General features: G+C 68.3%; 40 protein-coding genes (1 of these 40 running past the window's edge). 14 read left to right on the top strand and 26 right to left on the bottom strand.

The window, feature by feature from the left end; all coding sequences use genetic code 11:
* Window positions 1-6,062, bottom strand: the 5' portion of a protein-coding gene (locus KA248_07200; protein MBP7829689.1) for an SBBP repeat-containing protein. The gene continues 1,270 nt to the left of window position 1, outside the view; the window shows 6,062 of its 7,332 coding nt (coding positions 1-6,062); the start codon lies at window positions 6,060-6,062; its stop codon lies beyond the left edge, outside the window.
* Window positions 6,063-6,541: 479 nt separating this feature from the next.
* Between KA248_07200 and KA248_07195 the strand changes: the two genes are divergently transcribed.
* From KA248_07195 to KA248_07135, 13 genes are all read left to right on the top strand, one after another.
* Window positions 6,542-7,492, top strand: a complete 951-nt coding sequence (locus KA248_07195) for a tetratricopeptide repeat protein (GenBank protein MBP7829688.1) — start codon at window positions 6,542-6,544, stop codon at window positions 7,490-7,492.
* Between the two features lie 229 nt (window positions 7,493-7,721).
* Entirely contained in the window at window positions 7,722-8,834 is a 1,113-nt protein-coding gene (locus tag KA248_07190) for a hypothetical protein (GenBank protein MBP7829687.1), read from the top strand.
* A gap of 70 nt (window positions 8,835-8,904) precedes the next feature.
* Window positions 8,905-10,386: a hypothetical protein gene (locus tag KA248_07185; GenBank protein ID MBP7829686.1), complete on the top strand. Its 1,482-nt coding sequence runs from the start codon at window positions 8,905-8,907 to the stop codon at window positions 10,384-10,386.
* Window positions 10,387-10,458: 72 nt separating this feature from the next.
* Entirely contained in the window at window positions 10,459-11,901 is a 1,443-nt protein-coding gene (lysS, locus tag KA248_07180) for a lysine--tRNA ligase (protein ID MBP7829685.1), read from the top strand.
* Between the two features lie 66 nt (window positions 11,902-11,967).
* Window positions 11,968-13,194 carry an FtsX-like permease family protein gene (locus tag KA248_07175; GenBank protein MBP7829684.1) on the top strand — a complete coding sequence of 409 codons (1,227 nt, stop codon included), beginning with the start codon at window positions 11,968-11,970 and terminating at the stop codon, window positions 13,192-13,194.
* Window positions 13,187-13,885 carry an ABC transporter ATP-binding protein gene (locus KA248_07170; protein ID MBP7829683.1) on the top strand — a complete coding sequence of 233 codons (699 nt, stop codon included), beginning with the start codon at window positions 13,187-13,189 and terminating at the stop codon, window positions 13,883-13,885. The genes KA248_07175 and KA248_07170 overlap by 8 nt, the downstream gene beginning before the upstream one ends.
* Before the next feature lie 45 nt (window positions 13,886-13,930).
* Window positions 13,931-14,800 (top strand): branched-chain-amino-acid transaminase, encoded by an 870-nt coding sequence (gene ilvE / locus KA248_07165; protein MBP7829682.1) that lies wholly within the window; start codon window positions 13,931-13,933, stop codon window positions 14,798-14,800.
* 17 nt (window positions 14,801-14,817) lie between these two features.
* Window positions 14,818-15,336, top strand: coding sequence for a UvrB/UvrC motif-containing protein (locus KA248_07160; protein ID MBP7829681.1), 519 nt, complete (start codon window positions 14,818-14,820; stop codon window positions 15,334-15,336).
* The gene (locus KA248_07155; protein ID MBP7829680.1) at window positions 15,333-16,394 is read left to right on the top strand and encodes a protein arginine kinase; all 1,062 of its coding nucleotides are present in this window, start codon (window positions 15,333-15,335) and stop codon (window positions 16,392-16,394) included. The genes KA248_07160 and KA248_07155 overlap by 4 nt, the downstream gene beginning before the upstream one ends.
* 10 nt (window positions 16,395-16,404) lie before the next feature.
* A complete protein-coding gene (locus KA248_07150) occupies window positions 16,405-18,882 on the top strand; it encodes an ATP-dependent Clp protease ATP-binding subunit (protein MBP7829679.1) in 2,478 nt (825 codons plus the stop codon).
* A gap of 58 nt (window positions 18,883-18,940) precedes the next feature.
* Window positions 18,941-19,561: a pyridoxamine 5'-phosphate oxidase family protein gene (locus KA248_07145; GenBank protein MBP7829678.1), complete on the top strand. Its 621-nt coding sequence runs from the start codon at window positions 18,941-18,943 to the stop codon at window positions 19,559-19,561.
* A 169-nt stretch (window positions 19,562-19,730) separates the two neighbouring features.
* Complete coding sequence (locus KA248_07140) at window positions 19,731-21,938, top strand: DUF5110 domain-containing protein (GenBank protein MBP7829677.1); 2,208 nt, start codon at window positions 19,731-19,733, stop codon at window positions 21,936-21,938.
* Window positions 21,939-22,036: 98 nt separating this feature from the next.
* Window positions 22,037-22,432 carry a hypothetical protein gene (locus KA248_07135; protein MBP7829676.1) on the top strand — a complete coding sequence of 132 codons (396 nt, stop codon included), beginning with the start codon at window positions 22,037-22,039 and terminating at the stop codon, window positions 22,430-22,432.
* Between the two features lie 32 nt (window positions 22,433-22,464).
* On the opposite strand, the gene KA248_07130 is transcribed toward KA248_07135, so the two are convergent.
* The 9 genes from KA248_07130 to KA248_07090 form a co-directional block, all read right to left on the bottom strand.
* The gene (locus KA248_07130; GenBank protein ID MBP7829675.1) at window positions 22,465-23,397 is read right to left on the bottom strand and encodes a hypothetical protein; all 933 of its coding nucleotides are present in this window, start codon (window positions 23,395-23,397) and stop codon (window positions 22,465-22,467) included.
* A 74-nt stretch (window positions 23,398-23,471) separates the two neighbouring features.
* Window positions 23,472-24,362 carry a hypothetical protein gene (locus KA248_07125; GenBank protein MBP7829674.1) on the bottom strand — a complete coding sequence of 297 codons (891 nt, stop codon included), beginning with the start codon at window positions 24,360-24,362 and terminating at the stop codon, window positions 23,472-23,474.
* A gap of 13 nt (window positions 24,363-24,375) precedes the next feature.
* Complete coding sequence (locus KA248_07120; protein MBP7829673.1) at window positions 24,376-24,954, bottom strand: DUF799 family lipoprotein; 579 nt, start codon at window positions 24,952-24,954, stop codon at window positions 24,376-24,378.
* A gap of 11 nt (window positions 24,955-24,965) precedes the next feature.
* On the bottom strand, window positions 24,966-25,568 hold the full coding sequence (locus tag KA248_07115) for a hypothetical protein (protein ID MBP7829672.1): 603 nt from the start codon (window positions 25,566-25,568) through the stop codon (window positions 24,966-24,968).
* A gap of 26 nt (window positions 25,569-25,594) precedes the next feature.
* Window positions 25,595-25,948: a hypothetical protein gene (locus tag KA248_07110; GenBank protein ID MBP7829671.1), complete on the bottom strand. Its 354-nt coding sequence runs from the start codon at window positions 25,946-25,948 to the stop codon at window positions 25,595-25,597.
* A 26-nt stretch (window positions 25,949-25,974) separates the two neighbouring features.
* Window positions 25,975-30,534, bottom strand: a complete 4,560-nt coding sequence (locus tag KA248_07105) for a hypothetical protein (protein ID MBP7829670.1) — start codon at window positions 30,532-30,534, stop codon at window positions 25,975-25,977.
* A 37-nt stretch (window positions 30,535-30,571) separates the two neighbouring features.
* Window positions 30,572-31,033 carry a DUF2059 domain-containing protein gene (locus KA248_07100; GenBank protein ID MBP7829669.1) on the bottom strand — a complete coding sequence of 154 codons (462 nt, stop codon included), beginning with the start codon at window positions 31,031-31,033 and terminating at the stop codon, window positions 30,572-30,574.
* Window positions 31,034-31,572: 539 nt separating this feature from the next.
* Window positions 31,573-35,991, bottom strand: a complete 4,419-nt coding sequence (locus KA248_07095) for a hypothetical protein (GenBank protein ID MBP7829668.1) — start codon at window positions 35,989-35,991, stop codon at window positions 31,573-31,575.
* 10 nt (window positions 35,992-36,001) lie between these two features.
* The gene (locus tag KA248_07090; protein ID MBP7829667.1) at window positions 36,002-36,484 is read right to left on the bottom strand and encodes a DUF2059 domain-containing protein; all 483 of its coding nucleotides are present in this window, start codon (window positions 36,482-36,484) and stop codon (window positions 36,002-36,004) included.
* A 173-nt stretch (window positions 36,485-36,657) separates the two neighbouring features.
* Here KA248_07090 and KA248_07085 point away from each other — a divergent pair, with 173 nt between their 5' ends.
* Entirely contained in the window at window positions 36,658-37,938 is a 1,281-nt protein-coding gene (locus KA248_07085) for an OmpA family protein (protein ID MBP7829666.1), read from the top strand.
* Window positions 37,939-38,011: 73 nt separating this feature from the next.
* Here KA248_07085 and KA248_07080 read toward each other — a convergent pair whose 3' ends face one another.
* The 16 genes from KA248_07080 to KA248_07005 all read right to left on the bottom strand — a co-directional run.
* Window positions 38,012-38,206, bottom strand: a complete 195-nt coding sequence (locus KA248_07080) for a hypothetical protein (GenBank protein ID MBP7829665.1) — start codon at window positions 38,204-38,206, stop codon at window positions 38,012-38,014.
* Between the two features lie 93 nt (window positions 38,207-38,299).
* Complete coding sequence (locus tag KA248_07075) at window positions 38,300-39,442, bottom strand: DUF1343 domain-containing protein (GenBank protein ID MBP7829664.1); 1,143 nt, start codon at window positions 39,440-39,442, stop codon at window positions 38,300-38,302.
* Window positions 39,443-39,588: 146 nt separating this feature from the next.
* The gene (locus KA248_07070) at window positions 39,589-40,563 is read right to left on the bottom strand and encodes an MBL fold metallo-hydrolase (protein ID MBP7829663.1); all 975 of its coding nucleotides are present in this window, start codon (window positions 40,561-40,563) and stop codon (window positions 39,589-39,591) included.
* Complete coding sequence (locus tag KA248_07065) at window positions 40,560-41,405, bottom strand: pantoate--beta-alanine ligase (protein MBP7829662.1); 846 nt, start codon at window positions 41,403-41,405, stop codon at window positions 40,560-40,562. Before KA248_07065 ends, KA248_07070 begins: the two co-directional genes overlap by 4 nt.
* Before the next feature lie 140 nt (window positions 41,406-41,545).
* A complete protein-coding gene (locus KA248_07060) occupies window positions 41,546-43,198 on the bottom strand; it encodes a polysaccharide deacetylase family protein (protein ID MBP7829661.1) in 1,653 nt (550 codons plus the stop codon).
* Complete coding sequence (panB, locus tag KA248_07055) at window positions 43,195-43,998, bottom strand: 3-methyl-2-oxobutanoate hydroxymethyltransferase (GenBank protein MBP7829660.1); 804 nt, start codon at window positions 43,996-43,998, stop codon at window positions 43,195-43,197. The genes KA248_07060 and panB overlap by 4 nt, the downstream gene beginning before the upstream one ends.
* Before the next feature lie 10 nt (window positions 43,999-44,008).
* Window positions 44,009-44,512, bottom strand: a complete 504-nt coding sequence (gene folK / locus KA248_07050) for a 2-amino-4-hydroxy-6-hydroxymethyldihydropteridine diphosphokinase (GenBank protein ID MBP7829659.1) — start codon at window positions 44,510-44,512, stop codon at window positions 44,009-44,011.
* Window positions 44,500-45,405 (bottom strand): hypothetical protein, encoded by a 906-nt coding sequence (locus KA248_07045; protein MBP7829658.1) that lies wholly within the window; start codon window positions 45,403-45,405, stop codon window positions 44,500-44,502. The genes folK and KA248_07045 overlap by 13 nt, the downstream gene beginning before the upstream one ends.
* Before the next feature lie 278 nt (window positions 45,406-45,683).
* Window positions 45,684-49,238 carry a DUF3683 domain-containing protein gene (locus tag KA248_07040; GenBank protein MBP7829657.1) on the bottom strand — a complete coding sequence of 1,185 codons (3,555 nt, stop codon included), beginning with the start codon at window positions 49,236-49,238 and terminating at the stop codon, window positions 45,684-45,686.
* A 73-nt stretch (window positions 49,239-49,311) separates the two neighbouring features.
* On the bottom strand, window positions 49,312-50,313 hold the full coding sequence (locus KA248_07035; protein ID MBP7829656.1) for a radical SAM protein: 1,002 nt from the start codon (window positions 50,311-50,313) through the stop codon (window positions 49,312-49,314).
* Window positions 50,306-51,421, bottom strand: coding sequence for a glycosyltransferase family 4 protein (locus KA248_07030; protein MBP7829655.1), 1,116 nt, complete (start codon window positions 51,419-51,421; stop codon window positions 50,306-50,308). Before KA248_07030 ends, KA248_07035 begins: the two co-directional genes overlap by 8 nt.
* The gene (locus KA248_07025; GenBank protein MBP7829654.1) at window positions 51,396-52,619 is read right to left on the bottom strand and encodes a glycosyltransferase; all 1,224 of its coding nucleotides are present in this window, start codon (window positions 52,617-52,619) and stop codon (window positions 51,396-51,398) included. The genes KA248_07030 and KA248_07025 overlap by 26 nt, the downstream gene beginning before the upstream one ends.
* Window positions 52,616-53,860, bottom strand: a complete 1,245-nt coding sequence (locus KA248_07020) for a hypothetical protein (GenBank protein ID MBP7829653.1) — start codon at window positions 53,858-53,860, stop codon at window positions 52,616-52,618. Before KA248_07020 ends, KA248_07025 begins: the two co-directional genes overlap by 4 nt.
* Window positions 53,861-53,863: 3 nt before the next feature.
* Entirely contained in the window at window positions 53,864-56,122 is a 2,259-nt protein-coding gene (locus KA248_07015) for an AAA family ATPase (GenBank protein ID MBP7829652.1), read from the bottom strand.
* A 28-nt stretch (window positions 56,123-56,150) separates the two neighbouring features.
* The gene (locus KA248_07010) at window positions 56,151-57,542 is read right to left on the bottom strand and encodes an O-antigen ligase family protein (GenBank protein ID MBP7829651.1); all 1,392 of its coding nucleotides are present in this window, start codon (window positions 57,540-57,542) and stop codon (window positions 56,151-56,153) included.
* Window positions 57,543-57,583: 41 nt separating this feature from the next.
* Window positions 57,584-57,671 (bottom strand): DUF2497 domain-containing protein (locus KA248_07005; protein MBP7829650.1); only part of this gene is annotated, 88 nt, incomplete at its 5' end.

The following is a 57,671-nucleotide window of genomic DNA, read 5'->3' as shown; positions in this document are numbered from 1 at the left end:
CCCCCGGCCGCGCTGGCCAGGCGCTGGCCGGAATCGTGGCCCGTGCCCCCGAGCAGCCGGACCCACAGGCTGCTTGGATTCGCTCCGTAGGCATTGAGCAGAATGTCCTGCGACCCGAGCGCGGGCGCGCCCTCGACGGATTCATGGCTGTCGCCGGCCAGCACGGGCCGGTTATCCGCGTCCACGGCCAGGCCGTTGGCCTGGAGCCCCCAGGCCGTGTTGGTGGAGGGGCGGATCACGGTCCACTCGCGGATGGGCCCGTCGTGCACGGCGTGCGAGGCCGGGTTGAGCGGGTTCGAGCCGGTGCCGATCTCGTAGCCGTCGGACAGGCCGTCGTCATCGGTGTCCGGATCGTCTGGGTCGGTGCCGGTGACGGTTTCCTCGTACGTGTCGGACAGGCCGTCCTGGTCGTTGTCGGGCTCCTCCAGCCGCACGAGTACGTTGGTCATGTTCGCCGCGGGCCGGAACGGATTGCGCTCGTAGTAGCCCACGGGTTCCCCGTAGTTCCAGAAGCCGTTGTTGTTCACGTCCCGGAACGCGAAGAGCTCGTACCACGTGTCGTTCGGTAGCGCATCGAATTGGAACGGTCCGGGCGTGCCGCGCTCGGCCCAGTCCACCTCGGTGCCGTGCAGGTAGCTCAAGAGCAGCACGCGCACGGCGCCGGTCTGGACGCCCGTGTAGAGGGTCTCGCCCCAGACCGTGGAGAGCGCGCCCGTGTAGGCCCCGCCGTCGAAGCGGGTCAGGCAGATGTCCGCGCCGCCCTGGTTGGTCTGCCCGCCGAACGAGCCCTCGGTCGTGCCGGCCACCCAGACGGTCCCGCCACCGGCGAGCGCGACGCCGGTGGCCTCGTCGGTCTCCTCCGAACCCCACAGCCGGGTCCACTCGGGATAGCCGAACGAATCGAAGCGAGTGAGACACAGGTCGCGGACGCCGAGGAATTCCGCGCCGCGAATCGAACCTTCCGCGTACCCGCAGACCAGGGCGCGCCCGGCCTCGTCCACGGCGACGCCGCTGCCGTGGTCCGCCGCGGTCGAGCCCCAGACGCGCGTCCATTGCGGGGTTCCGTCCGCGTCGAATTTCACGAGACACAAATCGGTTCCGCCCGCGTGCGGTTCCCCGCCGAGCGACCCGTCCGTCGAGCCGGCGACGTAGAGGTTGCCCGACGCATCGGCCGCCACGCCGAAGGCGGCCTCCGACGCGGACGAGCCCCGGCTCTGCGTCCACAGCCGCGTGCCGGCATCGTTCAGCTTGGTCAGCACGATGTCGTACCGGCCGGAGTTCACGACGCCGTCAAAATCGCCTGCGGACGAGCCGGTTACGAATATGTCGCCGTCGCCATCCACGCAAAGCCCGCGGCCCATGTCGTCGTCCGCCGAGCCCCAGAGCCGCGTCCACAGCCGCGTGCCGGACGGGTTGAATTTCGAGAGCAGGAAGTCCGCGCCGCCCTGGTTGGTCTGGCCGTCCAGCGCCCCGAAGGCGAACCCGGCGACGTAGATATTGCTATCCGGCGCGACCGCGACGGCGGCGCCGTAGTCCCACCCGGCGGAACCCCAGACCCGGGTCCACTGCCGCGCGCCCGCGGCGTCGAAACGGGAAAGGAAGAGATCCAGCGACCCGGAGTTCGTCTGCCCGTCGAACGCGCCGTAGGTGTAGCCGGCCACGTACGCGCCGCTGTCGGGCGCGGCCGCGACGGCCTGCCCGTAGTCGTAGGATGCGCCGCCCCAGAGCCGCGTCCACTGCAATACGCCGGCCGCGGAGTACTTGCGCAGGCAGGCGTCGAAAAGCCCTGCGTTGGTCTGCCCGCCGAACTCGCCGTCGCCGTACCCCGTCACGTAGACCGAGCCGTCGCCGGCCGTGCAAAGGCCGCCGGCAAACTCGTCGTCGCCGGACCCGAAGACCAGGTCGCCGCCGGCGGACGAGCCCTCGAAGTACGCGACGGCGCCGCGGTCGGCGGAGAGCATCACCGCGACCGAGCGGTTCGAGCCCTGCGGCACGCCGTCCACCTCCCATCGATCGAACCGCGCCGCGCCCACGTTCGCCGGCGCGGAGAGCGTGACGCGGGTGTTTTCGAGGTACGCCTGCGCGAACGGCGTGGTCCCGGTCACGATGCCCGAGCGCTCGTCCGGCGTGACGATCACCGGCACGCCGGCGTCCGGGTTCACGGACTGCACGTCCAGCGTGAACGTCTCGCCGCGCGTCGAGAGCTTGACGAGCATCAGGTCCGCGCCGCCGTTCAGGGACTGGCCGAACAGCGCGTTGTACGTGGTGCCGACCACGAACAGGTTCTGCGCGCCGTCGGCGGCCGCCTCCATCGCGTAATCGCCGTTCACCCCGCCGAACAGCCGCGTCCACGTCCGCGTCCCCGACGGCGTGAACGCGGACACGGCCGCGTCGTACCAGCCGCTGTTTGGCTGACCGTCCAGGGCGCCGGTCGTGTAGCCGGCCGCGTAGACGTTGCCCTCGCCGTCGAGGCAGACGCCCAGCCCGTAGTCGTTCGTGGGCGAGCCCCAGATCCGCGTCCAGGCGGCCGTCCCGCCTGCATTGAGCTTGGTCATGGCAAAGTCCGCGTAGCCGGCATTCGTCTGGCCGTGAAAGGCGCCCGCGGTGAATCCCAACAGGTAGGTGTTGCCGCGCGTGTCCGACGCGAGGTCCTCGGGGTAGTCGTCCTGCGCCGAGCCCCAGATGCGCGTCCAGAGGCTCGTGCCCGTCGCGGTGGAGAGTCGGGCCGCGAGGAAATCGTTGCCGCCGATGTTGGTCTGCCCGCCCAGCGCACCGGCCGTGAAGCCGCCGAACATCACGCTGCCCGACGGGCCGGGCCCGACGCCGCGCGCATGGTCGTTGCTGGTCGAGCCCCAGATCCGTGTCCAGGCCAGTGTCCCGTCCGCCGAGAATTTCGCGGCGAAGAAATCGGCCCCGCCCGTGTTGGTCTGCCCCTCGAACGCGCCGTACGTGGTCCCCGCCATGTAGACGAAGCCGTCGCTCCCGACATGCACGCCGTTGCCGTAATCGCTGAACGAGGAGCCGAAGAAATGCGTCCACTGGTGTGTGCCCGCGCTGTCGAACTTGGCGATGAACGCGTCCCGGCTGCCCGCGTACGACTCACCATGGAACGCGCCCTCGGCGTAGCCGACGACGTAGAGGTTGGCGTCTCCGTCCAGGCACAGTTCCTCCGGCTCGTCGTGGCCGGCGGACCCGAAGACCCGCGTCCAGACGCCCGAGCCGTCCGGCCCGAACTTGCGGATGAAGATGTCGCTGTCGCCCGCGTTGGTCTGGCCGTCCAGCGGCCCGTAGCCGTAGCCGAGGGTGTATACGCTGCCCTCGGCGTCCGCGCGGACGGCCCGCCCGAACTCGTTGGTCGCCGAGCCCCACAGGATCGCATGGCCCACGGCCGGGCCGTACACCGCGCGCGCGGTCCGGTTGGTGGACAGGATTACGGCGACGCTCCGGTTCGTGTCCGCCGTCGCCTCGTCCAGCAGCCATCGGTAAAAGGCCTGCGCCCCCGCGTTGGACGGCGCGGTCAGGGTGACGCTCGCGCCGTTGGTGTACGTGCGCGTGAAGGCGGTGGTGCCGGTGCTCTCGCCCGAGAGGTCGGCCGGCGCGACGCCGATCACGATGCCCGCGTCCGGGGAGTGGGAGAGCACGGTCAGCGTCCGGCCGGTGGCCGCGCCGTCGCTGACCAGCAGTGTCTGCCCGCCCTTGTACGGAGAGGCCTCGTTGCTCTCGTCCACCTCGCCGCGGCAGTCCACGTCCACCAGGACCCACTGCGTGTACGTGCCCGAGCCGAGGTCGGGCATGGTGAACTCCCACCGGACCGACTGCGCGCCGCCGGGGCCCATGGCGCCGACGAGTTGCTCGCCCGCGCAGAAATCGTCGGTCAGGTCCCAGTCGTTGCCCGGGCTCAAATGGAACGTGGCGTGGCTGGCGCCGGCGGCGCCGGGCCCGGCGTTCGTGATGATGCAGTTGACCCAGAACGCGTCGCCCTCGCGGAGCGCGTTGGTTCGCCACGCGTGGCCGCTCCAGACCAGGTCGGGCAGGGCGCCGGTGACGCTGTAGACCGCCGTGGCGGAATGGGATGCGCCGGTCGCCAGCGCGGCGTTCAGGATGCGCGAGGCACCCTGGTTCGTGCCGTCGAGGAGCCAGTGGCTGAACGGTTTCCCGTCCGCGGTTTCCGGCGCGGTGAGCACGGCCGTCAGGTTGCTGGTGTACGAGCGGCCGAAGGGCGTCACGCCGTCCGCGTTCCCGTTGCGGTCCGCGGGCGCGACCTCGACGGCGACGCCGCCGTCCGGCGTTTGGGAACTCACGGAGAGGGTCGCGGCCAGCCCGTACACCGCCCGCGCGGTCTGGTTGCTGGAGAGCGGGACGGTGAGCAGGACGTTGTACCCGGCGTCGGCCCCGTTGAGCAGCCAGCGGTCGAACGGGTTGCCGTCCGCGAACGCGGGCGCGGTGAGGCTCACGGTCGTATTGGTGGCGTAGCCCCGGGTCACGGTGGTCGGGCCGTCCGCGTCGCCGTTCTTGTCCGGCGGCAGGACGCCGAGGCCCACGTCCACGTCGGGATTAGACGAGAACACGGACAGCACGCGCACCGAGCCGGTGGCGGCAAGGATGGAATAGAAGGGGCTAACGGTCTTGAAGGTGTTGTTTTCGTTCGTCTCCACCACCTCGCTGTCGGAATCCACGTGCACGATTGTCCACACAGCATTCGACAGGAAGGGGAAATGCGGCGCCGTGAAGGTCCACCGGACCCAGGCGCCCGTGTTCGCGGTGAGCGCCGGTATGGGTATCCGGCCCACGAGGAAATCGTCCTGCAAGCTGAAATCGTTGCTGGGCGTGATGTAGAGCCGGGCGTGGCAGGCGCCGGCGGCGCCGGGCCCGTAGTTGGTGATGCTGGCCTCGACCCAGAACGGCTCGCCCGCGTTAATGAGGGTGTTGTCCGCCCGGAAGGAACGGACTGCCAGGTCGGGCAGCAGGTTGGTCGCCGCGCCCCCGCCGCCGAAGACCGCCGTCGCGGTGCGGTTGGTGGACACCGTGACGACCAGCGCGCGGTTCGTGCCCTGGTCCGCGCCGTCGAGGAGCCAGCGGCTGAACGTGTTCGTGCCGGTGGACGCCGCCGCGGTCAGCGTGACGGCCTTGCCCGCGACATACGTGCGCGCGAACGGCGTGCTGCCGTCACCGCTCCCGTCGTTGTCCGCGGGCGACACGGTGACCGCCGCGCCGCTCGACGGGTCCTGCGACTGCACCGTGAGCGTGTAGTAATCGAAATGCGGGATGCTGCCCAGCACCGCGGTGAAGACCGCCTGCGTGGCGGCGGGGTTGACATCGTAGGCCAGCGCCGAGGTGACATCCGACGGGCCGTACTCGGGCGGCGAGGTGGCCGCGATGCGGGGCAGGGTGTTGGTGTCGATGAAGCCGTCGGGCGGAAAATTCGTGCCGCCCTCGTTGCCGATGTGATCGTACAGGTCCGGGAAGCGGGCGGCGTGCCAGCCGGCCCACGTGACGTTGCGCTCGTCCGTCTTCAGGACGCCCTGGCTCAAGCCGACCCGCGTGGCCTGGTCCACGGTGTGCAGTTCGAGGTTTCCGCCGGCGTACGTGCCCACCGGGATGAACACGTCGTCCAGGACCCACCCCACGTCCTCGTCCACGTACGCAAAGCAGCGCAGGTCACCGATACCGCCGGCGCGGGTGAACGTCCACCGCCGGTACAGCGTGGTCTCGCCGGCCGGGATCCAGGCCCGCAGGTCGTACTGGACCGGGCCGAGGGCGCCGGCCAGCGTGCCGGTGCATTGAACCTGGTTGCCGCCGAGGTTCACCGGGGGGGCGTCCGCCGTGAACGCCCAGTCGTTGGTCACGGAAAAGAACGTGGCGAACTCGAAAAGGAAGCTGGCCGGCCCCGTGGCCGTCCCCACCAGGCCGGAGTAGCAGTTGCCGCCCAGCGAAACCCGGACCGCCAGGTAGCCCTCGGCCGAGGGCGGCAGGCCGTTGCTGATCCAGATGTCCTGCGCGCGCGCGCCGGATGCCGCGGCGAAAAGGACGGACGCGATGAGCGATCGGAAGAAACTTTTCATGATCGTCTCCCGGCAACCCGCTCCCCGGAGAACAAGCCGCTCCTTTCGTTTCATCATAGGCTCCGGGCGTCCGCCCCGGCAAGTATGATCAAGGGGAAACTCGGGGATACGTGGGACGCGCCGGGCAATTCGGCCGCGCGCGCTTGACACTGGCAACCGGCTTCCCTAGCGTCAGAAGGGATGCGCACGGCTATTGTTCAAGGCTGCGGCGTGGTGGAGGGGAGGGCTTGCGGCAGGCTGTTCGGCGTGTCGTTGTGCCTGCCGATCCGCGCGGGCCCGGACCGGTCTGGCCGCGCGGCGCGGGGCGCCCTTCCCGGCTTGAGCCCGAAGGCATTGAAGTAGCGATGGATTCCTTCTCGCACAGCGTGTACAGCGCCCGTGAGCGGCCGCCCGCTGGGCCCGGAGATCCGGAGACCTCTGTCTCGCTTGCCTCCGGGGATGACTGGACCGAAGCACGGCGCCGGCGTCGCCGCCAAATCGTGTTCATGACTTTTACGACGATCACGTTGTGGGCGGCGGTCGTGGCGGTCGCGGCGTACTATTCCCTGCGACTGAACGCGACCGGGCGCTCCGATCTTCTGGACCGGCGGACCCTCGATCCGTCCGCCTCGCCCTTGAGGCTGGGGGCGGACCCGCCGCTCCCGGGGCTGGTGGACGAGCTTGAGCCGTCCCCGCCCGAACTAACCAGCCCTGCTTCCATGACCTTCTCGTCCGTCAAGCAGGCGGCCTACCTCCTGGTGAAGGCCGAGGAAGCTGCCCGGCAGGAGCGATACGAGGCCGCGTTGACGAACTTTCAGAGGGTCGTGCAGATGTACCCCGATATTCGCGGCGTACAAGTGAGTATCGCGGCCGCCGCCATGTATCTCAATCAGTTCGAGATCGCCGCGGAGGCCTACGAGAAGGCGGCCCAGGAGGGGCCCATGACCGCGGCCATGGCCAACAGCCTGGGCGTAGCCTGCATGAAGCTGGGAGACCTGGACAGGGCGGAACAGTCCTTCCTGAACGCGTATCGCACCGACCCCGGGCGCGCTACCACCTGTCAGAACCTGGCCACCTTCTACCTGCGGCGCGGCCAGTTGACTAAGGCCGCCGAATACATGGAGCGGCACCTCCTCTCCCGCCCGAACGATGCGATGGCCACCCAGACCTATGCCCTTCTGCTCCTCCGGATGCAGCAATGGGAGCGCGCCGCCGGATTGCTGCTGCAGATCATTCAGAAAGCCCCTGAGGTCGCGCCGTTCTATCTCCAGTTGGCCCAAGCCCAGGCCCATCTCGAACAGCGCGAGGACGCGATCGCGGCGCTGACCAAGGCCACCCGGTTGATGGATCCCCGGCAGGCCCTGGATCGATTGGCGCAGCCCGAATTCGACCTGCTCCGCAACGAGCCGGCCTTCCGCGATCTCTTGAGGGGGCTGGGCGCGAAGGAGTGACAGGCCGGCGCGCGCCAGGGTGCTTCGCGCATGCAATTCGTATGCGGGGGCAAGTCCGTTTCGGACCCGACCCCGCTCTGTTCGGAGCGGCGTCGCCCCCGCCGCACCCTGCGATGTGGGACGCCGGCTTTCGAACCGGAAATCGGAGGCAAGGCCTCGCCATCGGTGAACGCCAGGCCTGCGGCGCGGTCTGTATCCAGAGAGCTGAATACGCTATGCTGATGGGCGGATGAACCCGGTGCGCAAAGGGCTGTTCGGACTGCCGGTGGCGGCGGCGCTGGTCGCCCTGCCGCTGATTGGCGTGCGGCTCAAGGGCTATCCGGTGGCCCGCTATCTCGAGTTTCCACCCCTGACCCGCTATGTCGAGCACGCGGGGTTCTCGTGGCCGGCGTTCGTTGTGCTGGCCCTGCTCGCGCTCGCGCTGTTCGTGCCGATGGTTCGACTGCTGGCCCGCGCCTGGGCCGCCCGCCCGCGCGCGAACCCGGCGCGCCCGTTCCCGGCCTGGGGCTGGTTGGGCGTGGCCTTCACCGCCGGGGCCTGGGTGCTGGCCTGGACCCGCTTCCCGTGGTTCGCCCCGCTGCAGCGGTTCACGTTCACGCCCCTGTGGCTGGGCTACATCGTCGTTGTCAACGCGTTGGTTTGTCGCCGGACGGGCTCGTGCATGATGACCGCCCGGCCGCGTTTTTTCCTCGCGCTCTTTCCCGTCAGCGCGGTGTTCTGGTGGTACTTTGAGTACCTGAACCGCTTCGTGCAGAACTGGTATTACGCGGGGGTTGAGGCCATCTCGCCGCTCCAGTATTTCGTCGAGGCCACGCTCCCGTTCTCCACCGTCCTGCCCGCCGTGCTGGGCACCTACGAGCTGCTCGACTCGGTGTTCGGCGCGCCGGCGGCCGCGAGCCGCCCCGCGCCGGGCCGATCGTGGGTCGCCGTCCTGCTCCTGGCGGTCGCCGCGCTGGGGCTGGCCTTCCTCGCCGTGTGGCCGGACATCCTGTTCCCGCTGCTCTGGGTCTCGCCCCTACTCGTGATTTCCGCCCTGCGGATGCTCGCCGGCCGGCCGTTCCTGGAGCCCGGCCCGGACGGCCGCGTCGCACGCCGCGCCGCGCTGCTGGCGGCCTCCGCGCTCATCTGCGGATTCTTCTGGGAGATGTGGAACTTCCACAGCCTCGCGCGCTGGATCTACGCCGTGCCCTTCGTGAACCGCTTCCATCTTTTCGAGATGCCGCTGCTGGGCTACGCCGGCTATCTCCCCTTCGGCCTCGAGTGCGCCCTGATCGGCGATGTGGTGCGGGGGAGGAAGAGTAGCGCGGCGTCGCCCTCGACGCCAGCGCCGGCATTACGATGAGACTTGGTATGACGGGCCTCGGCTCGAGGGCGAGCCGGGCCTACTCCGGAAGCAGAGACATATGCCGGTCATGAACGAAAAGATTCGACTAACCGCCCGCTTCGCCCGCCGCGTCAACCTTGGCCTGGCGGCGGTCATCAGCCTGTACTTCTTCATCCTCCCGGGCCTGGCCGTCCTTCGGAATCTCGCCGATCCCGCGCTGCGTTCGGACGCCATCCCCCGCGCCGCGTGGCGGCTGTTCCGCGACCTGACGCCCCGCTACGAACGCTGGGCGCGCGGCCGGATCGGCAGCGGCAAGGCCGAGGGTCTGCACCTCAACGAGATCGCCGGCACGGAATGGCCGCTGTTCGGGTCGGTGTTCTACCTCTGGTCCGTCGAATCGCTGCAGGAAGACTGGGCGCGGCCATCGAATCCGGGCGGGCCCGCGCCCCGCGAGTTCGCCCGCGGCGCGATCGAGGCGGCGACGGACCTGGTCCTCGATCCCGGCCACGCGGCCTGGGTCAAGCTCCACTGGGGCGACGATTACCTGCATAGGGAAAACGTGTTCTATCGCATGCTGCTGATCGCCGCGATGACCAGCCATCACCGCCTCACCGGCGACGCCCGCCACCTGCCCATGCTGCGCGACCAGGTGGAGACCCTGTCCACCGAGCTGGACCGCTCGCCGCATGGCATCCTGAACGATTATCCGGGCGAGTGCTATCCGCTCGACGTGCTCATGGCCGTTGCCGCGATCCGCCGGGCGGACGGCGTGCTCGGCACGGACCACTCCGCCTTCGCCGCGCGCTCGCTCCGCGGCTTCGAGGGTACGCTGCTGGACCCGCGAGGCCTGCCGCCCTACGCGGCCGATCCCGTCCGCGGCGTGGTGCACGGCCCCGCGCGCGGCTGCGGCATTTCGTACGCCTTCATGAGCGCGCCCGAGTTGTGGCCGGACGTCGCGCGCGACTGGTACGCGCGCTACGAGCGCTGGTTCTGGCAGGAGAAGTACGGGCTGCGCGGCTTCCGCGAGTTCCCGCGCGACCTCGGCGGCGGGGACTGGTACATGGACGTGGACGCCGGGCCGGTCCTGGGCGGGGTGGGGGTGTCGGCCAGCGCGTTCGGCGTCGCGGCCTCGCGGATCATGGGCCGATTCGACCGCGCCTGGCCGCTGGCGGCGCAGATGACCGTCTTCGGCTGGCCCCTGCCGAACGGCACGTGGCTGACCCCGCGTCTCCTCTCCAACGCGGCGAACGCGCCGCTCCTGGGCGAGGCCTGCCTCCTCTACAACCTCACGCGCCGCGCGGCGCCGGGGATGGAAACCCGGACCGGCGGAGCGCTCCCGCCGATCGTGGTCGTCGCCTCCGCGGTGTACTTCGGGCTGGGGCTCTTGTTCATCGGCGCGGAGGCGAAGGCCCATCGCCGCTGGCGGCGAAAAGGCGCCCCCGTCCGCGCGCCCGCCCTGCAGATCGGAATCTGGGCGGCCTTGATGTTGACGGCTGTGCTCCTCGGCGCGCGCTTCGGCGTCACGGCCGGCGTCGCCGCGCTCTTCCCCGTGCTCCTGTTCCCCCGCTGATGGGCGGCCGCGCCTTCCTTGACTTGCCGGGAGGCGGCTCCTATCCTCTGGGACCGTCGCAGGAGACAAACCATGGACCAGGGGCCGCGCGAGAACGAATTCCGGCAGCAGCGCATCGAGAACATGCGCCGGCTGCAAGCCCTCGGCTACGAGCCGTTCGGCGCGCCCTTCGAGCGCACGGGCCGGCTGGCCGAGGTGCTCGCGGCCTTCGCCGAGCAGAAGCCCGCCCGGGTCGCCGGCCGCATCGTGTCCAAGCGCCAGATGGGCAAGAGCATCTTCGCCCACCTCCAGGACGGCACCGGGCGGCTCCAGGTCTACGTCAAGAAGGACGCCGTCGGCGACCAGGCCTTCGAGGCGTTCGAGCTCCTCGACCTCGGCGACCAGGTCGGCGCCGAAGGGGAACTGTTCGTCACGCGGACCGGCGAGCAGAGCCTGAAGGTCAACGGCTGGACGCTGCTCGCCAAGGCCCTGCTGCCGCTGCCGGAGAAGTGGCACGGCCTGCACGACGTCGAGACGCGCTACCGCTACCGCTACCTCGACCTGATCGCGAACCCCGACGTCCGGACGCTGTTCGACCGCCGGACGCAGGCCATCGCCGCGATCCGGAAGTTCCTCTCGGATCGCGGCTTCCGCGAGGTCGAGACGCCGATGATCCAGGCCATGGCCGGCGGCGCGACGGCCAACCCGTTCAAGACCCACTACCACGCGCTCGGCCACGACATGTTCCTCCGCATCGCGCCGGAACTGTACCTCAAGCGCCTGCTCGTCGGCGGCTACGACAAGGTCTTCGAGCTCAACCGCAACTTCCGCAACGAGGGCCTCGACCGGTCGCACAACCCCGAGTTCACGATGCTGGAACTCTACGAGGCCTACACCGACGTGCGCGGCATGATGCGCCTCGTGCAGGATCTCGTCACCCACGTCGCGCAGACCGTCTTCGGCTCGCTGAAGGTTGGGAGCGCCGAGCACCCGTACGACCTGGCCCTGCCGTGGCCCGAGAAGCCGTACCGCGAGCTGATCCTGGAGAAGGCCGGCGCGGACTGGTTCGAGCTCGACCTGCCCCGGGCGCGCGAGCGGGCGCAGGGGATGGGCCTCGCCGTCGCGCCGGAGTGGACGAAGCTCGACGTGACGCACGAGATCTACGAGAAGCTCGTCGAGAAGACGCTGGCCGGGCCGGTCTTCGTCACGCGGTTCCCGGCGGAGCTGATCCCGCTGGCGAAACCCTGCGCGGACGACCCGTCGGCCGTGGACGTCTTCGAGCTGGTCATGCAGGGCCGCGAGATCGCGCCGGCCTACAGCGAGCTGAACGATCCCCTCGAGCAGCGCCGGCGCCTCGAGGCCCAGGCGAAGGGCGACGACGCCAAGGTGGACCACGACTTCCTGACCGCGCTGGAGCACGGCATGCCCCCGGCCGGCGGCATGGGCATCGGGATCGACCGCCTGTTGATGGTCCTGACCGGCGCCGAGGCGATCCGGGACGTCATCCTCTTCCCGCAGCTGAAACCTAAAACATAAGAAACCGTGGATGGCGCGGATGGGCGCTGATAAAAACAATCATCCGCGTAATCCGCGGTAAAAAAAATGGCGTTACCGTTTTCCCTGTACCTGGCGCTGAAGTACCTGAAGCCGAAGCGGACGTTCCTCTCGGTGGTGACGGTGATCTCCGTGCTCGGTGTGCTGCTCGGGGTCGCGGTGCTGATCATCGTCCTCTCCGTCATGAGCGGTTTCGACGAGATGTGGCGCGAGAAGATCTTGAGCTTCAACGCGCATGTCACGGTCGGCGGCTGGGAGGTCATTGAGAACGAGGACGAGCTGGTCGAGCGAATCCGGAGGATCGAGGGCGTCACCGGCGCGGCGCCGTTCGTGCAGGGCCTGGTCTTTGTCCAGCACAACGACCGCGTCTACACGCCGATGGCCCGGGGCATCGACCCGGAACAGGAGCGGACCGTCAGCCGCATCCCCGACCACATGGTGGACGGGGAGTTCAACGTGGAGGACGAGAACGTCGTCATCGGGCGCGACCTGGCCGGGCAGCTCGGGGTCATCCCCGGCGACCGGCTGCTGGTCTATTCGCCGCAGAACTTCACGGCAGCGGACGAAATCTACCTGCCGGAGGAGTTGACCGTCGCGGGGATCTTCGAGCTGGGCATGTGGGAGTTTGACGTGGGGTTCCTGCTCACCTCGCTGCCCCGGGCGCGCGACCTGTACGGGCTGGAGCAGGGCGTCCACGGGATCCAGGTGATGACCGACGACCCGTACCATGCCGACGTCGTCGCCGCGCGGATCGAGGAGGAGCTCGGCCCCGGGACGCGCGTGACGACCTGGATGGAGCAGAACCACCAGCTCTTCGCCGCGCTGCGCGTGGAAAAGAACATGATGTTCTTCCTGCTGATCTTCATCACCGTCGTCGCCGCGTTCGGCATCACGAACACGCTGATCACCATCACCGTGCAGAAAACGCACGAGATCGGCCTGCTCAAGGCGCTCGGGTTCCCGTCCGGCAGCATCATGCGCGTGTTCATCTGGCAGGGCTGGATCGACGGGCTGATCGGCACCGTCGCGGGTGTCGGGACCGGCCTGCTGGTGCTCCAGTATCGCAACGCGCTGATGCAGTGGCTCAACCGGCGGTTCGGGCTGGAGCTGCTGCCGAAGGAGCTCTACCACTTGAGCGAGATCCCGGCGGTGATCTCGTGGACGGACATCGGCCTGGTCGCCGCGGCCGTGATGGTCATCTGCACGCTGGCGGGCCTGATCCCTGCCTGGCGCGCCGCGAAGCTCGATCCCGTGAGGGCCCTGCGCTATGAATGACCCCGCCTCCCGCGGCCTCTTTTTGAGCGCGCAGGGCCTGCACAAGACCTACCGCGTCGGCGCGACGGAGATCCCCGTCCTGCGCGGCGTCTCGCTCGACGTCCGCGCCGGCGAGTCGGTCGCGGTCACCGGCGCCAGCGGCGCGGGGAAGAGCACGCTGCTGCACCTGCTGGGCGGCCTGGACCGGCCCGACCGGGGCGCGGTGCGGCTGGAGGGGCGGGATCTCTACGCCCTGTCCGAGAACGCGCGCAGCGAGGTCCGGGCGACGCGGATCGGCTTCGTGTTCCAGTCCTATTACCTCCTGCCGGAGCTCGACGTGCTGGAGAACGTGATGCTGCCGGCGATGAGCCGGTTCGGCGCCGCCCGCGCGGCCGGGCGGCTGCGCCGGCGCGCGGCGGAGCTGTTGGACCGCGTCGGGCTCGGCGCCCGCGCGCCGCACCGGCCGGCGGAACTCTCCGGCGGCGAGCAGCAGCGCGCCGCGCTGGCCCGCGCCCTGATGAACGACCCCGACCTCATCCTCGCCGACGAGCCCACGGGCAACCTGGATTCCGAGACGGGGGACCAGGTCCTGGCCCACCTCTTCGGGCTCACCCGCGAGCGCGGCCGCACCCTCGTGCTGGTGACGCACAACGAGGACGTCGCCGGCCGCTGCGGCCGCCGCCTGCGCCTGAAAGATGGATGTTTGGCATAGCCCCGCCGGTGTGCTAGAGTCCCCCGCCATTGGAGAACGGCGGCTATGAAGATCTTTCTGAACGGCAGGCTGGTGGACGAGTCGCGGGCCATGGTGTCGGTGTTCGACCACGGGCTGCTCTACGGCGACGGCGTGTTCGAGGGCATCCGCGCGTACAACGGGCGCGTGTTCAAGCTCGACGAGCACCTCGACCGCCTGTACCGCAGCGCCAAGGCGATCGCGCTGGTCATCCCGATGGCGAAGGACGCCCTGGCGCGCGCCGTGGTGAAGACCTGCAGGGCCAACGGCGTGCGGGACGGCTACATCCGGCTCGTGGTGACCCGCGGCGTGGGCACGCTGGGCCTCAATCCGTTCAACTGCAAGCAGCCGCAGGTGATCATCATCGCGGGCGGGATCCAGCTCTATCCCAAGAAGCTCTACGAAACCGGGCTGTCCATCATCACCGTGGGCACGATGCGCAACCAGGCCGAGGCGGTCAACCCGCGCATCAAGAGCCTGAACTACCTCAACAACGTGCTCGCCAAGATCGAGGCCATGAACGCCGGCGTGATGGAGTGCATCATGCTCAACCCGCAGGGCTACGTGGCCGAGGCGTCCGGCGACAACGTGTTCGCGCTGCGCGGCAAGACGCTGCTCACGCCGCCCCCGTGGTGCGGCTCGCTGGAGGGCATCACCCGCGCCGTGGTCATGGAACTCGCGCCCGAGCACGGGCTGACCGTGAACGAGAACGTGATGACGCGCTACGACCTCTACACCGCCGACGAGGTGTTCCTGACCGGCACCGCCGCGGAGATCATCAGCGTCGTGAACGTGGACCAGCGCGTGATCGGAAACGGCCGGCCGGGACCCGTGACCCGGAAACTGGCGAAGCATTTCCACGCCTACGCCCAGCGGTCGGGAACCCCGATCGCCTGACGCCGGGAGGGACGGCCGTGCTCTGCGAATCCTGCAAACAGCATGAGGCGACGGTGCACCTGACGCAGGTGGTGGACGATTCCGTCAAGAAGGTCCACCTCTGCGAGGAGTGCGCCGCGCAGAAGGGGCTCGACGTCCACGGCCCGGTCTCCATCTCCGACCTGCTGATGGGCCTGGGCAAGGCGATCGAGCCGGAGAGCAAGCGCCCGGCCGCCGGCGAGCACGCATGCCCGCGCTGCCACATGCGGCCCTCGGATTTCAAGAAGACCGGCCGCCTGGGCTGCCCGGACTGCTACGACGCGTTCGCCGGCGAGCTCGGCCCGCTGATCAAGGGCATGCACCGGAGCGAACAGCACGTCGGCAAGGCCCCCGGAACGGCCGGGGCCGCGCCGGCCCCGGCCGGCGACTCCGGCCTGGCCGCGCTGCAGAAGGCGCTGGAAGAGGCCGTGGCCGGGGAACGCTACGAGGAGGCCGCGCGGCTCCGGGATCTCATCCAGGCCGCGCGGGCCGCGCCGCCCGGCGGGGGGAGCCCGTGAATGTGGGCGATCTCATCGGCCGCCCGGCCGCCTGGCTGGCCGCCGGGGACTCCGGCGCCGTGGTCAGCAGCCGGATCCGGCTGGCGCGAAACCTGCAGGAGGCGGCCTTCCCCGGCTGGGCGGGCGAGGAGGAGTGCGAGAAGATCTGGCAATCCCTGCGGGCTATCCTGCAGGCCGCGCCGACCCTCGCCGGATCCTACGCCCTGGGGATGGAGGAGCTGGACGAGTTGGACCGGCAGATTTTGTTCGAGCGGCACCTGATCAGCCGCGAGCAGGCGGGCAAGGGTCGCGGCAGCGGGCTGGTCGGCACGCCCGACGAGCGCGTGGCCGTGATGGTCAACGAGGAGGACCACCTCCGGATGCAGGTCATCCGGCCCGGGCTCGATATCCGCGAGGCCTGGGAGGTCATGAGCCGGTTGGACGACGAACTCGGGAGCCGCGTGCGCTATGCCTTTTCGCCCCGCCTCGGCTACCTGACCGCCTGCCCGTCCAATGTCGGCACCGGTCTGCGCGCCAGCGTCATGCTCCACGTGCCCGGCCTGGTCCTGATGAACGAGATCAACCCCGTGATCAAGGGAGTGACCAAGATCGGCATGGCGGTGCGCGGCCTCTGGGGCGAGGGCACGGAGGCCGTCGGCAACATGTTCCAGGTGTCCAACCAGATCACCCTCGGCGAGAAGGAGGGGGAGATCGTTCACAGCCTGGAGCAGATCGTGCTGGAGATCGTCGAGCACGAGAAAAACGCACGGACCCGGCTGCGGGACCGCAAGGAGCCCATCCTGCGGGACCACGTCGGGCGGTCGCTCGGAATCCTCCAGAATGCGCACATCCTGGCTTCCAAGGAAACGCTGGACCTGGTGTCCGGGTTGCGATTGGGCCTGGAAATGGGTATATTGAAATGCAAGGACCGGCGGCCGCTGGACGAGCTGCTCGTCGTCACGCAGCCCGCGCACCTCCAGAAGAAGGAAGGGCGCAAGCTGAAGCCGCGCAACCGGGACGTGGCCCGGGCGCAGCAGGTGCGGCAGGTCCTGGCGGAGTGCGGCTTGAAGCCGGCATAGGCGATTGGACATGAACAATTTTACGCCCAGAGCGCAACAGGTGATCCAGTTGGCCCGCAAGGAGGCCGACCGGTTCAACCACGGCTACGTCGGCACGGAGCACCTCCTGCTCGGCCTGATCGCGCTGGGGCAGGGTGTGGCCGTCAATGTCCTGCGCAAGATGGGCATCGACCTCGAGACCGTGCGCCTCGAGGTCGAGAAGTCCGTCGGCGTCGGCCCGGCGACGAAGACCGCCGGCAACGTACCCTTCACCCCCCGCATGAAGAAGGTCCTCGCGCTCGCCGGCAGCGAGGCCCGCGCCCTGAAACACGCCTACGTCGGCACGGAGCACCTCCTGCTCGGCCTGCTCCGCGAGGGCGAAGGCGTCGCCGCCCGCGTCCTGAAGAATCTCGACGTGGACTTGGAGAAGGCGCGCGTCGAGGTGATGAAGGAGCTCGACCCGGCCTACGACCCCTCCCTGGAGCCGCCGCCCGGCGAACCGGCCGACGGCCCCGGCCCGGAAGGCAAGCCGCCGCCCGCCAAGGACTCCAAGACCCCGGCGTTGAGCACGTTCGGGCGCGACCTGACCGACCTGGCGAACAAGGGCCAGCTCGACCCCGTCATCGGCCGCGCGAACGAGATCGAGCGCGTGATCCAGATCCTGTGCCGCCGGACCAAGAACAACCCCGTGCTGCTCGGCGAGGCGGGCGTCGGCAAGACCGCGATCGTCGAGGGCCTGGCCCAGGCCATCGTCCGCGGCGACGTGCCGGAGCTCCTGCGCGGCAAGCGGGTGGTCACGCTCGACCTGGCGCTGATGGTCGCCGGCACCAAGTACCGCGGCCAGTTCGAGGAGCGGATCAAGGCCGTCATGGACGAAATCCGCCGGAACAAGAACATCATCCTCTTCATCGACGAGCTGCACAGCATCGTCGGGGCGGGCTCGGCGGAGGGCGCCATGGACGCCTCCAACATCATCAAGCCCGCGCTCTCCCGGGGCGAGTTGCAGTGCGTCGGGGCGACGACCCTGGCGGAATACCGGAAGTTCATCGAGAAGGACGCCGCCCTGGAGCGCCGTTTCCAGTCCATCACCGTGCGCGAGCCGACGATCGAGGAGGCCGTCGAGATCCTCCGCGGCCTGCGCCCGCGCTACGAGGAGCACCACCACGCGAAGATCACCGACGAGGCGATCGTCGAGGCCGTCCACCTGTCCTCGCGCTACCTGACCGCCCGCTACCTGCCGGACAAGGCGATCGACGTCATGGACGAGGCCGGCGCCCGCGGCCGCATCTCCGCCATGACCCGGCCGCCCGACCTCAAGGAGCAGGAGAAGAAGATCGAGGAGATCCGCAAGCAGAAGGAGGAGGCGATCAAGCTCCAGCAGTACGAGCAGGCCGCCGCCTTCCGCGACCAGGAGCGCCAGGCCCGCGAGGAGACCGACAAGGCCATGGAGGCGTGGCGCAAGGAGCAGGACGGCAAGATCGTCACCGTCAACGCCGAGGATATCCGCCACATTGTCTCCAAGTGGACCGGCGTGCCGCTGACCAAGATGGCCGACCTCGAGTCCAAGAAGCTCCTCCAGATGGAGGCCAACATCCGCAAGACCGTCATCGGGCAGGACGCCGCGGTGGCCGCGATCTCCAAGGCCCTGCGCCGCTCGCGCGCCGAGTTGAAGGATCCCCGCCGGCCGATCGGCTCGTTCATCCTGCTCGGCCCCACCGGCGTCGGCAAGACCCTGCTCGCCAAGGCCCTGGCCGAGTTCATGTTCGACGACCCTGACGCGCTGATCCAGATCGACATGTCCGAGTACATGGAGAAGTTCAACGTCTCGCGCATGGTCGGCTCGCCGCCGGGCTATGTCGGCTACGAGGAGGGCGGGCAGTTGACCGAGAAGGTACGGCGCCGCCCGTACAGCGTGGTTCTCTTCGACGAGATCGAGAAGGCGCACCCGGACACGATGAACATCCTCCTGCAGATTCTCGAGGAGGGCAAGCTGACCGACAGCCTCGGGCGCAGCGTGGACTTCCGCAACACGGTCGTGCTGATGACCTCCAACCTCGGGTCCGAGTTCGTCCGCAAGGGGGGGGCGATGGGCTTCGGCCGCGCCGATGCCGCCGCGGACTACGACGCGTTGAAGAGGCAGATGCTCGACGAGGCCAAGCGCGTCTTCCGGCCCGAGCTGCTCAATCGCGTCGAGGAAGTCATCGTCTTCCGGCAGCTCGGGATCGAGGACATGGAGCAGATCCTCGACCTGGAGGTCGCGAAGATTCGCAAGCGCCTCGCGGCGAAAAACATCGAATTGCACCTCTCCGAACCGGCCCGGAAGTTCCTCATCGGCAAGGGCTTCGATCCCCTGCTCGGCGCCCGGCCCATGCGCCGCGCCGTGGAGAAATACCTCGAGGATCCCCTGGCCGAGGAGCTCTTGAGCGGCCACCTCGCCGGCTCCGAGGCCATCGAGGTCACCGCCGAAGCCGACGCCCTCAAGTTCGGCCAACTCGCCGGCACGAGTTGAAAGCCCGCGGGAGCGGGGTATCTTCCATCGTCCTGACATCCGAACCCGGAGGGATGTGATGAAGGCGTGGCTTGTTCTGCTGGCGGGCGTGGCGCTGGTCCTCCCGGCTGTCGCCGGGGAATCCATCGACGGCGTGTCGGGGGCGTCTTGGACCGAGCCGCCGCTGCCGCCGCTGTCCGACGAGGAGTTGACCCAGAAGATCACCGACTGGCTGGCGGGGCACTGGATGCTGACGCTGGCCACAGCCGACGGGAGCGCGGCACCGCACGTCAGCCCGGTCGTCTATTTCAGCGAGGGGCTGACGGTCTACGTGCGGGCCAGGCCGGACACGAACAAGATCCGGAACATCGAGCGGAATCCTGCCGTGGCCTACACCGTGTGGGAGCCGGCGCCGAAGTTCGACCAGGTGCGTTCCCTCCAGGTGACGGGTCAGGCCCGGATCCTGCAGGGGGAGGAGCGGGGGCGCGTCATGAAGCTATTCCAGAACGCTCCCGGCACGCAACTCTCCGCCATACGCTCGTTTCTTGAGAAGGAAGGGATCGCACCCGAGGAAGCGTCGCCTCCGGAAGACGAGTCGCTGGCGATTGTCGCCATCGAGCCGACCCTCGCGCGCTGGATCGAGCGCTCCCGGTCGGCGGACGAGGGGCAGGTCTGGCGGGCAGAAGGAAGGCTTCCATAGGGAGCGAGCCGGTTGGCTCCGGCGACAGAGCGCCGGAGCTACAGTTGCCGTCCTGTAGTTCCGTCGCTCCGCCGACGGAAAATACCGCTTGCAATCACTAGTCGTCCGCGCATAATCGCAAATATTTCCTAATAGTAAAACGCTTTAATTGCGGAAGGCGATTGTCCTGATGAAGATGAAACAAAGTCCGGTCGTACTGGGGAATGCGCGGTTCACGGTATATGCCGATGGCTGTGTACGGCTGGAGTACAGCCACGGCGGGCGGTTCGCCGAGGGGCCGTCGCTGCTGGTCGGGCGCAAGCCCGCGAAGCCGGCGGCCGCCGAGACGGCGCTGAAGGGCAAGACGCTGACGCTCCGGACGCCGAAGTTCGAGCTGGTTTATACCGACGACGGCCAGTGCTTCTCGGCCGCGAACCTGAAGATCCATCACCGCAACCACGTCGGGCACCCGATGACCTGGACGCCGGGCCAGCGCGACGGCGGCAACCTCGGGACGGTGACCCGTTGCCTGGACCAGTGGAAGTGGTGCGGCGGGCCCGCGCATTTCCCGGTCGAGGGCATCTTGAGCACCGACGGTGGACACTTCGTCCAGGACGACCACCGGGTCTACTGGAGCCTGAAACACGACTGGCCGGAGAGCCTCGGGAGCGTGGTGCAGTTCGACGGCTACTTCTTCGCGTACGGGAACGATTACAAGGGCGCGCTGAAGGATTTCACGACGGTGTTCGGCAAGGTTCCGATGGTTCCGCGCTGGACGTTCGGCTTCTGGTACTCGCGCTGGTACGCCTACACGGACAAGGAATTCATCGACCTCGTGAAGCGATACCGCCGGGAAGGCATCCCGATCGACGTGATGATCATCGACACCGACTGGCGCCACGGATGGGGCGGGTACGACTGGAACCCGAAATTCTTCCCAAACCCGCGGAAGGCGCTGGCGGCGCTGCACAAGCTGGGCGTGCGGACCTCGCTGAACGATCACCCGGGCTACGACCACTATGACAGCCTGCCCGCGGACGACAGCCACCTGCCCGCCGTCGCGAGGCGGCTCGGGGCGCTGCCGCACCAGGGCCAGTGGGCCTGCGACTGGTCGCGCAAGGACGCCGTGCAGGCCTGGAAGGACATCCTGCTGGGCCCGCGATTCGACGAGGGCATGGATTTCTGGTGGGTGGACGGCTGGATCAAGCCGCCGTTCGACGGCACGGACAGCCAGCTCTGGGCCAACCGCCTGTACTACGAGCTGGCCGAGGAGCGGACGGGCAAGCGGGGCCTGATCCTCTCGCGCTGGGGCGGGGTGGGTTCGCATCGGTACCCGGTCCAGTTCTCCGGGGACACGCCATCGGAGTGGGGCGTGCTGCAGCACCAGGTCGAGTTCACCGCGCGCAGCGGCAACCTGGGGGCGGCCTACTGGTCGCACGACATCGGCGGGTTTTTCGGGCAGGAGATCGAAGAGGAGCTCTTCGTTCGCTGGTCGCAGTTCGGCGCGATGAGCCCCGTGTTCCGCACGCACAGCCACCACGGCGTGCGCGAGCCGTGGGGCTTCAGCCCGCGCGCGAAGGCGATCTTTCGCAAGCAGGCGCGCATCCGCTACGCCCTGGCGCCGTATTTTTACACCCTGTCGCGCGAGGCGCACGACACGGGCCTGCCGCTGATCCGTCCGCTCTACCTGGAATACAACGACAACGACGGCGGCGCGCTGGGCCGCAAGCACCAGTACCTGATCGGCCGCGACCTGCTGGTGATTCCGGCGGACGGGCCCGCGGACAAGAACAGCGGCCTGTACCGCAAGCGGGCCTATTTCCCGCCCGGCGCCTGGCGCGAGCTCGAGACGGGCGAGGCCGTGACAGGCCTGCGGGACGGGCACGTGGAGATCCCGCTCGATCGCATCCCGACGTACGCGCGCCGGGGCGCGATCATCCCCTGCCAACCTCCGCCGGCCGCGCTGGGCACGGCCACGCCGCGCGAGATCCACTTCGATTACTACCCCGACCCGCTCGCCGATTCGTCGTACGAGCTGTACGAGGACGACGGCGAGAGCCGGAAATGCGAGAAGGGCGAGTTCGCCCGGACGGCGGTGCGCGGCCGGTGCGGCGGGAAGACGATAGAGCTGGCCGTTTCGGCGCCGCGCGGGAAGTACGCGGGCATGCCGGCGCGCCGCGACTGCGTGCTGCGCGCGGCCCTGCCGGAGGGCGCGCGCGTGAAATCGGCCGAGGTCCGGATCGGGAAGGGGCCGTGGAAGAAGGTCCGGTGCCGCGTCGCGGGCGAGTGCCTCGCCGGGACGGTCAAGACCCCGACCCGGTTTGCCGAGGCGCGGATCACCAGCCGCCGCGAGGCCGTGGCGGTTCGGTTCACGCTGGACGAGGTCGTGAACGGTTGACCGCGCGCCATCCTGTGGCCGGGACCGCCGGTCCCGGCTACAGGGGCGATGCTTCCGGCTTGATTCAACGGCGGGGCGCCGGTACTGTCCAAGCCACCATGAAGCAGCAGCCGGCCAAACAGAAAAGGGACGGACGGGCGCCGGTCCTCGCGGAGCCGGAGCCGTTTTTCGCCCGGCCGATCGTGGGGAACCTCCTGTCCCTCGCGGCGGGGCTGTCGTTCCTGTTCCTGTGCATGATCCTGCCGCTGGTCGGGCCGGCGGCAATGCGGGGCTCGGGCTCGCCGGGGGCGGGGCCGGTGCCCCATGCGCGGTTCAACTTCCTGACCTTCCTCGGCGTGCTGCTGCTCTCGCTGGCGCTGTCGGTCCTGGCGTATTTCTCCAAGATGGACCGGCGCAAAAAGGACGGCAGCCCGCTGCCGGTCTACACCATCGGGTTGTTCGTGGTGCTGCTGTTCCTGCTGGTCGCCCTGTTCATGGGCCTGCTGGAAATCTGAAGCCGCGGGGCGGGGGCGCCCCGCCTCCAGTTTTACTTGAAGATCTCGTTGACGGCCTCGTCGGCGAGGCGGGTGCCGATGGCGCCCGTGAAGCCGCCGACGCCGGCCTCCACGCCGCCGGCGAGGACGCCGATGAGCTTGGTCTTGAGGCTGTTCTTCTCCTGCTCGAGGGCTTCCTGGTCCGTGGCGGCGAGCCGCTCGGCCTGCTTCTTCATCGCCTCGGCCTCGGCCTGCGCCTTGGCGGCGACGTCGCTGGCGTACTCCTGCTCCCAGGCCTCGCGCTCGGCGGCCACCTGCTGCATGCCCGCCTGGGCCTGATCGAGGGCCTTCTGGCGGCGCTCCTCGCGCAGGTCGCCGAACCGTTGCAGCGGCGCGCCCTCCGGGGGCGCCTCGTATTCCAGCGGGGCGGCCTCGGCCTCCGCGTCGCGCAGGGGATTCGACCGCCGCTGGGGAGGGGCCGCGGCCGGCGGCGGCGCGGCGCTCCGCTCGAGGTTCGCGAGGAGACTGACGCCGCTGTCCACCTCGTCCGACAGCCACTGGCCGAGCCCCCACATCCGGAAGGCCTCGAAGTCGGAGGAGGGCGGGCCCGGCCAGCCGGTGTCCGCGCCGAGGGACTGGAGGTAGGCCATGTCCCCGGCCTGCTCCGCGCGCGAGAACGCGTCAATGAAGCCCTCGAACTGCTCCCGGGCGCTGTCGCCCAGGCGGGCCTCCAGGTCGCGGCGGATCTGTTCCTGGAGCCCGCCGGTCCACCCGGCGAGCGCGTTCTGCAGGCCGCCCCGCGTGGCGGCCGGCGCGTTCGCGATAATGTCCGCGCCCTGCGTCTCCACCTGGTCGAGGAGCAGGTACCGCAGGTAATTGGCCATCAGGACGCCCGACGCCGACTCGGGGATCGCGGCGCGGGCGAGGGACAAGGCGCACAGCAAGCCTGCCAGCCCGGGAAGAACCGATCGCCAGGATAGATGCATGACCTGTCTCCGTAAAAGGTGACACGGGCGTCCCGCCCGCGCTCTTCACGGCCGGGGACGGCCGTGTCACCTTCCTAGTTCGCGACTTTCAGGTTGATGTTGCCCGCCCCGACTTCCAGCACCTGGAACTTGATGTCCTCCGGCGGCTTCAGCACGATGGTCTCCGACAGCTCCTCGATCGGCACGAGCGAGTCCAGCTCGAAGATGGCCACGCCGGCGGTGTAATTGCGCTGGACCACGTTGGCCGTCTGCTTTTTCAGGCCGATCAGCTGTTCGCGGATGGCCTTGAGCTTCCACATCTGGTCCACGCCGCCCACAGTCACGGTGACGTGGTTCAGGCGGGCGGCCCGCCGGCCGCCGGTGCGCGTCCAGGAGTCCAGCATGTCGGGAACCAGCCGGTCCAGGCTCTTTTTCCCGGCGGCCTTGATGGCCTTCGCGCTGCCCGCGACGTCGTCGAGCCCGATGACGGTCGCGTCCTCGGAGGCCGAGGCGATGGTCGCGGAGTTATCCGTGCGGACGGCCCGCAGCGTCGCGGCGGCCTGGTAGGAGCGGAGGTTGGAATCGCTGATGCGCCGCGCCGAGGGCTTGGCCACGACCTCGCCGATCAGCACGAGGTCCGCGCCGAACTGCAGGCCCAGGGCGGCCGCGCCCCGGTTGTCGCCGGCCATCTTCATGACCTCCTGGCCCTTGCCGAGGTTGGACTGGACCATGTCCTGGTCCACGACCTGGACGTTCTGGTCCAGCAGCATCTCGATGGCCATGGCCTCGACCTCGGCGGTGGGGATTGTGCCCAGGCTCTGCTCGTCCACCAGGAGCATCACCCGCGGCATCTGGGAGGTCAACCGGGCCCGCTCGACCTCCTCGGCCAACTCCTCCTCTTCGTCCTCCTCGACGGTCTTCGGGGCCTGGCACCCGGCCATCAGGGCCAGGGCGCCGGCCAGCCACCAGGACAGAACCCGCTTCATGGAGACCTCCGGCTTACTGGCGCTTGCGCCACTCCGCGTACAGCGCCGCCACCATGTTGTGCACCACGGACCGGGCGTGCGCGGACAGCGCGACGTCTTTCTTTTCCGCGCGCTCCGCCAGGTCCACGCTCCAGACCACCTTGCCGGTCTCGCAATCGATCAGCCGCGCGGAGACGCCCACCACGGGATAGGCCCGCCCGCCGATCGCGGTCGTGCCGTACTCGTCCACCGTGCCGATGATCACGCCGTCGGCGCCGAGCATGTTGCCGATCTCCACGGCCTTGGCCGCCGAGAGCCCGGCCAGCGACAGTTCCGACTCGTTCAGCACCTGGGCCATCTGGCCGCGCTCGACCAGCTCGTAGCGCTCCATCCGCAGCATCTCGGTCACCAGCATGTCCGAGACCGAGTTGCCGATCAGCTCCGTGGGCGCCTTGAACGGCATGATGGCCACCTTGTGGATCTTGTGGTGCTTCGGCATCATGTAGATGTTCGCCTTGGTCTTCGTGTCCAGGAAGTACTTGTCCTTGGGCGAGGCGCAGCCCGCGATCAGCAACACGGTCAGTCCGGCCGTCAGCATGTGCAGGTTCTTCACGAGAGGGCTCCTTACTTGTTCTGGGTGCGTTCCCGGATGGCTTTCTCGATGCGTTGGAACAGCGTACTGTACACGTCGTCCAGTTGGATCTCCACGGACTCTTCCTTGGCCGGGGCGTTGATGATCACGTCCCGCTTGTCCACCCGGGCGGGATAGGACATCGCGGGGAGCGAGCCGCGGCGGGTGAGGACGATCCGCTGGCTGGTCCGGTCCGGCGGCCACTTCTCGATGTGCGCGACCATTTCGTCCCAGCGCGTCCACTGGTCCTTCTCCGATGAGCGCTTCTTGATCGCCGTCCGGCGCCACTCGAAGTTGCCGCTCTTCTCCTCCTTGGGGCCGAGCGGCTCGAGGCGCTTCTCCGTCGAGGCCCGGATCATGCCGCTGGCGCGGTCCACGGTGTCGAGCTTCCAGCCCAGGTCCTGGAGCACGGAGACCGTGGCGGCGAAGACCACGTCCTCGGATGCCGGGAAGATCCGGGTCTGCATCGCCGCGCGTTCCTCCGGCGCGACGTCCGGGCCGTTCAGCGGGCGCACGACCCGGGGCTCCGTGCCCTTGCAGCCGGCCAGCAGCAGGGCGGCCAGGCCCATCATACAGGTGTTGCGTATCATGATCATGGACCTCCTCGACAATGGCGTTTTCTCTACTTGCGGCTTTCCTGCCGTCTCAACCGAGTTTCGAGATCATTAAGCCTTTTCTCGATTTTATCAAGCCGTGTTTCGAGGTCGCCCAGCCGCTTTTCGAACGGCTGGCGCGCCCGTATTCCGCGGGGGCTCCCGAGCAGTTTTTCCAGCTCCGCCACCGCCTGCTCCAGTTTCGCGATCTGCGCGCTGAAATCCGGCGCCGCCGGGGCCGGCGCCGCGGCGGGGGCGGGCTCCGCGGCCCAGATGCTCTCCGCCGCCCGGGCGCCCTCCTCCGCGCGGCAGGGGAGGGCGCCGAGCAGGATCGCGGTCAGGCTGATGGTGAATATGATGGGTATATTTCTGTTCGTGCTCATCCGGCGCCCCGCTCTTGAAGCAATCCTCATTGCGGTTTCATTTTTTGCTCCCAGGCGGCAATGCACGCCGGGCAGGCATTTTCGATGCTTCCATGCCGGTTGTAGTAATTGCCCTTGTCGTCTTTAAAGCCGTAACCGGAGCTCGCGCTGCTTAGCTTCTCGGCCGGCCGCCCGCAGTGCGGGCAGATGATCTGCGGCTTGGGCTTGACGGGAATGTCTACCCGCACCGGTGGCGACGGAGGGGGCTCCGGCGGCTCCACATACCCGCCATAAACGGGATCCTCGTGCTCGTACTCATCGGGATCCCCCGAAACGATAGTTCCGCCGCCCTCGCTCGGGTAGTCCCCGCCGCCCGGGTCCTTGGAAACACCGTAATCGCCCCCGCTTGGATACTCCTCGCCGGTGCCGGGGTCCACGGACTCGCCATAACCGGGGTCGTCGCCCGAGCCGGAGTGTCCGCTGCTGCTACCTGAAGGATGATGTTTGGGAGTCTGTGCCACCTGGCTGCCGCCGGGCGAGCCGCCGCTGTGCCCTCCGCTGCTTCCACCGCCCCCGCTCCCGCCCGAAGGGCTGCCCGTTCCGCCCGTGCTCGCGGTCTTTGTTTCCTTCTTCCCGGAGTCAAAGATCTTGTTCCCCACGCCCTTGCCCATCTCCGTGCCGAAGTGGCCGGCCGTGGTCTTCACGCCCGCGCCCACGCCGTTGATGACGGCGTTCAGCAACTGGTCCTTGTTCTTGTTCTGCTCGATCCGGACCGCCTGCTGGCCGGCGGCGGCGATGGCGAGCGCCTCCTGCCCACCCTGGTCCCGCGTCTGCTTCGCGCCCTTGAGCGTCTCGTTCCCGACGTTCGACGCGCGCTGCAGCTCCGAGTTCGCGCCCATCGAGGCCAACCCGTTCGCCGTCTTCCGGTCCGTGATCTCGCTGCGCTGCCGGATCATTCCCCCCAGCGCGTCGGTCTCGACGTCATCGACGAGGACCTCCCTCTTTTCAGGCGCGGCCTCGGCGGCGCGAAGGTCCACCAGGCCTTTTTCCTGGGGCTGGGACTGTTTCTCGGCCTGCCACGCGTCCCACAGCCGAATAGTTTCAGGGTATGCCTTAGACGGATCTAGTGTAATGCCAAGCGTCTGTTTTGTCCAAGCCATCAGCTCCTTTAGTCCTTCAGGATTGGCAGAATACCATTCTGAAAATGCGAGCTCCCGGTTCAAGGCGGTGAGGCCTCCCTCATACCATCTGTACCTGTTCCCGCTATACTTCTCACCTCGCCATGGCCCGTTCGGGTCATAGTGTCGCTTGAATTCGTTAAATTCGGTCTCTAGAGTGGCGATTTCCGCTTTGATCTCCTCCGGAGTTCGCACGATGTATTCAGCTTCTTCCTTGGCCTTTTCCCCGCCCGCTTCGGAGCTGGCCTCCTGGGTTTGCGTTCCCTCACCGCTGGGCTTGCTCCCGGCGGCCTCGCCTGCTCCGCCACCGGAGTAGGAGGGGTTGGATATGTAGCCGCACCCGTCGCATTTTGTGTAGTGATAGAACGTCGGAGGTTCGGTGAATGCATTCACGAGGTCGTTGCACAGCGTCGACGAATTCCCTCCGCACCTGGGGCACGCCCCGCTCCCGCGGGACTGGCCCGCGCCTTCCGTCGCCGCTCTCGTTCTGGCCGTGTTGTCGACGTCCGGATCGCCGGCTAGGGCAGTCTGATCGCCGCCACCGGGGATGGTTGTGACGTCAGTGACTTCACCCTTGGAGTTGCGGGTCGTACGGGTTTCGGAAATCACCCTCCCATTTTCATCCACGTTGTGCACCAGAGTTATGGAGCTCCCGTCGCTGCCCTTGACCTCTCCCTTGCGAACGGTCCGCGGGCCTTTTGCTCCTTCCGGCTCCTCCGGCGCGCGCGGGGGAGGGGGCGCCGGCGGGGGTGTGCCTCGTGGTTCTGCCACGGGCGGCGGTCTGCTCTCGCCGCCTTCCCGGGGCGGGGCGCGCGGCCCTCGACCGGTCCCGCCGCCGGTGGGCGGCCGCTGAACGGTCGGCGGAGCGGGTGGCGCGCTGCCGCCGGACGGCGGCGGCGTGGAGGGCGTGGGCGTGTAGCTTGGAGTCGTGCCCGTGGAGGTGCGCGGCACGGTCGGCGTCGGCGTGGAACTGGGCGTGGTGCGCGTCACCTGCACCGGCGGGGGCTTGGGCGTGGAAGTTGGGGGCGCAGGAGTGGCGGGCTTAGAAGTTGTGACAGGCGTTTTACTCGCGGGGGGAGGCGCTTTGGCGGCGGACTGTTTCTCCTGTTCGATCTTCCCCACTTCTTTTCTGATATCTTTCCAGATGCGCGAGCTGTCGAGATTGTGCTTGTTGGCCACTTTCAACTTGTACTCGTAGAACTCCGCTTGCTGTTTGGATAGTCCTTTCTGCAAGAACCATTCCTTTTGGCCGGCAATGGCTTGCCTCTCGTTCGCTTTGGCGGCGTTTTCTTCCTTGTGGATGGCCTCGCTCATTTTGTTGGCGGTGTACTCGCTGGCGTACCCGGCCGTCACGATGCCACCCGCGATGGCCGCGCCCGCCACCACAATCGGAGCACCCGCGATGGATGAGGCTCCAACTAACGCAAGCCCCCCGGCCGCGGCTCCACCGGCGACAATGCCTCCTACGTAGCCTGCACCCCAGCCCGCGGCCGATGTGCCGGCGACAACCGCCCGCTCCTCTCCCGCCTCGGAAGTGAGCACGGCGTGGGCGGTCATCCCAGCCCCCACGACCATCAAAATCTGCCCGCCTTTTTCGATTACATTTCCCGCCATTTCGTTGAAAGACGGCTGTACGGATGATCCCCAGACTTTAGGTGGTGTCCCAGCTTGTTGCTTCCCTGAACTGGTCGTTGGCTTCACCTCCGTCGGAGACGGTTTCCCCTCGGGCGTAGTCGGCTTCACTTCCGTCGGAGACGGTTTCCCCTCGGGTGTGGTCGGCTTCACTTCCGGCGAGGTTGGCTTCACCTCCGGCGTGGTCGGCTTCACCTCCGGTGGCGTAGGTTTGACCTCCGGCGGAGGCTTTGGGGGTGTTGGCTTCACCTCCGGTGGCGTAGGTTTGACCTCCGGTGGAGTCTTGGGCGCCGTCGGCTTGACTTCCGGCGGTGTTGGCTTGACCTCCGGTGGCGTTGGCTTGACCTCCGGTGGCGTTGGCTTGACCTCCGGCGGCGTTGGCTTCACCTCCGGCGGTGGAGTCTTTGGCGGGGTTGGCTTCGCCTCCGGCGGGATTGGCTTCGCCTCCGGCGGGGTTGGCTTCACCTCCGGTGGAGTCTTTGGCGACGTCGGCTTGACTTCCGGCGGTGGTGGTTTCACCTCCGGCGGCGGAGTCTTTGGAGGTGTTGGCTTGGCCTCCGATGGAGTCTTGGGCGTCGTCGTCTTCACCTCCGGCGGCGGAGTAGCGGGCGGCTTGGACGGTACCTTGGGCGTCCCCGGCGATTTCCCCGTCGGCTCTGAAGGGGGCGGTTTCTCACCGGGAGGCGTGCCTTCTGGCGGAGGCTCACCCTTGGACCCGCCGGGTTTTGAAGTCTCTGTGCCCTTGGATCCCTTGCCGGTCTGCTCCTCTCCGGGGGGCGCGGTCCTCTTAATCTTCTCGTTGGCCTGCTCGTATTCCTGGGCGGATTTCTCGTTGCCCAACGCGCGCTCCTGCTTGGCCAGATCCTTTCGCATGCGGGTGTTGGACTCGGATTGCTTCCTGGCTGTTTCCCGGGCTTTCTGGACCTCCTGCTCCATGGTTTGCTGTCGCTTCATTTCTTTTTCGAGCCGCACCTGTTCTGATTCGCCCAGGGTCTGCTCGCCGGATGCGAAGGGATCGGCGTCTATCCGCATCTGCGTGGCGCCGGGATCCGGTGTTACTCCCGTGGCCTTCTGCATTTTGACCAGGATCTTGTTCATGGTCCGCACATCGCCCTTGGCCTTGGCCGCCTGGTATTTCTTGTGGAGATCCTCGACGTGGCCTTCAGGATCGTATTGAGCATTGGATGATGGAATGTTCTCGGACGCCAGGGCGCCGGCCCGCGTGTAGCCTTCCGGATTGCTGACGCGGTTCTTCAACTGCTCGGGCGTGCCCGGTTCCCAGATCATGGAGTCCGTTGTATGGTCTATCCAGCATCCCATCTCGCTGTTGTAGGTGACCTTGTGCCCGCTCCCTTTCAACTGCTCCGCCACGGCTTTGCCCGTGCCGGGGTCATCGACGGTCAAATCAAAGTCCGAGTAGGGGCCGCGGGGCATGCTGCCCGTGTTCGTGATTTTCTCGCCGAAACTTTTTTTTAGATTGTTGTAGGCCTCGGTTCCCGGGTGCGCGTGTTTGCTCAGCAGTTCGGCCTTTTTCGCGTTGTATTCGTTTTGCAGCTTTTTATATTGCTGGCTATTCGGATCCACGGTGCCGTCTTTTCGCTGCAGGTGCCGCGCCTTCTGGTCGTATTCTTTCTGAAGCTCGTAAACTTCATTCGCGTATTGTTGCCGAACCACGTCGATGCTGGTTGGCTTGGGCGCCTCCTTGCCGAAGGGCCACCACGCCGGAGCGCCGGCCGCCGTCAGGAGAAGGACAGAGGCCCCGAGGGTCATCAGCGCGCATGCGGAGAGGCGTTTCATGGGCGCTCCTTATTAGACGGCGCGGGACGCGTGCTCTTCATTCGTTCTCCGCCGCCGGCAACAAGCTTGCGATCAGGGCCTCCCAATCGCTTTCTGCCTTCGCCAGTTCCTGTTGCACCCATTCCATGACGTGGGCGGAAATGGCCGGCGACAGGGCGGCCAGCTTGCGGCCCGTCCGGCTTTCGTAGAAGCGCAGGATCTCCGTCATCTCCTCTTCCGAGAACTCGCCCATGTAGAGTTCGACGGCTTCGGGCTTGAGCCGCGCCCAGCCCACCCGGCTCGAGAGGAAATCGCCGAGGGCCTTTTCGGACCCTGCGAGGGCGGGTTCGGCTTCCACCGCTTGCTGTACTACGGCCCCGAGGACGGATTGGTAAACCGTCTCCACGCCGAAGAGGGTCAGCAGGCGTTCCACCAACTGCCGATGGACAAGCGGCCCCGCGCTTGCCGTAGCGGCGAACAGCAACGTGGAGAGAACGACACCTTGCGTTAATATTTTCATGTGAGCGCCTCGGTTGAAGTGGGCCGGAAAATGCGGCGTCGCGGCGCTGGAGGGTGCGTGCCGCGGAAGCGTGCCTGCGGACAACGCGCCCTGATGGCCGACGAAGCACACAGGGCAAGCAATGCGGTCTTTCGAGTCATGCGCAGCCCGTTGCTGCTGTATTGTAAGAGTGGGGGTGGGGGTGTCAATCCCTGAACGTGTCAGAACATGTTTAAACGAAATAGGTTAAAAATGGTCGGAATTACATTTTTGTCGGCATGCCCAGGGGGCCCGGCCCTGCGGGCCCCTTGAAAATCGAGGATACAGGAACGGAGGCACGTCATCCCGAGCGCAGCGAGGAATCTCCGCGCCGCCCAACAAGTCGAAGATCCCTCATGCCCAGTACGGGTAAGCGAAGGTAATACAGGTAAGGCGAGGCGGCCCGCCGAGCCGCGGCTGCGCCGGAGGCGTCGACCTGCCATGGTGAGCCTTTTGTCATCCGTGTTTGGTACGAGACCGCAGCGTCACCGCGCGCGATGGGGCCGGCTATGCAGGCGTCGTCAGGGCGTGGGCTTCGGCTGGATCTTGGCCGCCTCGGCGTCGCACTGGGCCTCCCACTTGGCGATGCAGGCGTCACAGGCATTTTCGATGGAGGCGTGATACGATCCGTAGCTGCCGTCATCCGTTCCCCAGCCCGAACCCCTCGACTTGCTGCTGACCTTCGGCACCCGTTGGCCGCAATGCCCGCAGATCACACCTGTAGGAGGGGCCGCCGGCGGCTCCGTTCCTGCCGTGGGCGCCTGGACCGCCCCCGGGCATTGATGGCCGAAGGCGGGGTTATACATCTGCCCGCAAATGGGACAGATCGCGTCGGCCAGGATCACCGGCTCCGTCCCTTCGTCCGTGCCGGGCTCCGCCGTCGTGCCTCCGGGCGGATAGTCATGCCCCTTCGACTCGCAGTCGTGGCACAGCCAGCCGACGCCCTCGAACTCCATGTAGGCCGGCGCGCCGCAGACCACGCAGACGGGTCCGCCGCCGGAAGGCGGCTGTCCGCCGCTCGTCGTGCCCTTGGTGGTGCCGCCGGAAGGCGTGGAGGCGATGGTTGTTGCGCCGCCTCCGGGCGAGGGCGGGGTGGCCGGCGCCACGGTGCCGCCCGTGCCCGCGGTCTGCGGTTCTTCCTTCTTGCCGGACTTAAAAATCTTGTCCCCGACGCCCTTGCCGACCTCCGTGCCGAAATGTCCGGCCGTGGTCTTGACCCCGGTGCCGACCCCGTTGATCACGGCATCCAGGATCTTGCTCTTGTCCTTGTCCTGCTCGATCCGGGTCGTGCGTTGGTTGTCGTCGGCGATTTTCTGGGCGTCCTGCCCGCCCGTATCCCGAACCCTTTTCGCGTCGCGGATCGTTTCGTTCCCGATGTTGGACGCGTTCTGCAGGTCCGTCTGGTTGCCCATCAGCGACAGGCCGTTGCCGGTCCTTTGCTCCATGTCGAGGTCGCGCTCATCCCGGTACGTGGCCAGGGAACCCGGCGTGTCGGGTCGGCTGGGGATAAGCACATCCTCGCTGGTCCGTGCCTCCGCCTGGCGCAGCTCCGACGCCTGGACCGTGTTCGTTTCGCCGAAAAGCGGACCCGGCACTCTGACCGTTCCCGCACAACGGGGGCACAAAAAGTCCCAGGAATCCCATCCCGCCTGGGCATTTTCATAATTAAATTTATAGCCCATTGCGGCTCCGCATGTTGCGCATATTGGATCGCCGCGCAGGGTGGCCCAATCTTCGATGTCCGCGTCGAAGAATTCCTTGCCCAATGAGCCCTTGCAGGTCTTGAGCAAGGTGTCGCAATGAGGGCAGTAGTTTCTTGCGGGGATGAGACTGGTCCCATCGCCTTGGGGTATGGGTTCATCCTCTTCCACGCGGGGCCAGGAGAAGGTCTTCCCGCAGGAAAAGCATTTGAAACGCCCGTCGGTTCTATCCTCGGCGGAGTCAGCCCAGTTCTGGTCTGCACACGAACCGCATACCAGAAGCTTGCTATTGAAACTGGCGGGAACCAATTCGGTCTTTTTGCATCGGTGCCCGCACATGGGGCAGGGGAAAATATCTTCGTCATCGGTGGGAGGACGGGTCCCTGTGCTCTCGCCTTCAGGCTCTCCGCCGTCATTCATCCCGGGCTCTGGCTGGCCCCCTTCGCTCGCGTCCGTGCCTTGGCCGACCGGGTAGGTCGTGGACCCGATGATGTTCCCGTTGGCGTCGTACTCGGTGTGGGTGATGCTGATGACGTTGCCGTTCGGGCCCTTGGTCTCGGTCACCTTGATGGTGCCCTTGTCGTCCTTGACCCAGCCCTTTTCGATGGTTTCGGTGCCCGACGGCTGCGCGACCTCCGGAGGTTCCGGCGCGGTCACGGGGGGCGTTATGTCCGGGGGCTCTTCCGGCTCCGGGTAATCGCCGGGTTCGTCGTCCGGTTCCGGCGGCTTGGGAGGCACCGGCTTCACAACGGGCTTGGGCTTTTCATCGCCGGACGCGGCGGAATCCGGCGGCGCGCCGAAGTCAATGTCGTCCATGTCCTGGCCCGGCACGGAAACATCTATTCCGCCTCCCGGGGTCGTGGGTGTGGTTGGCGGCTTGTATGGGCTGCCGCCGCCGGGCGTCGGGGTGACGGGCCGGCCGCCCGACGGCGTGGTGTGAACCACGGGCGGAGAGAAGCCCGACGGGGCGGAGGCGGGCGAATCCTTGCCGCCGTCCCCCATGACTTTTTCAATGCGATCGAACCCCTTTGTATCCTCCACGGGTTCCCACTCGCCGGGCTGCTTGTCGTCCACGCCGTAATAGTTCTCCATCACCTTCTGGCCGCCGGTGCGCAGGCCGTCAATGGCGGCCGGGACGACTTTCTCTCCGGCCTTCTCGCCCAGGATAGCCCCCCCGATCCCGCCGACGATCGCGCCAATGAACCCGCCGACCACGGCCCCGGGGCCGTCCCCGAACGTGCCGCCGATCAACGCCCCGGCCTTCGCGCCGCCGACGCCGCCGACATAACCGCCGCCGATCCGGCCCAGGCCCTTGCCGCCCTCGACGTTGACCGTTTTCAGGTCGCCCTTGTCCGCGGCCGTGTTGATCTTGTTGATCGTGTCGTACCCGTCCTTCGCCACGATCGCGCCGCCAATGACGTTCAGCCCGCCCTGCACCTTGGGATTCTGCAGAACCTTGGCGCCGCCATCCACGATCTTGCTCCCGGAGGTGCCGACGGGGAGGGTTTTGCCGGTCAGGGGGTTTACCCATGTCTCGCCCGGCGAGGTGCCGGCGGGCGTTGTGGGCGTCTTGACGGGTTCGGGAGTCGAAGCGGGAGTTTGTACAGGTTCCGGTGTGGCGGCCGGCGTCTTGACGGGCTCCGGTGTGGCCGAGGGCGGTTTCACCGGCTCCGGTGTGGTGGAGGGCGGTTTGACGGGTTCCGTGGTGGTTCCCGGCGCCTTGACAGGTTCAGGCGTTGTCGGGGGCGTCTTCACCGGTTCCGTTGCCGTGGGCGATGTTCTTACGGGTTCCGTTGTCGTTGGAGGAATCTCTACCGGCTCGGGGGTGGTCGCGGGAGTTTTGACCGGCTCCGGCGCGACCGGTGTTTTGACCGGTTCCGGTGTCGAGGGCGGAGTCTTCACGGGTTCCGGCGCGGTCGGCGGTGTTTTGGCCGGCTCCGGAGTTGTCGGCGGCTTGACCGGGTCCGTGACCTTCGGCGGAGTCTTTACCGGCTCGGGCGTGGTGGAGGGCGTCTGGACGGGTTCCGTGACCGAGGGCGGCGTCTTGAGAGGCTCGGTCGGCGCGGAGGGGGGCCTCGCCGGCTCCGTTGTCTTCGGCGGCGTCCGTACGCTCTCCGGCGGAGTGTCGGGCGTCCTCGGGGCCTCGGTCTTCGGCGTGGAAGTTTTCCCGGGCTTCGCGGGTTCCGACTGCGAGGGTGGCGAGTCCGAAGTCGTTCCCGTGGTCTTGCCCGGCTCGGTCTTCGGCGGCTCCGACTTGGGCTTGGTGTTCTCGATCTTCTTATTGGCGTCCTCGTACTCCTGGGCCGATTTCTTGTTGCCCAGATCCCGCTCCTTCTTGGCCAGGTCGTCCCGCATTTTCGTGTTGGATTCCGACTGCGCCTTGGCCTTGGCGCGAGCCTCGGCCACCTCCTTGTCGAGGGCCTTGGCGCGCTCCTGGGCCTTGGCTTTCTTGACTTCCTCCGACTCGCCGAGCGTCTGCTCCCCGGACTCGAAGGGATTGGCGTCCACCCGCATGGTCTGGGTCACCGGGTCGAAAGGCTTGCCGGTGGCCTCCTGCATCTTGGCGGCCACCTTGTTCATCGTCCGGGTGTCGCCCTTGGCCTTGGCCGCCTCGTACTTCTTGTTCAGGTCCTCGACGTAGCCCTCCGGGTCGTACTGCGCGTTGGGCGACTTGATGCCCTCGTGGTCGAGCGAGCCGGAGCGCGTGTAGCCCTCGGGGTTGTTGGCGCGGGCCCTGGCCCGGGCCTCGTTCTCGGGCTCCCAGATCTTGGTGTCCGCCGATTCGTCCATCCACATGCCCAGATCGGAATCGTACGTGACCTTGTGGCCCTTGGCCTTCAGTTGCTCGGCCACGTTCGCCGCGTCGGCGTCCGTGGTCGCCGTCCAGTCGCCGTCCGAGTACGCGCTCGTGTAGGGGCTGCCGGTGTTCTTCAGGTTCTGGCCCGCCGGCGTCTGGCGGACTTCGTTCATGGACGTGGCCGAGGGATGCTTCTGGACGAACTCCTGGCGCAGCTTGGCGTTCTCGGCCTTGTATTCTGCGTCGATTTTTTGCCATTCCGGATTGGACGTGTCCACGGTGCCGTCGGTCTTCCGGAACTGGCTGGCCTTCGCGTCGTACTTGGCCGCCAGCGCGTCGGATTGGGCCTTGTACTCGGCGCGGTAGGTCTCGATATCCTCGCCGGCGGCCCGCGCCGCGCCCAGCAGCAGGGCGGACCACAGCAGCAGTCTTCGCGCGTTCATCGGCCGCCTCCTATTCCGCGCCGGCTTCCGGCGCCCCAGCCGCCCGGTTCAGCTCCTGTTCGACCAGCGCGGCCCATTCGTCCCCGCTCCGCGCCAGCCGCTCCTGCACGATTTCCATCACGCGGGCGGAGATGAGCGGCGAGAGCGCCGCGAACTTCCGGCCGGTCCGGCTCTCGTAGAACTTGAGGATCTCGCCCATCTCCTGTTCGGAGAGCTCGCCCAGGTACAGCTCGACCACGGCGGGCTTCAGAGCGGCCCAACCGATCTTCCGCACCAGGAAATCCCGGAGGGTGTTTTCCGACCCGGCGAGGCCGGGCTCCGCCTCCACGGCCTCCCGGACCAGGGCGTCGAGCGTGGCCTGGCACACGGTCTCCACCCCGAAGAGATCCAGCAGCCGTTCCACGGACTGCCGGTGGGCGAGGGGGCCCGCATGGACCGTGATGACCATGGAAAGGATGCACAGGGATAAGAGGCTTCTGCTCCAAGTCTTCATGGCGTCCTCCTGTAACGTCGCGTGGTGGCGTTTGAATTCCTGAAGAGGATGATGAGATTCTCCAAGCGGGTTGCAAGTCTTTTCGGCCGCGTTCGGCTGCTTTTCACTTGCGCGGGGGCGGGGGCGTGATAGTCTGCACGGCTGTTTCGAGGCAACGCGGAGGGAGTGTCGACATGAACAGGATTACAGCGTTTCTGGCCGTCTGGCTGGTGTTGGCGATGGGGGCGGTGGCCGCCGAAGTGGACCTCTTCGAGGAAGCCCCGTGGTCCGGCGGCGTCGGGTTCAGCTTCATGCACTTCGAGGGCGACCAGGTCGTCGAGGACAGCGCCGGCCTGTCCCTGAAGTTCAACTACGCCTTCTCCCCCCGCTGGTCCGTGGACCTGGGCGCGGACCTGTTCCCGTCGCTCCCGAACCGCGAGTTCAGGACCGAGCGGCCCAACCAGCTGGACGACGACACGTGGGGCCTGCGCCTGGGCGCGGACGCGCTCCTGCACCTCCGCAACATCCAGAATCTCCGCTGGGATCCCTTCCTCGCGGCCGGCGTCGGTCTGATGGCCTTCGGCGATGACGTCGGCGGCGGCGAGGCCCAACCCGTTTTGGACGGCGGCGCCGGAATGTTCTATCACTTCAACGACGAGTGGGCCTTGCGCGGCGACCTGCGCGCGCATACCACGACGCTCAACTGGGAATTCCAGGCCCTGGCCTCCGTGGGCGTCATGTGGCGCTGGGGCGCCCACGTCGCGCCCGCCATGCAGGTGACCGGCGGCGAGCTCGACAGCGACGGCGACGGCCTGTTCGACCGCGAGGAGCAGGAGATCGGCACCGATCCCTTCGACCCGGACACGGACAAGGACGGCCTGACGGATTACCAGGAAGTCCGCACGACGCAGACCGATCCGCTCAACCCCGACTCCGATTCCGACGGCCTCACCGACGGCGCGGAGGTCAACGTCTACACCACCAATCCGCTCGACGCCGACACCGACGACGGCGGCGTGCGCGACGGGCACGAGGTCATCGAGGACGGCACCGATCCGCTCAACCCGAACGACGACCTGCAGCTCTTCACGCTCTACATCGAGTTCGACTACGACAAGTCCATCCTGAAGCCCCAGTACTTCGAGAAACTCGACATGATCGTCAAGGTGCTCCAGCGCGATCCGGGCGCCACGGCCCGCGTCGAGGGCCACGCGGACAAGCGCAAGACCTCGCAGCACGAGTACAACATGAAGTTGTCCGAGCGCCGCGCGAAGGCCGTGGTGGACTACCTGGTCAACACGGGCGGCATCGACCGGACCCGCCTCGTGTACAAGGGCTACGGCTTCACCCGGCCGGTCGCCCCGAACGACACCGAGGAGAACATGCAGAAGAACCGGCGCACGGAGATCTACATCCGCCCGTCCGGCAACGTCCCCGCGGTGTCCACGACCGAGCCGATGGCCGTGCCGGAATAAGGCGGGACGGGCCGGCTTCAACGAAGCCGGCTACAGCGCTGTAGCCGCGATCGGCGATCGCGGCCGGGGTTTTTCATCGCCGCACGTCCAGCTCGATGGACTCCTCCTCCACCGTGGAGCAGGGGCAGAGTTCGACGTGGAAGCGGATGTTCCGGCGGAGCGCATCGAGGGCGTTGCCCGCGCTCAACCCGTGCGCGCTGATGTCCAGTTCGGGGCACGAAGCCGTAAACTCGCCGTCCGCCGATTCGAGCTGGGCCGTGTATTTCATGGCGCGCCGATCTGAATTAACGTCCGCTGGAAACGAAGGAAGTCAAGCTGCGGACATCGGCTCGCGGGGACGCTCGCCCTCCATCAGGCGATGTCAACCGTACAGCAGCGCCGCCCGCCGTTTATCGGCAAAAACGGGCCGCCCGATTGCCCAGCCGGCGGCGATCTTCTCCGGCGCCGCGCCTTTGAGCAAGGCGAGCCGGACGGTATCGGTGCCCATCAGTTTGTCGAAGAACTCCGGCCGCGCGCCCGGCGCGTTCCACTGCGCCTCCGGCCCGTACAGGGCTTGCAGGGCGGCGAGCAGCGTGACGCCCGCTTGAACCGGCCGGAACGCGGCCGGGTCCGTGGCATTTAATCGAAGGCCCCGGACATCCTGCCCCTTGTACACCGCGCCCTCCGCCCGATAGGCGCAGGGCTCGATCCGGACCCCCGGCAGGGGGTGCGCCGCCAGTTCGTCGGCGAGTGCCAGGGCATCGAGCCACGGGGCGCTGATCACCTGGAAAGCCAGGTCCGTCCCGCGGCCGTGATCGAGCGCCGGCAGGGCCTCGAAGAACACCGTGGCCGGGAAGCACGCCGCGCAGGCCCAGGACCGGATCGCGGGCGAGGGGGGAATCCATCGGCCGGACGGGATCGGCGCGTCGTGCGAAAAGCCGCGCAGGGGTGCGACAAGCAGGTCGAGGTCCAGGCCAAGATCCTCGCGGAGAAAGCGAGCGGTCTCGCCCGGCGTCATGCCGTACGCGACGGGCGTGCGCACGAACCCCACGAAGCTCTCGAACGCCGGATCGAGCATCGGCCCGTCGACAACCCGGGGCAGGGGGATCGGCCGGTCGGCGACGACCACGGCCTTCCCGTTCTCCGCCGCGGCCTCCATCACGTAGCGTAGCGTCGAGACGTAGGTGTACGGCCGCGCGCCGAGGTCGTGCAGGTCGAAGACCAGAACGTCGAGTTCGCGCAGCATCTCCGGCGTCGGCTTGCGCGTCTCGCCGTAGAGCGAACGGATCGGCAGGCCGGAGACGGGTTCGCGCCCGTCGGCGACGAGCTCGCCCGCGCCGCCGCGCCCGGTAAACCCGTGCTCGGGGCCGAACAGGGCGACGAGGTTGACGCCGGCGTTCCGCAACCGGTCGACGGAATGAATTCCTTTGGAATCCACGCTGGCGGGATGGGCGATGAGGCCGACCCGCCGGTTCAGGAGCCGGTCCGGGTGCTCCTCGAGCAGTGTTTCAATGCCGGGTTGCACGGGCATGGCCTAGGGATAGACGTTCTCGGGTCAGGGATCAAGGCGCTAAGGAGTGCGCCGGCAAGTCCCGATCGCGAAGCGCATCGGGACGCGACGGCGCTGAAGGAGCGGCGTCGCGTCCCGCGGCGGGCCTTGCCGCCGCACTCTCAAGGCTTCACGGCGATGCACTCGCCCCAGAAGAGCAGTTCGGACGGGACGCCGCCGCGCGCCTTGAGGTCCAGGGCGATGTCGTAGGAGGCGGGGAAGCCGTCGTAGACGTGCTCCAGTTCCGCGAGGTGCTCGAACAGCAGCGCGCGCGGCCGGATCTTGCCGAGGGCCGACTGGACGGCGTCGAACGTGGTCGCCGTTTGCGCCGCGTGGCCGGGCTCGTGGGCTTCGTTGGGGTGCCGCCACGGGAGGAAGAACAGGTCGATGTCCCGGCCCGCCGTCTTTTCGAGCGTCTTGCTGTAATCCAAATCGCCGACGAACAGGAACGTGAAGCCGCCGGGGCAGACGACCTCGTAATAGACCAGCGGCACCTCGTCCATCGTCGCGCGCCAGACGTGGAATCCGCGGCGCGCGGTGACATCGAGTCCAACAACGTTGAATTGCAGGCCATCGTCCGCGGCGAGGACGGTCTTGAAATCGGGCCAGTCCGCGGCGAGGGGCGCGGGCAGGACGACCGGTTTGCCGCGTTCGAGGCAGGCGCGGACGAGGGCCTTGTCGTAGTGGTCGGGGTGGCGGTGCGTGACGAACAGCACGTCCAGCCGCGATGCCAGGCGCCCGGTGAGATCGGCCGAATCCGGCCAGCCGAACCGGCGCGGGAACGGATAGACGTCCAGCCCGATGGCCAGGCCGTCCGCGGTCAGGACGACGCCGTCGTTATACAGCTGCCAGGCCGTCGGCGGGGCGTCCGCGGGCTCGGCGGCGATGCCCTCGATGGCCTTGGCCAGCCGCGCCTCGACGGCCTGCCAGAAGGGATTGGGAAAGGTCTTCAGGTCGAACGGCGCGCCGGCGCGCGTGCTGTTTTCGATGAAGTTCCCGATTTTCAGGAAGGCGTCGCGCCGGATAGGGCTGGCGGAGAACGTGGGCGGCGTCGAATCGAGCACCATCAGCGTGGCCAGAAAGACGTCCAGGTTCATGGGCGCAGCACCGTGTTGTCGATGAGCCGCGTTTTGCCCACGAATACCGCCAGCGCGGCCATGACCGGGCGTTCGAGGACGCGGACGGGTTCCAGCGTGGCGTCGTCCACGATCTCGATGTAATCCACCCGGGCCAGCGGGGCGGAGGCGACGGTCTGCCGCATTTCCTCGGCGATCCGGGCGATGTCCCGTTCGCCCGCGCGGACGAGTTCTTCGGCCCGGTCGAGCGCGCGGCGCAGGCACAGGGCCTGGCGGCGCTCCTCCGGCGAGAGGTACTTGTTTCGCGAGCTCATGGCCAGGCCGTCGGGCTCGCGGACGGTGGGGCCGGCGACGATCTCGACGGGGAAATTCAGGTCGCGGACCATGCGCCGGATCACGCGCAGCTGCTGGCCGTCCTTCTCGCCGAACACGGCGACGTCGGGGAGCACGAGGTTGAACAGCTTGGCCACCACGGTGGCCACGCCCCGGAAATGGCCCGGCCGCGTCGCGCCGCAGAGCCCGCGGGAGAGGGACTCCTCGATCACGTACACGCTGTGGCCCGGCAGGTAGATGTCCTTCTCGTTCGGGTAGAAGATAATGTCCGTCCCCGCCTCCCGGCACAAGGCCTCGTCGCGCTCGAAGTCCCGGGGATATTTGGCCAGATCCTCGTTCGGCCCGAACTGGGTCGGGTTGACGAAGAGGCTCACGACCACGACTTCGCTGCGCGCGCGGGCGAGTCGGACCAGGGAGACGTGGCCCTCGTGGAGATAGCCCATGGTCGGCACGAACCCGATGCGCCGGCCCTCGCGGCGGAGGGCGCGGGCGCGGGCCTGCATGTCGGCGGGTGTGCGGATGATCTGCACGGGTCTCACTGTAGCGCGGGCGCGCGGGCGGCACAATACAGCAGTCGGGAAGGATGGGCTCGGGAGAGTGGCGCGGCCGTCTCGGCCGTGAATAGCGCGGGCGAGCCCCCCGGCACATTTCGCCCGGCCAGACATTCCCGTCAGGGCATCCCGCCGACGCGCAGGAACATCCGGCCCGGCAGCACGGAAAGGTCGCCGGTCCAGGCCTCGGTGAAGACGCCGGTGGCGAAGAGGCTCCAGCCCTCGCCGACCAGTTGGGTGGCGGCGTGCAACTCGTATTCCACCGCGGTTCGGTCCCAGGCCAGCGCGAGGCCGTTCGATTCCAGGTCGGCCCGGATCACGGCGAGGGTCGGGGCGCGGGGCGCGAGGGTGTCCAGGGCCACGTCCGCGCCCGTGAACAGGACCGGGTTGGTCGTATCGAGGCGGAACGTCACGGTCGCGGACCCGCCGGGGGCGAGGATCCGGTTGTACTGCTTGGCGTGGACCTCCAGGTGCGCCAGGGTCTGGGTCCAGAACCCGTCCCACAGCCACGAGACCTGCCCCGCGCTGATGTCCACGTCCGCGCGCCAGTGGAAGATGGAGCCCGCGGTGTCGTTCGTGACGACGAAGTACGCGTAGGTGTGCGTCGCGTCCTGGGAGATCACGTTGAAGGCCACGGTGCCGCCGCCGGTCGGCGCGAATTGCCAGTACAGGTTGGTGGGCGCCGGGTAGGCCGGCGGGCAGCCGCCGAGCACCCGCACCGTGCGGTATCCCGGGTAGGCGCAGGCCGCGACGTTGCTCTGCGGAGTCACCCGCGCGGTTTGGAAAACGGCTGCCGTGGGCGCGGCGGTCACGTCCACGGGGTCTCGCATGTATTCCGCAAGGTCCCGGTAGGTTACAAAATAGACGTGGGGGTACGCGAGGGCCCATGCCACGAACTCGTTGAGCGCCGCGATTCGCCACGCCGAGTGCGCGGGGTTCGACATCCACTGGTTGGTGGTCGTGGCGTGCAGGGCGAGCGTCAGCGGCGCGCGGTTCCCGTCGTAATGCCAGAGGAAATTCGTCTTCCACAAGGTCATCACGTCGTTGGACGCGTAGCTCTCGGGCGGGTCCATGATCGTGGCGGGGCTCCCGTTGGTGGCGAAGAGGTCGTACAAGTGAAGCTCAATGAGGCCGGGATACGGTTGCGCGGGCTTGCGGATGGCCGGGACGTTTTCGACCGCGCCGTCGTCGAGGGTATAGGCCCAGGTCATGGCGGCGGGCGAGGGGCTCATGCCGGCAAGATCCTCAAAGAGCGAGGAATCGTACAGGAAACCCTGCTCGGCCAGGATCCGGAAGCTGCCGTCGTTGCTGTACAAATAGGGCGCGCGAAAGCCGACGATGTCGCGCTCGGGGATGGCGCCCAGCGAGGCGAGCGTCGATCGGCCGCCGACGATCTCGCGCCGCCAGGCATCCGGCGGCGTGTTGGTGCCGGTCGTGTGCGTCATGGTGTGGACGGCGACCTCGTGGCCGTCGGCGTAGAGGCGCTGGACGAGCGGATAGTCTATCCGGGTGTCCAGCGAGACGAAGAACGTGGCCTTGATCGGCTGGCCGTTGGGGTTCACATGGTTGGTCAGGACGCTCTGGACCAGCGGATAGGAGTCCGTCGTGACGGAATCGTCCCACGAGAGCAGGACGATCTGCGGCGTGTTGAGCGGCGTCAGGCCGCCCGGCGGGTTCGTGGAGGCCGCGATGCAGTCCGGAGGCAGGCATTCGCCGGCGGCGCGGGCGGCGAGCCACCCGGCCAGGAGGACAAAGGAAACGGCCCGCTTCATTCGTACGACTGTTCCGGCCCCGGGAAGGCGCCGGTCTGGACTTCCTGCTTGTACTGCTTTACGACCTGCACGATTTGCGCGCCGAGCTCCGCGTAGCGCTTGACGAACTTCGGCTTGAAGTCGCCGTAGAGGCCGAGCACGTCGTGGAGCACGAGCACCTGCCCGTCGCAGGCCGGCCCCGCGCCGATGCCGATCGTCGGGATCTTCACGGCCGCGGTGATTTCGGCCGCGAGGTCGCCGGGCATGGCCTCCAGCACGAGCGCGAACGCGCCGGCCTCCTCGACCGCGCGGGCGTCCTCGAGCAACTGCTGCGCGCCCGCGTGGTTGCGGCCCTGGACCTTGTAGCCGCCCATGACCTCGATGCTCTGCGGCGTGAGCCCGATGTGCCCCAGCACGGGGATGCCGTTCTGCACCAGCGCGTGGATCAGCGGCTCGCGGAACGCGCCGCCCTCGATCTTCACCGCGTTGGCGCCGCCCTCCTGGATGAACCGCCCGGCATTGAGAATGGCCTGCTCGATGGAGGCGTGGTACGAGAGGAACGGCATGTCGCCGACGACAAGCGCCGTCTTCACGCCGCGCGCGACGGCCGCGGTGTGGTGGATCATGTCGTCCATCGTCACGGGCAGCGTGTTCTCGTAGCCGAGCATGGTCATGCCCAGCGAGTCGCCGACGAGGACCAGGTGAATCCCGGCCGCGTCCACGAGCCGGGCCATGGCATAGTCGTAGGCCGTCAGGGAAACGATTTTTTCCTTTCCCTTCAGGGCCTTGATCTTCGGCGCGGTCCAGGGGGTGGTGTTCACGGAAAGTACCTTACCATTCCTTGGCGAAAAGCGCGACCTTCGGTTCCGGGGGCAGGGCCTCCAGCACCTGCCGCACCGTGCGAGTCTCGCCCGGGATCACCAGGTCGGGCCGGATATCCGCCAGCGGCTGCACGACGAAGCGGCGCTCCTTCCAGTGCGGGTGCGGGATCACCAGCCCGCCGCTCTGGCAGGATGTGTTCCCGACGCAGACGATGTCCAGGTCGATCGTCCTCGGCATGAACCGGTCCAGCCCGCGCTTGCGGCCCAGCTTGGCCTCGAGCGCGTGGAGGCGCTTGTACCAGCCGTGGCCGTCCCACGGGCTTTCCAGGACCAGCACGGCGTTCAGGAAACGAAGGTGGCTGTACTTCTCCAGCACGCCGACCGGCTCGGTTTCATACACGGGCGACTGGGCCGCGATGCGGACGTCCGGCCACTCGGCGATCCGGCGGCGGGCCATCGTCAGGGCGGTCAGCCGGTCGCCCAGGTTCGAGCCCATGCTGACTATGGTTTCCATGTGCGGCGCATCCGGCGGATACCGGCATGAAGCCACATCGCCGCGCCGAACGCAAGCCCCAGCCCCGTGAGGGAGTCCCGGTAGTGCGGCGTGTGGGGCGTCCAGCGGTCGACGCGAAACAGGTCGGGCGCCGTAAAGACCCCGCTGGCGGTCACCTGTTGCTGCCGGTCCAGCGGCAGGCCCTCGACGCGCAGGATCTCCCCGGAGAACAGGCGCAGGCGGCCGCCGTCCCCGGGCAGGTAGACCGCGCGGTCAAACGCCGCCGCCCGGCCCGGCCGGTGCTCGACGTCCTGGAGCGTGCGGATCGAAAACGCGTCGGCCCGGAGCGGGCCTTGCAGGAACGCCAGGGGCAGCAGCCCGTACGCGGCGAGCCCCGCCGCGGCCGCGAGCCCGCGGCCGCCGCGGACGGGCAGGATCGGGCCGGCCGGCGCGCGGGCCTGCTGGTAGAGGCCCCATAGCCCGACGGCCACGCCCAGCGCCGTCAGCAGCGTGATCGCCCAGCCCTCCGCCGGCAGCAGGTCCCCGTCCGTCATCCGCCAGCTCGCGGGGGCGAACAGGAACACGCCGTTGCCGCCCTTCTGTTCCGCCGCGTCGATCAGCAGGTGCAGCAGCGAGTTGAAGGCCAGCACGGCCCAGGTCTTCCAGAACGACGCGGAGAGCAGGGCCAGCGCCGCGCCCAGCAGCAGGCAGAACGCCAGCGACGACTGGACCACGCCGTAGAGTTTCAGCGCGTAGGGGTCGGGCGAGACGGGCAGCACGCGGATGGCCCGCTGGATGATCCACGGCACGTCGGGAATAACGAGCCCGAGGAAGACCCATTTCAGGTCGGCCGTCCGGAACACGATCCTGGATGCCAATCCCTGCACGCCGAGGTGAACCAGTGTGCTGGGCATAATGTCGGATACTATATCGCGACCGGCCGATCCACAAGAAGGGTCAGGCGCCCCCAATCCGCGCGTAAGGATGGCGGTCGCTTGGGCAATCCCTGCGCCCGGCGCTGTCTGTGCGGCTCGCGGGGACGCTCGCCCTCCATAACGCTACCTATACGATGCAGATAGCTTCCTCGTCCGGAGGGGGAGCGTCCCCGCGAGCCGTGAACGCAAAGGAGAACCTGCGCGGGAGGGCATAGGGTCGAAGGTCCCTACGCGCGGATCGGGGTTCCTCCCGCCGGTCAGAACGTCGTGATTTCCGCCGCCCGGATGAATCCCTCCAGCTCGCGCGCCCAGTCCGGGCCGCCCAGGCGCCGGGCGAACTCGACCGCCAAGTGGCGGGGCTCTATGCTACGGTTCCGGCCGAGGCCCTGGAGGCAGGACGGGCAGTTGGTGAGGACCAGGCCCGTCCCGGCCTTTTCCGACGCGGCCCGGAGCGAGTCCGCCTTCCGCTGGAGCATGGAACCGGAAATGTCGGGCCGGCTCAAGGCCAGCGTGCCGGCCTCGGAGCAGCAGTGGGGCACGGACTCGACCGGGCCCGCGCCGCCGCGCGCCAGCAGCGCCGGGCCGCCGCCCGCGAGCGAATCGTGGCACGGGGCGTGGTAGAGCGCCGGCGCGCCGCCGCCGGGCAACTCCGCGCCGCCGGCGAGGACGAACTCCGACACGTCGCGCAGCGGGCCGCCGAAGACGGCCTCCAGTCCCATCGCGCGCAGGGCTTCCATGCACGTGCCGCAGCTCACCACGCAGGCGTCGAACCGGAGATAGCCGAACATGTCGCGGATCTGGCTGAAGACGATCGTGTCGTGCAGCACGATGCGGTTGTGCCGTTCGCCGTCGGCGTTCGCGTAGGCCGGGAACCCGCAGCACAGGAACGGCGGCGGGAGGACGACCTGGTTCCCGGTCTTGACCAGCAGGTAGAGCGCGGCCAGCGAGACGTCGGAGAACAGCCGCTCCGAGCCGCAGCCGGGGAAGTAGAAGACGGAAGCCTTCGGCGCTCCTTCCGGCCGGAAGCAGAGGGCCTGGTTGTCCTTGCAGGGCGGGAGCCGGTCGCGCAGCGTCCCCGGCGGCGCGGGCGGCAGGGGCGAGGCCAGCAGGGCGTGGCCGGGCACGTGTTTCACCAGCGTCTTCGGCAAGGCGGCCGCCACGCGGTGCGCGAGCCGCTGGCCGGCCCCGCCCGCGCGGAGCACGCCGGCCCGGAACAGGCGGTTGACCAGCGGGCCCCGGCTTTCGAGGTAGGCCAGCGTCAGGCGCGTCGGCGCCGGGGTGTGCTTGACATGGCGCGCCTTCAGGATGTTCCGCTCCAGGATCGAGACCTCGCCGGTATCGATGTCCACGGGGCACGGCTTGAGGCACTTGTGGCAGGCGGTGCAGTGGTCCGCGAGGTCCTCCAGGAACCGCAGGCCCTCGAAGCGGGTCGAGCGCGAGCGCTGCGCGTCGTAGAGCAGCGCCTCGATCAGCGCGCCGATCGCCAGGTTCTTGTTGCGCGGGTGGTAGAACAGGTTCCGCGCGGGATAGAACACGCAGCAGTCCGCCTTGCACTTGCCGCACCGGACGCACTTCGCGATCTTCAGCGCCAGCTCCTCCAGCGAGCCGTGCCGGAGAATGCGCGCCTCCAGCTCCAGCAGGTTGAACGACGGCGTGAACACGGCGTCCAGCGCGCCGGTATCCTGCAGCTTGCCCGGGTTCAGGAGCCCGTCCGGGTCCAGGCGGCGGCGGTGCTCGTCCAGTTCGCGGATGCGCTCCGGCTCGAGGTGCTTGAGCTTGGTGATGCCGATGCCGTGCTCGCCGCTGACCGCGCCGCCCATCTCCACCGCCGTCCGCATGGCCCCGTCCGCCTCGCGCGCGGCCCGCTCCATCATGTCGCGGTCGTTCGAGAAGACGGGGATGTTGACGTGGACGTTGCCGTCCCCGGCGTGCATGTGGGTGGCGAGCACGATGCGGCGGGACCGCACGTGGCGCTCGGCCGCGTCCAGGTCCGCCTCGATCTGGCGGTAGCCGGAGACGAGCTGACCGAGCCCGGCCCGCAGTTCCCGGATGACGCGCTCGCTGCGCAGGTCCTCGGGCGCCGCGCGCCCGAGCTGCTCCGCCGCCTCGGCGCACAGCTGCCGCGCGCGCGGGATCTTGCCCGAGTACCATTCCGCGTCCTCGGCGACGGCGGCCGATTCGATGCGCCGCCCGAACTCGGCCGCGAGCCACTGCTGGTTGCGCCGGTTCTCGTCGTTGTTGCGCCCGTCCACGTAGCGCGCGAACCGGGCGAGGGCCTCAAGGGGCAGGACGATGTCCTCGTTGAGCTTGAAGGCGTTCGTGTGCGCGGCGATGGCGCCCAGCTTCTTGCGGTCCTGCCAGAACCGGGCGGCCTCCGCGTCGTCGCGCGCCGCGAACAGGCAGGTGTTGGGATAGGGGTGGAGCAGGGCCTCCAGCTTCCGCGATCCGGCCGCCAGCTGGTCCGGCGTATGGCCGACGAGATCGATGAGCAGGACCGCCTTCGGCGGGCGGGCGCGCGGGGCCTTGTTCTTGTAGCCGATCGCGCGCACGTACTGGTCGTCGAAATGCTCCAGCGCCATCAGCGCCTCGCCGCCGCCCGCCTCGAACGCCCGCGAGATGTCGACGATCACGCGGCTGGCCTCGTCCATGTCGTCGCCGTAGAACTCCAGGCAGAAGGTCCGCCGCTGCGGGTAGGGCTCGTGGAGGATGAACTCGGCCGACGTGATGATCCCGTCGGTGCCCTCCTTCTGCAGGCCGGGCAGGCCGCCCAGCGCCTTGTTCGTCACGTCCTTCCACAGGCCCGGCTTGCGAAGGTCCGAGCCCCGGAGCGTGATCGTCTGCCGCGCGCGGCCGTCCTCGCCGGCGACCTCGAATTCCACGGTATCGTCGGGCCGGATCTTCCGGCCGGGATGCGCCCGCCGCCGGACCTCGAGGTTCGTCCCGTCCGGCAGGGCCATCCGCCAGCGGAGCACGTTGTCGATGGCCGTGCCCCAGAGCACGGCGGTCTTGCCGCCGGCGTTCTCGGCGAGGTTGCCGCCGATCGTGGACGCCCAGGCGCTGGTGGGGTCGGTGGCGAAGACCTTGCCGCGCCGGCGGGCGTACTCGATCGCGTCGTCGGTGATCACGCCCGCCTCGACGGCCAGCGCGTTCCCGGAAAGGCCGCGGATGCGGTTGAGCTTCTCCGTATTGACCATCACGCAGTTCTCGCGGAGGGGCACGGCGCCGCCGGTCAGGCCGGTGCCCGCGCCGCGCGGGATCGCGTGGAGCCCGAGCCCGCGGATCGCCGCGAGCAGGGGGGCGACCTCTTCCTCCCGGCCCGGGCGCGCGACCGCGGCGGGCAGGCACAGCCGCCAGTCGGTGGCGTCGGTCGCGTGGCACACGAGGGCGAAGGGGTCGAACAGGACGTTGTCCTCGCCGATGATCGCGCCGAGCCGCCGGCGGATCTGCGTGCGGCGCGCGGGCGCGGCGGCGAGCGCCGCCGCCAGTTCGCCCGCGACCCGTTCGCACTGCTCCACGATCCGCAGGACATCCTCGTTCGGGCCGGCCCCGGCGCGCACGGTCTTGAGCTCGCTCCGCATCTCCTCGAAGAACGCGGCCTGCCGCCGGGGATGGTCCAGCAGGTCCTGGATCATGAAGGGGTTTCGCTTGAGCACGAAGAGGTCGCCGATGACGCGCAGGAGCAGGCGGGCGGACCGGCCGGTGACGCGCTTGGCGCGCAGGCCCTCCCACCGGGCCCAGGTCTCCTCCCCGAACAGGAACCGGATCACCTGCCCGTCGTCCGCCGAGGTGTAGTTGTACGGGATTTCGCGCACGGCGAGTATGAAGCCGGAAGACGGCGGTGCTCACAAGAAGAAACCGCCGTCCGCCGTCCCGGCCGTAACAAGATCACTCACGGCTGTGACGTGTTTTGTTGCGGACGCGCGGGGAGAGGAGCTTGCGCCGCAGGATCCAGCGCAGGACGGTCCAGGGGTTCCGCTTGATCGGTTCCGCCGCGCTGCCGATCATCCAGCAGTGCCGGCCGCAGCCGGCCACCTCCCGGCGGATCGCCTCCGCCTCGGGGCCGCGCCAGATGTCCCGGAAGTCGCGCTGGCGGATGTTCCCCATGCTGCGCTCCATGACGTTGCAGGGACGGATCTCGCCGTAGGGATCGAGGAAGAACGACTCGCCGCCCATGGCGCAGGGCAGCAGGCGCGGGTTCCCGCGGATGTACTCGATCAGGCCGTGGTTGAAGTAGGCGCGGAACCAGTCCTTCGGCCGCCGGCTGCGGAGCAGGGCATCGATCAGCTTCTCCAGCGCCTCGACGGCGGCGTCGGGCCGCTCGAACCGGTTGTCCGTCTTGTGGAAGTAGTAGGCGTTGTGCACGGCGGCGGTGGCGAATTCGAGGCCCATCATCTGCGAGAGCGTGTAGAGGTCCAGCAGGTCGGCGACGTTGCGGTCGGAGAGGGTGATGCCGAACCCGATGTCCTTGAGGCCCATCCGGTGCAGGGCGAGCAGGGTCCGCAGCCCGTGGTCGAAGCCGTCGGGCAGCCCCCGAAGCTCGTCGTTGGCCTTCGGCAGGCCCTCGATGCTGACGCGGACGCCGATCCAGGGATGCCGCCGCGCGACCTCGACGATGCGGTCGGTGAGGTAGCCGTTGGTGCTGACGACGACCCGCCGCGCCTTGCCGCGCAGCACGTCCAGGAGTTCCGGCAGGTCGTCGCGCAGGAAGGGCTCGCCGCCGGTGACGTTGAGCGTGGGGATGTCCGGCAGCCGGGCCAGGTCGGCGGCGCCGATTTCCTCGGCGGGGTCCGTCGGGTGCTGCCACGTATGGCACATGTGGCAGCGCGCGTTGCAGCGGTAGGTGACGATGATGCTGGCGAACCGGATCGTGTCGTTGCGCTTATTCATGCCGGGCGGCTCCGAGAATGATTTCCCGGTAGTATCGCTCAAACTCGTCGGCGATGCGATCCCAGGAGTATTCCCGGCGGACGCGAGCGGCGGCCCGGCCGCCATACGTGGCCGCGGTGTCGGGATGGTCGAGCAGATCCTGGAGTTTCGCCGCAAGGTCGGCGGCATCGCCCCGGCGGAACAGGACGCCGGCCTCGGCGACGGCCTCGGCGTTCTCCGGGATGTCGCTGGCCAGGCAGCAGAGCCCGCGGCCCATGGCCTCCAGCAGGGCGAGGGACAGGCCCTCCACGTCGGACGGCTGCACGTACACGCGGGCGTGGCTGAACAGCTCGTCCCGCAGCGCGCCCTGGACGAAGCCGGGCCAGACGATCCGGGGATCGTCGCCCGCCAGGCGGCGCAGTTCATCCCGGTAGGCGTCCTCGCCGGGCACGTCGCCGGCGAGCACCAGCTTGCACGGCGCGGCGAGACGGCGGAAGGCCTCGACCAGGACATGGGCGCCCTTCTCGCGGACCAGCCGCGAGGCGAAGAGCACGTAGCGCCCGGGTTCAAGGCCGAGGGAATACAGCTCGTGCGCGGGCCGGGGCTCCTTGACGTCCGCGCCGCCCGGGATGTACCGCGCCTCGATGCCGTACTCGGCTCGAAAGTATTCGCATTGCGTCCGCGAGACGGCGGTGACGTGGCGGTTGGCGCGGATGGACCACCGCTCGAGGCTCCGCAGCACCGACAGGCCGAACCGCGACCACCGCGTCCGCTTCCACTCGATGCCGTGGAACTGGATCAGCGTGGGCTTGCGGCAGAGCCGCGTGAACCAGCCCATGACGCCGGGCCCGACAGAATGGAGGTGGACGACGTCCGCCCACGGCGACAGGCCGGCGTGAATCGCGGCCGCCACGCCCGCGCTCACTTTTTCCGTGGGGGTGAACGGCAGGCACGGCACCCCGGTAATCCGCATCCCCCGGTAGTCGGGCTCGATGCGGCCGTGGTGGCGCATGGAGTAGACCCGGACGCCATGGCCCCGGGAGACCAGCCGCGCCCCGAGTTCCTCGGTGTATCGTTCGATTCCGCCGCCCCGGGCGACGTTCTTAACCACGGCGAAGGCAATCTTCATAAACTTCCAGCAGTTCCTCCGCGTGCCGTTCGGGCGAAAACTCTTCTTCCGCGCGCCGCCGGGCCGCGCGGCCCATTTCCTCCCGCCGGGCGCGGTCGCGTCCCAAGGTGTCCATGCGCTCGCGGAGGGCGTCGGCGTCGCCGGCCGGAAAGAGCAGGCCGGTCTGGCCCGGCTCGACCATCTCGGGGATGCCGCCGATGTCCGCGCCGATGACGGGCTTGCCGTGGGCGAACGCCTCGAGCACGCTCATCGGGGCGTTTTCGTACCATTCGGACGGAATGACGAGGAAGGCCGCCTCGCGGAATTCCCGGGCCAGCGCCTCGCCGGACTGGTATCCCGCGAATGTCACGCGGCCCCGCAGGCCCAGGCGGGCGGACTCGGCCTCCAGTTCGCCGCGCAGGGGACCGTCTCCGACCACGCGCAGGGGGATGTCCAATCCCTTCATGGCCCGCAGGAGGGTGCGGGCGCCCTTCTCGATCGAGAGGCGGCCCGCGTACAGCGCATGCGCGCCTTCGCCGGGCGAGGCCACTACGCCGGCGGTTTCGACGCTGTTCGGCAGGTACGCCAGGCGGTCGGGGGCGTAACCGTTGTCGAGCAGCGTCTGCCGAGCGAACCGGCTCACACAGATGAACCGCCGGATCGGCGCATACTTTTTCCCCCAGGCGACGAGGTAGGCCTCCGCGGTGTAGAGCGCCGAGGCAGCGAGACTGGACTTGTGGCACCGTTTCAACAGGCAGCGGTAGAACCGTCCGCCGGCGCAGGCCGAGCAGACCCGCCCGTGATCGAGCGCGAGGTACGAGGGGCACACCAGCTTGTAGTCGTGCACGGTCAGGACCACGGGGAGCCCGGCCTCCCGGGCGACGTCGAGGACCGCGGTGGTCAGGCCGCCGTAGATGTTGTGGGCGTGCAGGATGCCGGGCCGCGCGACGTCCAGGAACCGCCGGAACGCGCGGCCCATCGCCGGATTATACACGACGCGCAGGGCGTGCCGCCACTTGCCGAACCCGCGGAGTTGCTCGATGGCGACGCGCGGCGGGTAGAGCGCGGCATGCTCCTGCTCCAGGTCGCTGGGGCCGCGGCAGCCGAAGAAGCTCACCTCGTGGCCCCGGCCGCGGAGCATGGCCGCCTCTTCGAACATCACGCGTTCCGAGCCTCCGCGGAGGCAGAGGTGGTTATTGAGGAAGCAGACCGGTTTCATGGCGGCGCCCCCGGGGGCCCGGCGGCGCCGGGCGCCGGGCGGGCCGCGCTGGCCAGGAACAGGGCGAAGAGGCTCATCACGAGGAAGTTGTCGAGGTTGTTCTCGGTGAAGGCGTAGGCGGCCATCATGATGGCGGGTCCGCGGGCGGCCAGCTCGGTGCGCCGGTACAGGATGAACCAGGCGGCGAGGTTGGCCAGCAGGCCGAGGATGCCCACCTCGAACAGCAGGCGGAGATAATCGTTGTGGGGTAGTTTCTCCAGGAAGACCCTGCTGGAGCCGATCCCGTGGCCGAGGAGCCGGGCGAATGCGCCGGCGCGGCGGAATTCCCGCAGCGTTTCGCGCCAGTGCGCGAGGCGCCAGATCGAGGAGGTATATTCCACGCCGCCATACTCGTTGCCCAATTCCCAGAAATTCAGGTCTTCGCCCGCGGCGAGGTCGGCGTAATGCTGCTGCGCGACATAGACCTTCGACCAGAGGGGGCCGATGTACCGCATTTCGGCGAGGGCCTCCGGATCGACGGTGCGAAAGATGATCAACACGATCGCGCCGAGCAGGGCGGCCGCGGCCAGCGAGGCATACGTGAGCTTCGCGAGGCGCGTGTGCAACAGCGCGACGGCGAGGCCGGCCAGGTAGCTGGCCAGGGCCCCCATGGTGCCGGAGAGAAGGATCAGGACAAACACGAGCGCGTGCGTCCCGAGGATGAACCACCGCGGATCCCGCGCGTGATCGACGAAGAACAGGAGGCTCATGGCGGCCAGGGCGTAATTGTTGGGATTGGCGAATGAACCCTCCACGCGCTCCAACGAAAGGCCTTGGACCAGGCCGACGGCCAGCACGGCCAGGACGGCGCCGAGCCCCCACCAGCGCTCCGGCGCTCGATAGAGGGGGGCGAGGTGGAGCGAAGAGGCCGCCAGGAGGACGAACAGGAGGGCGAAGTACTTGATGACGTAGGCCGGCGAGCTGTCGTCCCCGGTGGTGAGGCCGGCCAGCAGGGCGACCGCGGGCAGCAAGGCCGAAAACAGCAGCGCCACGGTCAGCCCGGTCAGGGGAAGCGGGAAAAGATGACGGGCGGCGCACGCCGTGATGACGGCCAGGAAAAACGCGGCGCCCAGGATTTGACGCTCGCCGCCCGTGAGGTCGTTCAGCAGGATGAACAGCACGTAGAAGGCGTAGCCCGCCGTGAGGAAGCGCCAGGGGGCGCTGTTTCCCGGCGGGCGGGCCTGGAGCGTTCCCGGAAGCATGCGTCAACCGCCGCCATTTTCCCCGGCCGGCGCGTAGTTCTTGTAGTGCTGCTGGTAATGGTAGTAGGGGCTGTACGTGCTGTAGAGCATCCTGGAGACATCGAGGTCGTTCACCACCAGCCCCAGGCTGTGAATGCCGGACTCCCGCAGGCGGTGAATCGTGTGCCAGGTCAGGCGCTTCCGGCTGACTTCCGGCCGGACCATCACGAGCGTGAAGTCGGCCAGGGGCGCGAGGGCCAGGGTGTCGCTGACGAGACCCAGCGGCGGGGCGTCCAGCACGACGTGGTCGTACTTGGTTCGCGCCCAGGCCATCAGGTTTTCCACCGTCGCCGTGCCGAAGGCGTCGGCCGGGCTGCTGCTGGTGGCCGGCCGGCTGGCGATCACGTCCAGGTTCGGGCAATCGGGCGCCGGGCAGGGCAGGCCGACGAACGGATGACTGGGGCCCGTCAGCGCCGTCAGCAGGTCGGTCCGCCCGGTCGGGATCGGGAAGATGCCCGCGAGCCGCGGGCGGCGGAGATCGAAATCCACGAGCAGGATGCGCCGGCCTTTCTTCGCGAGCGTGGCCGCCAGGTTGCAGCTGGTCACGGTCTTGCCCTCGCCGGGAATGGAACTGGCCACGAGAATGACCTTCGACTGCTCCTTGTGTCGCGGCGAGTCGAGCATGGCGCCGAGGCCCGCGAAGGCTTCGCTCACCTCGCTGAAGCGCTGCCGGATCGTGGCGGTGGCGACGGACGAGCGGTCCGCGCCCTTCACGTGCGGCACCACGGCGAGGATGGGCAGGCCGCGCCCCTCGAAGTCCTCGGGGCCCGTGACCCGGTCCTCGAAGAGGTCGCACAGGATGATCAGGCCGAGCCCGCCTATGCATCCGAGCAGCAGCGCCAGGACCAGCGTGCGGATCGGCTGCGGGCGGACGGGCCGGGTGGGCACGACCGCCGGATCCACGGTCTTGATGGTCGCCGTGTTTTCGTCGGCCGCCATGCGGGCGTCCTGGATGCGGGTCAGGATGCCGCGGAACGACTGGTCGGCGGCGTCGCGCGTCCGCTCCAGGGCGGCCAGGCGAGTCCTGTGCTCCACAATCTCGATCTCCAGCTCGGCGGCGAGCTGGATCTGCTCGTCCTTCTTACGGCGTAGCGTTTCGGCCTGGTCCACCAGTAGCTTGTGATTCGAGCGCGCGGTCGCCCGGGCCCGCTCGAGAACCTTCAGCGCCTGCTCGCGGTAGAGCGCCACCATGTTGTCCCGCGTCTGGATCTCGGGATGTTTCGGCGTGTACGTGGCCAGCAGGCCGTCGCGTTCGACGACGGTCACGCGCCACTGTTCGAGCGCGGCGCGGATTTCCTCGGCCAGGGGGATCTCCGCCGGGAAGTCGCCCGCCTTCTCGGGGTCCAGCTTCAGCTCCTCCAGCCGGACGGACAGCGCCCGCGCCGTGGCCTCGCGGCTTTCGACCTCGACGAGCGCCTGGTTGAATTCCTGCAGGGCGGCATCCACCGTCTTTCTCTGGCTCTCCAGGGCGTCGATCTTGTATTTCTGGCGGAACTCCAGCAGGGCGTTTTCGGCCGCCAGGAGTTCCTTGCGCTGCACCTCGGCCTGCGCCTCCAGCCACACGACGGCGGCGTCGGACGTCAACCGGTTCTCATCGTAGGCGTTTGCCTCGGCCGCGGCGGTGAACGCGTTGCACGCCGCCGCCGCCACTTCCGGGACGGGGTGCTCGAACTCCACGCGGATCAGGCGCGACCGGCGGACGAGCGTCAGGGTGAGCCCCTTCTCGAACCGCCGCAGGCGCTTTTCGAGCGTTTTCTCGGGCGAGGTCTTCCCCGAGGCGCGGGCATCCGGAGGATAGAACACCCCGGGGTGGTCGGCATCCAGCCGCGCCAGCGCGGCCAGGAGCATGGTGCGGCCCTTGAAGCGCTCGAGGCGCGTGTTGAACACCTCGGCGGACTGCTGCGCGCCGGTCTGCTCCTCGATGACCGCGGGCTGCTGGGTCATGATGCGCGGGCGCCGCACGCTCAACTCGATCAGGCTGTTGGCGCGGTAGATGCGCTCGGCGGTCCACAGGTAGCCGACGGCCGCGACCGCCGCCAGCGCCAGGACCATGGCGAAGGTGCGCCAGCGGCGCAGGAGGCGCCGCGGATCGAGCAGCGCAACGCCCGTCGGGGGCGCGCCGTAGAGGCTTCCGTAGTAGGGGGCGCTTCCATAGAGAGACTGCGGGTCCGGGGCCTGGGTGGGCGCCGGGGACGCTTCCATTCTGCCTTGATTCTGTTCCATGCAATCTCCTCCTCGTCGGGCGCCGGGGTCAGGTCGAAACCAGCAACTCGGGTGACGGACCCCGCGCCGTTAATCCGGGCAGCGCCGCCAGGACAGCCGTCCACGTCCACAACACGGCGGGACAGCGAAACGGCAGGTCGATTAGACTGAACGCGGCGACCAAAAGCAAGCCGGCGCATGACATGGTGAAGACCGCCCCGCGGAGGCCACCGCGCCCGAGCAGAGGGACGGTCAGCGCGGCGGCCGCCAGCGCCATCAGGCCGCCGCCGGCCAGGCCGAACTCCGCCAGGAACTGGAGGGGGTCGCAATGGACGTTGGCGCGGCCGGGATTGTTGCGGAGGTAATCCCATTCCTCCGGCGGCAAATAGAACGCCACAACGTAACGGAAGCCCCACCCGCCGGTCCCGTACAGCGGGTAATCCTTGAACGCGCTCCAGGCGGCCTTCCAGAGGCGCGGACGATCCGAGAGATCGAGATTGAATTGCGCCAGGCCCGGAACGAGTTGGTGCGCCGGCCGGCGGCGAGGGGTGAATTCCCCGCGGATGGCCCGGCCCCCGACGCCCAGCACGGCGAAATAGAGAGCCGTGCCCACCACCGCCGCGGCGACCAGTCCGTGGACGCGGGCCGCCGGCCGGAGGAGGCGCCAGCCCCGGACCATCCCGTATGCGGCGGTGAACGCCGCCAGCAGCCAGGCCAGGAGGATGCCTCCCCGGCTTAAGGACAGGTTGGCGCCCGCCAGGCACAGCGCGAGGCTGACCGCGAGGCCGGCGACCGTCAAGCGGCTCATCGGCCGGTCCCGGCGGAACACCTGCCGGAACAGCAGCCCGGCGGCCACGCCGGCCAGCAGGAGAAAATAGGCCGCCGCGTGGTTGGCGTAGCCGAAGGAGGCGAAAGAAATCGCGCGCGGCGGCATGCGCCAGATCAGGTGCGGCGAGCCCGACAGGAACTGGACCGCTCCGCATAGGGCCAGCGCCCCGCCGGTGAAGACCAGGCCGCGCATCACCAGCCCCAGGTTCTTCCGTGTCATCCCGGGAGCCCGCAGGCAGAGCGCGAGCACCCAGGCGGGGAAAAACCAGTAAAGCATTTGTGCCGCCTCCCGGCGGGTGAAAGACCACGGGAGCCGCGGATGGGGCGGGGGAGAGTAGAGCCAGCGCCGGGCATCGGCGTCATACTGGAGTTCCCGCCCGGTGTTCCACAACTGAAGGCCCAGGTAGGCGAGGAAGAGCAGGCCCAGCCAGAAAAAGGCATCCTGTTTCAGCGGGCGCCGGCCGGAGAGGAAGTAGAGCGCCAGCAGCGAGGCCGCGGCGACCGTAAAGAAGAGCGCGTCCGCGCGTTTCAGGCCGGCCCATCGCCAGGCCGCCGCCACCAGGAAAAGAAGACAGCCCCATGCCAGGCGCCTGTCCGACGGGCCCATGGTCATGGGGCTGAATCCGGCTATGGAATCAGAAGTCGCCGCGATGACTAGAGTTCCTGTCCTTCATACGGAGGAGGCGGCGGCGGAGGAGGTGGAGGCGGAGGTGGAGGCGGAGGTGGAGGCGGAGGTGGAGGC

It is taken from the genome of Kiritimatiellia bacterium, from assembly GCA_018001225.1.
Lineage (GTDB): Bacteria > Verrucomicrobiota > Kiritimatiellia > CAIQIC01 > JAGNIJ01 > JAGNIJ01.
The sequence above is the reverse complement of the archived record's forward strand: the minus strand, read 5'-3'. Positions and strand labels throughout refer to the sequence as shown.

Bases quoted from the DNA above. Each gene is read 5' to 3' on its own strand.
- KA248_07190 (MBP7829687.1), top strand. From the start codon at position 7,722: ATGAACCCGGTGCGCAAAGGGCTGTTCGGACTGCCGGTGGCGGCGGCG.
- KA248_07185 (MBP7829686.1), top strand. From the start codon at position 8,905: ATGAACGAAAAGATTCGACTAACCGCCCGCTTCGCCCGCCGCGTCAAC.
- lysS (MBP7829685.1), top strand. From the start codon at position 10,459: ATGGACCAGGGGCCGCGCGAGAACGAATTCCGGCAGCAGCGCATCGAG.
- KA248_07175 (MBP7829684.1), top strand. From the start codon at position 11,968: ATGGCGTTACCGTTTTCCCTGTACCTGGCGCTGAAGTACCTGAAGCCG.
- KA248_07170 (MBP7829683.1), top strand. From the start codon at position 13,187: ATGAATGACCCCGCCTCCCGCGGCCTCTTTTTGAGCGCGCAGGGCCTG.
- ilvE (MBP7829682.1), top strand. From the start codon at position 13,931: ATGAAGATCTTTCTGAACGGCAGGCTGGTGGACGAGTCGCGGGCCATG.
- KA248_07150 (MBP7829679.1), top strand. From the start codon at position 16,405: ATGAACAATTTTACGCCCAGAGCGCAACAGGTGATCCAGTTGGCCCGC.
- KA248_07145 (MBP7829678.1), top strand. From the start codon at position 18,941: ATGAAGGCGTGGCTTGTTCTGCTGGCGGGCGTGGCGCTGGTCCTCCCG.
- KA248_07140 (MBP7829677.1), top strand. From the start codon at position 19,731: ATGAAGATGAAACAAAGTCCGGTCGTACTGGGGAATGCGCGGTTCACG.
- KA248_07135 (MBP7829676.1), top strand. From the start codon at position 22,037: ATGAAGCAGCAGCCGGCCAAACAGAAAAGGGACGGACGGGCGCCGGTC.
- KA248_07130 (MBP7829675.1), bottom strand. From the start codon at position 23,397: ATGCATCTATCCTGGCGATCGGTTCTTCCCGGGCTGGCAGGCTTGCTG.
- KA248_07125 (MBP7829674.1), bottom strand. From the start codon at position 24,362: ATGAAGCGGGTTCTGTCCTGGTGGCTGGCCGGCGCCCTGGCCCTGATG.
- KA248_07115 (MBP7829672.1), bottom strand. From the start codon at position 25,568: ATGATCATGATACGCAACACCTGTATGATGGGCCTGGCCGCCCTGCTG.
- KA248_07110 (MBP7829671.1), bottom strand. From the start codon at position 25,948: ATGAGCACGAACAGAAATATACCCATCATATTCACCATCAGCCTGACC.
- KA248_07105 (MBP7829670.1), bottom strand. From the start codon at position 30,534: ATGAAACGCCTCTCCGCATGCGCGCTGATGACCCTCGGGGCCTCTGTC.
- KA248_07100 (MBP7829669.1), bottom strand. From the start codon at position 31,033: ATGAAAATATTAACGCAAGGTGTCGTTCTCTCCACGTTGCTGTTCGCC.
- KA248_07095 (MBP7829668.1), bottom strand. From the start codon at position 35,991: ATGAACGCGCGAAGACTGCTGCTGTGGTCCGCCCTGCTGCTGGGCGCG.
- KA248_07090 (MBP7829667.1), bottom strand. From the start codon at position 36,484: ATGAAGACTTGGAGCAGAAGCCTCTTATCCCTGTGCATCCTTTCCATG.
- KA248_07085 (MBP7829666.1), top strand. From the start codon at position 36,658: ATGAACAGGATTACAGCGTTTCTGGCCGTCTGGCTGGTGTTGGCGATG.
- KA248_07080 (MBP7829665.1), bottom strand. From the start codon at position 38,206: ATGAAATACACGGCCCAGCTCGAATCGGCGGACGGCGAGTTTACGGCT.
- KA248_07070 (MBP7829663.1), bottom strand. From the start codon at position 40,563: ATGAACCTGGACGTCTTTCTGGCCACGCTGATGGTGCTCGATTCGACG.
- KA248_07060 (MBP7829661.1), bottom strand. From the start codon at position 43,198: ATGAAGCGGGCCGTTTCCTTTGTCCTCCTGGCCGGGTGGCTCGCCGCC.
- folK (MBP7829659.1), bottom strand. From the start codon at position 44,512: ATGGAAACCATAGTCAGCATGGGCTCGAACCTGGGCGACCGGCTGACC.
- KA248_07045 (MBP7829658.1), bottom strand. From the start codon at position 45,405: ATGCCCAGCACACTGGTTCACCTCGGCGTGCAGGGATTGGCATCCAGG.
- KA248_07035 (MBP7829656.1), bottom strand. From the start codon at position 50,313: ATGAATAAGCGCAACGACACGATCCGGTTCGCCAGCATCATCGTCACC.
- KA248_07030 (MBP7829655.1), bottom strand. From the start codon at position 51,421: ATGAAGATTGCCTTCGCCGTGGTTAAGAACGTCGCCCGGGGCGGCGGA.
- KA248_07025 (MBP7829654.1), bottom strand. From the start codon at position 52,619: ATGAAACCGGTCTGCTTCCTCAATAACCACCTCTGCCTCCGCGGAGGC.
- KA248_07020 (MBP7829653.1), bottom strand. From the start codon at position 53,860: ATGCTTCCGGGAACGCTCCAGGCCCGCCCGCCGGGAAACAGCGCCCCC.
- KA248_07015 (MBP7829652.1), bottom strand. From the start codon at position 56,122: ATGGAACAGAATCAAGGCAGAATGGAAGCGTCCCCGGCGCCCACCCAG.
- KA248_07010 (MBP7829651.1), bottom strand. From the start codon at position 57,542: ATGACCATGGGCCCGTCGGACAGGCGCCTGGCATGGGGCTGTCTTCTT.